The 57,671-nt window shown below is 39.4% G+C and carries 40 protein-coding genes, 1 tRNA gene, 2 pseudogenes and 1 CRISPR repeat array (2 of these 44 only partly in view); of the genes and pseudogenes, 17 read left to right on the top strand and 26 right to left on the bottom strand.

The genetic code is table 11. The annotated features are described in order from the left end of the window. The 3 genes from CAL6303_RS06855 to hetF all read left to right on the top strand — a co-directional run. Positions 1–1,319 carry the 3' portion of a DUF5942 domain-containing protein gene (locus CAL6303_RS06855; protein WP_015197120.1) on the top strand. 532 nt of this gene lie to the left of the window's left edge, so the window shows 1,319 of its 1,851 coding nt (coding positions 533–1,851); the start codon falls outside the window, past its left edge; it ends in the stop codon at positions 1,317–1,319. A gap of 43 nt (positions 1,320–1,362) precedes the next feature. Beyond that, positions 1,363–1,587 (top strand): DUF5818 domain-containing protein, encoded by a 225-nt coding sequence (locus tag CAL6303_RS06850; protein WP_015197119.1) that lies wholly within the window; start codon positions 1,363–1,365, stop codon positions 1,585–1,587. Positions 1,588–3,878: 2,291 nt separating this feature from the next. Next, positions 3,879–6,476 carry a cell division protein HetF gene (gene hetF, locus CAL6303_RS06845; RefSeq protein ID WP_015197118.1) on the top strand — a complete coding sequence of 866 codons (2,598 nt, stop codon included), beginning with the start codon at positions 3,879–3,881 and terminating at the stop codon, positions 6,474–6,476. A 77-nt stretch (positions 6,477–6,553) separates the two neighbouring features. On the opposite strand, the gene CAL6303_RS06840 is transcribed toward hetF, so the two are convergent. Both CAL6303_RS06840 and CAL6303_RS06835 read right to left on the bottom strand, forming a co-directional pair. Beyond that, positions 6,554–7,183, bottom strand: a complete 630-nt coding sequence (locus CAL6303_RS06840; protein ID WP_015197117.1) for an IS110 family transposase — start codon at positions 7,181–7,183, stop codon at positions 6,554–6,556. Positions 7,184–7,469: 286 nt separating this feature from the next. Beyond that, the gene (locus CAL6303_RS06835; protein ID WP_015197116.1) at positions 7,470–8,276 is read right to left on the bottom strand and encodes a type 1 glutamine amidotransferase; all 807 of its coding nucleotides are present in this window, start codon (positions 8,274–8,276) and stop codon (positions 7,470–7,472) included. Between the two features lie 363 nt (positions 8,277–8,639). On the opposite strand from CAL6303_RS06835, the gene CAL6303_RS06830 reads away from it, so the two are divergent. Continuing rightward, a complete protein-coding gene (locus CAL6303_RS06830; protein WP_015197115.1) occupies positions 8,640–9,041 on the top strand; it encodes a hypothetical protein in 402 nt (133 codons plus the stop codon). Positions 9,042–9,172: 131 nt separating this feature from the next. Here the strand turns inward: CAL6303_RS06830 and CAL6303_RS06825 are convergent, their stop codons facing one another. After that, the gene (locus CAL6303_RS06825; RefSeq protein ID WP_015197114.1) at positions 9,173–10,510 is read right to left on the bottom strand and encodes a Mur ligase family protein; all 1,338 of its coding nucleotides are present in this window, start codon (positions 10,508–10,510) and stop codon (positions 9,173–9,175) included. Positions 10,511–10,749: 239 nt separating this feature from the next. Here CAL6303_RS06825 and CAL6303_RS06820 point away from each other — a divergent pair, with 239 nt between their 5' ends. Continuing rightward, a complete protein-coding gene (locus CAL6303_RS06820) occupies positions 10,750–11,355 on the top strand; it encodes a thylakoid membrane photosystem I accumulation factor (RefSeq protein ID WP_015197113.1) in 606 nt (201 codons plus the stop codon). 147 nt (positions 11,356–11,502) lie between these two features. Next, complete coding sequence (locus CAL6303_RS06815; protein WP_015197112.1) at positions 11,503–12,111, top strand: hypothetical protein; 609 nt, start codon at positions 11,503–11,505, stop codon at positions 12,109–12,111. A 2-nt stretch (positions 12,112–12,113) separates the two neighbouring features. Here CAL6303_RS06815 and CAL6303_RS06810 read toward each other — a convergent pair whose 3' ends face one another. The 8 genes and pseudogenes from CAL6303_RS06810 to psbD all read right to left on the bottom strand — a co-directional run bounded on the left by CAL6303_RS06810 (position 12,114) and on the right by psbD (position 22,121). Next, positions 12,114–12,842 (bottom strand): Uma2 family endonuclease, encoded by a 729-nt coding sequence (locus CAL6303_RS06810; protein WP_015197111.1) that lies wholly within the window; start codon positions 12,840–12,842, stop codon positions 12,114–12,116. A gap of 84 nt (positions 12,843–12,926) precedes the next feature. Then, a complete protein-coding gene (locus tag CAL6303_RS06805) occupies positions 12,927–13,895 on the bottom strand; it encodes a glycosyltransferase family 2 protein (RefSeq protein WP_015197110.1) in 969 nt (322 codons plus the stop codon). Positions 13,896–14,108: 213 nt separating this feature from the next. Beyond that, entirely contained in the window at positions 14,109–15,464 is a 1,356-nt protein-coding gene (locus CAL6303_RS06800) for an O-antigen ligase family protein (protein ID WP_015197109.1), read from the bottom strand. Between the two features lie 36 nt (positions 15,465–15,500). After that, a pseudogene (locus tag CAL6303_RS31690) lies at positions 15,501–16,475 on the bottom strand (polysaccharide biosynthesis tyrosine autokinase); the annotation flags it as partial. An 897-nt stretch (positions 16,476–17,372) separates the two neighbouring features. After that, positions 17,373–17,639 (bottom strand): annotated as a pseudogene (locus tag CAL6303_RS31685) (Wzz/FepE/Etk N-terminal domain-containing protein); the annotation flags it as partial. Between the two features lie 200 nt (positions 17,640–17,839). Continuing rightward, positions 17,840–19,009, bottom strand: a complete 1,170-nt coding sequence (locus tag CAL6303_RS06790) for a glycosyltransferase family 4 protein (RefSeq protein WP_015197107.1) — start codon at positions 19,007–19,009, stop codon at positions 17,840–17,842. A gap of 10 nt (positions 19,010–19,019) precedes the next feature. Next, positions 19,020–19,487 (bottom strand): group 1 glycosyl transferase, encoded by a 468-nt coding sequence (locus CAL6303_RS06785; protein WP_015197106.1) that lies wholly within the window; start codon positions 19,485–19,487, stop codon positions 19,020–19,022. Positions 19,488–21,065: 1,578 nt separating this feature from the next. Further along, complete coding sequence (psbD, locus tag CAL6303_RS06780) at positions 21,066–22,121, bottom strand: photosystem II D2 protein (photosystem q(a) protein) (protein WP_015197105.1); 1,056 nt, start codon at positions 22,119–22,121, stop codon at positions 21,066–21,068. Between the two features lie 385 nt (positions 22,122–22,506). Here psbD and CAL6303_RS06775 point away from each other — a divergent pair, with 385 nt between their 5' ends. From CAL6303_RS06775 to CAL6303_RS28385, 3 genes are all read left to right on the top strand, one after another. After that, positions 22,507–22,779 (top strand): hypothetical protein, encoded by a 273-nt coding sequence (locus tag CAL6303_RS06775; RefSeq protein WP_015197104.1) that lies wholly within the window; start codon positions 22,507–22,509, stop codon positions 22,777–22,779. A 20-nt stretch (positions 22,780–22,799) separates the two neighbouring features. Then, on the top strand, positions 22,800–23,486 hold the full coding sequence (locus tag CAL6303_RS06770) for an ABC transporter ATP-binding protein (RefSeq protein ID WP_015197103.1): 687 nt from the start codon (positions 22,800–22,802) through the stop codon (positions 23,484–23,486). Between the two features lie 868 nt (positions 23,487–24,354). Beyond that, entirely contained in the window at positions 24,355–30,240 is a 5,886-nt protein-coding gene (locus tag CAL6303_RS28385) for an FG-GAP repeat domain-containing protein (RefSeq protein WP_015197102.1), read from the top strand. 664 nt (positions 30,241–30,904) lie between these two features. On the opposite strand, the gene dxs is transcribed toward CAL6303_RS28385, so the two are convergent. Beyond that, a complete protein-coding gene (dxs, locus tag CAL6303_RS06755) occupies positions 30,905–32,812 on the bottom strand; it encodes a 1-deoxy-D-xylulose-5-phosphate synthase (protein WP_015197100.1) in 1,908 nt (635 codons plus the stop codon). A gap of 616 nt (positions 32,813–33,428) precedes the next feature. Next, positions 33,429–34,088, bottom strand: a complete 660-nt coding sequence (locus tag CAL6303_RS06750; RefSeq protein ID WP_015197099.1) for an S-layer homology domain-containing protein — start codon at positions 34,086–34,088, stop codon at positions 33,429–33,431. A gap of 745 nt (positions 34,089–34,833) precedes the next feature. On the opposite strand from CAL6303_RS06750, the gene CAL6303_RS06745 reads away from it, so the two are divergent. The 4 genes from CAL6303_RS06745 (at position 34,834) to CAL6303_RS06730 (ending at position 38,569) form a co-directional block, all read left to right on the top strand. Next, entirely contained in the window at positions 34,834–36,240 is a 1,407-nt protein-coding gene (locus tag CAL6303_RS06745; protein ID WP_015197098.1) for a DUF2157 domain-containing protein, read from the top strand. Next, positions 36,237–36,914: a GDYXXLXY domain-containing protein gene (locus tag CAL6303_RS06740; protein ID WP_015197097.1), complete on the top strand. Its 678-nt coding sequence runs from the start codon at positions 36,237–36,239 to the stop codon at positions 36,912–36,914. The genes CAL6303_RS06745 and CAL6303_RS06740 overlap by 4 nt, the downstream gene beginning before the upstream one ends. Positions 36,915–36,993: 79 nt before the next feature. Continuing rightward, on the top strand, positions 36,994–38,163 hold the full coding sequence (locus tag CAL6303_RS06735) for a RuBisCO large subunit C-terminal-like domain-containing protein (RefSeq protein ID WP_015197096.1): 1,170 nt from the start codon (positions 36,994–36,996) through the stop codon (positions 38,161–38,163). A 208-nt stretch (positions 38,164–38,371) separates the two neighbouring features. Continuing rightward, positions 38,372–38,569 (top strand): hypothetical protein, encoded by a 198-nt coding sequence (locus CAL6303_RS06730; RefSeq protein ID WP_015197095.1) that lies wholly within the window; start codon positions 38,372–38,374, stop codon positions 38,567–38,569. A 218-nt stretch (positions 38,570–38,787) separates the two neighbouring features. Here CAL6303_RS06730 and CAL6303_RS06725 read toward each other — a convergent pair whose 3' ends face one another. Then, positions 38,788–39,861 carry a HEAT repeat domain-containing protein gene (locus CAL6303_RS06725; protein ID WP_015197094.1) on the bottom strand — a complete coding sequence of 358 codons (1,074 nt, stop codon included), beginning with the start codon at positions 39,859–39,861 and terminating at the stop codon, positions 38,788–38,790. Positions 39,862–40,399: 538 nt separating this feature from the next. Continuing rightward, the gene (locus CAL6303_RS06720) at positions 40,400–41,794 is read right to left on the bottom strand and encodes a hypothetical protein (RefSeq protein ID WP_015197093.1); all 1,395 of its coding nucleotides are present in this window, start codon (positions 41,792–41,794) and stop codon (positions 40,400–40,402) included. Between the two features lie 851 nt (positions 41,795–42,645). Here CAL6303_RS06720 and CAL6303_RS06715 point away from each other — a divergent pair. Beyond that, positions 42,646–43,185 (top strand): hypothetical protein, encoded by a 540-nt coding sequence (locus CAL6303_RS06715; RefSeq protein ID WP_041739177.1) that lies wholly within the window; start codon positions 42,646–42,648, stop codon positions 43,183–43,185. A gap of 199 nt (positions 43,186–43,384) precedes the next feature. Here CAL6303_RS06715 and CAL6303_RS06710 read toward each other — a convergent pair whose 3' ends face one another. The 6 genes from CAL6303_RS06710 to CAL6303_RS31395 form a co-directional block, all read right to left on the bottom strand. Further along, positions 43,385–43,810 (bottom strand): TerB family tellurite resistance protein, encoded by a 426-nt coding sequence (locus CAL6303_RS06710; protein WP_015197091.1) that lies wholly within the window; start codon positions 43,808–43,810, stop codon positions 43,385–43,387. Positions 43,811–43,870: 60 nt separating this feature from the next. Further along, positions 43,871–45,217 (bottom strand): 16S rRNA (cytosine(967)-C(5))-methyltransferase, encoded by a 1,347-nt coding sequence (locus CAL6303_RS06705; protein WP_015197090.1) that lies wholly within the window; start codon positions 45,215–45,217, stop codon positions 43,871–43,873. Between the two features lie 176 nt (positions 45,218–45,393). Beyond that, positions 45,394–46,548, bottom strand: a complete 1,155-nt coding sequence (locus CAL6303_RS06700) for an ARPP-2 domain-containing protein (RefSeq protein WP_015197088.1) — start codon at positions 46,546–46,548, stop codon at positions 45,394–45,396. Between the two features lie 109 nt (positions 46,549–46,657). Continuing rightward, positions 46,658–48,091, bottom strand: a complete 1,434-nt coding sequence (locus CAL6303_RS06695; RefSeq protein WP_015197087.1) for a hypothetical protein — start codon at positions 48,089–48,091, stop codon at positions 46,658–46,660. A 380-nt stretch (positions 48,092–48,471) separates the two neighbouring features. Beyond that, a complete protein-coding gene (locus CAL6303_RS06690; protein ID WP_015197086.1) occupies positions 48,472–49,914 on the bottom strand; it encodes a glycoside hydrolase 100 family protein in 1,443 nt (480 codons plus the stop codon). After that, a complete protein-coding gene (locus CAL6303_RS31395) occupies positions 49,893–50,021 on the bottom strand; it encodes a hypothetical protein (RefSeq protein ID WP_015197085.1) in 129 nt (42 codons plus the stop codon). The genes CAL6303_RS06690 and CAL6303_RS31395 overlap by 22 nt, the downstream gene beginning before the upstream one ends. Positions 50,022–50,228: 207 nt before the next feature. Between CAL6303_RS31395 and CAL6303_RS06685 the strand changes: the two genes are divergently transcribed. Continuing rightward, positions 50,229–50,300, top strand: a tRNA-Lys gene (locus CAL6303_RS06685). Between the two features lie 472 nt (positions 50,301–50,772). Further along, a CRISPR array of direct repeats spans positions 50,773–51,321; the repeat unit is 37 nt; unit sequence CTTTCAACCCACCCCTAGTCGGGATGGTAGTTGAAAC. Positions 51,322–51,440: 119 nt separating this feature from the next. Here CAL6303_RS06685 and CAL6303_RS30235 read toward each other — a convergent pair. Beyond that, a complete protein-coding gene (locus CAL6303_RS30235; protein WP_158333134.1) occupies positions 51,441–51,605 on the bottom strand; it encodes a hypothetical protein in 165 nt (54 codons plus the stop codon). A gap of 303 nt (positions 51,606–51,908) precedes the next feature. Then, positions 51,909–53,828 (bottom strand): type V CRISPR-associated protein Cas12k, encoded by a 1,920-nt coding sequence (gene cas12k / locus CAL6303_RS06680; RefSeq protein ID WP_015197084.1) that lies wholly within the window; start codon positions 53,826–53,828, stop codon positions 51,909–51,911. A gap of 90 nt (positions 53,829–53,918) precedes the next feature. On the opposite strand from cas12k, the gene CAL6303_RS29800 reads away from it, so the two are divergent. Beyond that, the gene (locus CAL6303_RS29800; protein ID WP_015197083.1) at positions 53,919–54,137 is read left to right on the top strand and encodes a hypothetical protein; all 219 of its coding nucleotides are present in this window, start codon (positions 53,919–53,921) and stop codon (positions 54,135–54,137) included. A gap of 4 nt (positions 54,138–54,141) precedes the next feature. Here CAL6303_RS29800 and CAL6303_RS06675 read toward each other — a convergent pair whose 3' ends face one another. From CAL6303_RS06675 to CAL6303_RS06665, 3 genes are all read right to left on the bottom strand, one after another. After that, on the bottom strand, positions 54,142–55,986 hold the full coding sequence (locus CAL6303_RS06675) for a GmrSD restriction endonuclease domain-containing protein (RefSeq protein ID WP_041739174.1): 1,845 nt from the start codon (positions 55,984–55,986) through the stop codon (positions 54,142–54,144). Between the two features lie 121 nt (positions 55,987–56,107). Beyond that, on the bottom strand, positions 56,108–56,422 hold the full coding sequence (locus tag CAL6303_RS06670) for a hypothetical protein (RefSeq protein WP_015197081.1): 315 nt from the start codon (positions 56,420–56,422) through the stop codon (positions 56,108–56,110). A 156-nt stretch (positions 56,423–56,578) separates the two neighbouring features. After that, complete coding sequence (locus CAL6303_RS06665; RefSeq protein ID WP_321572296.1) at positions 56,579–56,779, bottom strand: hypothetical protein; 201 nt, start codon at positions 56,777–56,779, stop codon at positions 56,579–56,581. A 295-nt stretch (positions 56,780–57,074) separates the two neighbouring features. On the opposite strand from CAL6303_RS06665, the gene CAL6303_RS06660 reads away from it, so the two are divergent. Further along, positions 57,075–57,671 carry the 5' portion of a type I restriction-modification enzyme R subunit C-terminal domain-containing protein gene (locus CAL6303_RS06660; protein ID WP_015197079.1) on the top strand. It continues 2,139 nt past the right edge of the window, so only the first 597 of its 2,736 coding nucleotides appear in the window; the start codon lies at positions 57,075–57,077; the stop codon falls past the right edge of the window.

Here is a 57,671-nt window from a genome sequence, read left to right as displayed (position 1 = left end):
AAGTACGGGACTTAGTAGAAACCAAATTTGTCAAAGGTTACGACTTTGTAAACGACCGCGAGAAAGCCACCGACGATAATGGACATGGTACCCATGTTGCCGGAACCATCGCTCAATCCACCAACAACAGCTATGGAGTCGCGGGAATCGCCTACGAAGCTAGTCTCATGCCCTTGAAGGTGCTAAGTAACTACGGTGGTGGTACAGTAGCCGACATTGCCGAAGCTATCCGTTTCGCCGCAGACAACGGTGCAGATGTAATTAATATGAGCCTAGGCGGTGGTGGTGAAAGCAGTTTGATGAAAGAAGCGATCGCATACGCCCACAAAAAGGGTGTAGTTATTATCGCCGCCGCCGGGAACGAAAGTCAAAATGGTGCTTCTTACCCAGCACGCTATCCCCATGTAATTGGGGTTTCAGCCCTCGGTCCCGATGGACTCAAGCCCAACTATTCTAACTATGGTGCGGGAGTTGATATCTCTGCCCCTGGTGGTAGCGATGCTGGGAAAATCCTCCAAGAAACCATCGATATGGATAATAAGGGAGAAGAAACCTTCTTAGGACTACAAGGTACCAGTATGGCATCCCCCCACGTCGCTGGGGTTGCAGCCCTCATCAAAGCCACAGAAGTCAAAGATCCTGACAAGATTTTAGCAGTCCTCCAACAATCAGCCCGTCCCATCAACGATGACTCCCTCAACTACTACGGTGCTGGGCAACTTAACGCCGAAGCCGCAGTTAAACGGGCAATTGAAGGAGAAATCAGCTTCCAAGACTTTTTCCGCTGGTTACGTGATAACGGCTACCTCAACCCCGGTTTTTGGATTGATGGTGGTGCAGTGGCTTTAATACCTAAGATACTTATGGTTTTGGGTTCCTATGCCTTAGCTTGGTTTTTAAGGATTTACTTCCCTGCTACTTGGGGTTGGAGTTTAACCTCCGGCTTAATTATGGGCAGTTCAGGCTTATTCTTCCTCAAAGGTATCTACATCTTTGATATCCCCCAATTCCCCTTCCGCATCCTCGGTAGTTCTATCCCCGAACTTGGTAATGCTATTCAAGGAACCGATGCTTTTAACCCCATATTTGCCAGCGTCCTTATCCCCCTCGGTTTAATGGCACTATTATTAGGGCATCCTGTATGGAAATGGTTCGCCATCGGTACATCCTTAGGAATGGCAGCTTGTTTAGGTATTAGTTCCATCAGTGATCCCGCAGTTTGGGGTATAGGAAGTAATATTTTTTCTCGTTTATTCTTAGTTGGAAATGCAATGCTGTGCTTTGTGTTAGCACACTTTGTGGTTACAAACAAAGAATAGAGAATCCTTGATTTTTCCATATTCCATTTACCACCTAAAGTTCATGTCAACTAAAGTTACCGGAAAAATTGAACACCGAGATATTGGTATGGGTGCTTGGGCACTTGTTACCGATGATGGCACAACCTACGAAATCTTACGAGGTGCCGACAAAAGTCTACTCAAAGCTGGACAAAAAGTTGAAGTCACAGGGCAAGTCCGCGAAGATGTGATGACAACTGCCATGATTGGGTCTGTTTTAGAAGTTAAGTCTTTTCAAGTGATTTAAAGAGTAATCTTTGGCATCCCCACCTACTGCTTCGCAGAACCAAGGTACAACGAAGTAAGGTGGGGAAGATGTCAATTAATTGTGCGATCGCATGATGGTAAAAAATCTTAAAAAATGGTAATGTGTTATGTATAATAGACCTCAAAGCGAAAAATAAGCATTTCGAGTCTTTGTAAGTTAGCTGTTTTCTAGTTAATGCGATCGCGTAAAGCTAACAAAGAGTATTCAGGGTGACATTCAACAATAAGTATCCACAGCATCTAATTTTCGCAAAAATGCCACACATTAGCCTGCGGCAAACTTGATAGCGGTTTCCCTTTGAGTGCTAGCCTTTCTAGGCGTAGCATACCCTCAACGCAGGGAAACAGGAAAAGGTGATATCTTCCAGACAAATCTGCCAACAGTGGTATCGGAATTAATAAAATTTTATTCCTATTCCAAACTAATCGCTCAAACTATGTTATGATGTATTCTCTCTAATATCTAAGTATATATTTTAAAACTCAAGATATATAAGGGAACTACTCCTAGATTTTATTCATCTAGGGAAGTGAGCTATCAGAATCTGTGTACAGTGTAATTATTCCCGTCCCATTCACTAGCTTCCGGACAAAGCACTACTCACAGTTGAATCAAAACATTTACCAGTAAAAAAGTCCCCCAGCCGAAATTAATCAGCTAAGGGAAATGAGTTATCAGGGTGCATCTACCACTTAATTGTTCTACCCATATTCAGTAACTTCCGGATAAAATACTACTTAGGCGATTTTTAGAATCATAATTACCAGATAGTTTTCATCGAAACCAAGCATTTGTTTACTCTCACAACTGCTGAAGCTATTTTAATAAAACACTACCTAGACTAAATCTCAACATTTACCAGCAAAAAAAATCCCCCAGCCAAAATCAATCAGCTAAGGGAAATGAGTTATCAGGGTGCATCTACCACTTAATTGTTCTACCTACATTCGGTAACTTCCGGATAAAACACTACCTAGACTAAATTTCAACATTTACCAGCAAAAAAAATCCCCCAGCCAAAATCAATCAGCTAAGGGAAATGAGTTATCAGGGTGCATCTACCACTTAATTGTTCTACCTACATTCGGTAACTTCCGGATAAAACACTACCTAGACTAAATCTCAACATTTACCAGCAAAAAAAATCCCCCAGCCAAAATCAATCAGCTAAGGGAAATGAGTTATCAGGGTGCATCTACCACTTAATTGTTCTACCTACATTCGGTAACTTCCGGATAAAACACTACCTAGACTAAATCTCAACATTTACCAGCAAAAAAATCCCCCAGCCAAAATCAATCAGCTAAGGGAAATGAGTTATCAGGGTGCATCTACCACTTAATTGTTCTATCTACATTCGGTAACTTCCGGATAAAACACTACCTAGACTAAATCTCAACATTTACCAGCAAAAAAAATCCCCCAGCCAAAATCAATTAGCTAAGGGAAATGAGTTATCAGGGTGCATCTACCACTTAATTGTTCTACCTACATTCGGTAACTTCCGGATAAAATAACACTTAGATCTAAGTATGAATTTCGCTGACCACAAAAAAATCCCTCAGCTGATGGCAATCGGCTAAGGGAGTGGGTTATCAGGGTGCATCTACCACTTAATTGTTCTACTTACATTCGGTAACTTCCGGATAATTTGCAATTTTTTTTAAGCAAAGACTATACTTATAACTAAGTAAGCATTAGCAATATTAGTAATTAATAAATAAGAAAAAAACCCTAGTTAGCTTAAGCCAACTAGGGAAATGAGTTATCAGGGTGCATCTACCATTTAATTATTCCTAAGGAAGTAATAATTTTCCGGATAAATTAAACAAAAAAGAGCTTAGTGTAATGTGATACACTAAAAACGACTTCAAGAATGTAGTCACCCCTAACCAAATATTCGTAACCCTTAATCCTTTCCCTTTCTCCGTGAATTTTAAATTGCTAAAGTAGTAAAGTTATTTTGCGATGTATTTTGAGGATAGGTTTTCCGGAGTATGAATCTGAGTTAGGATGTTTTCTCAACAACAACCCAAACAAATTTAATAATTTCTGGGTTGATCACGCCAATGATCAGGGTTTATAAATTCGCCTATATCTTATCCCCATGCATCAATGCAGGGGTTTCCACAGTGCGAAGACTTTGATGAAAACAACTGAACCAGAAACATTCAGCTCTCAGATGCATCTAAAGTATCAGAAGTAGTGAAATGTTGATTTAACTACTAATCACATTTCCAAACAGGTTTAGAAGGCAAACAGGAGAAGTTGTGACCCAGGAATTTCACATTTCCGTAACCCCAGTAGGACAAAATGACTACTTGGTGCGGACGGAACAAGTCGCACCTGGGGTACCTTTGGCAGAAGAATTGGTGACTTGGCCTGTGGCTGAGTGGTTAGCGGCTGCTGGGCATTTGATGAATGACCCCTTGATGTCGGTATTTCAAGGGAATGATGCGAGTCTCGTAGATGATTCGCGCCTATCTGAGGTAAATGCCCGCAATTCATTCAACTTAGCAGCATTAGGTCAACAACTTTATAACGAACTTTTCCAAGGTACCCTCAGAGATAGTTGGATTACAGCACAAGGCATTGCTGAGAATCACCAGCAGGTATTACGTTTACGATTGGGTATGAAAGATACTCGATTGGCACGTTTGCCTTGGGAAGTGATGCACACAGGTGATTCTCCCATTGCAGCAGGACCTTATATTGTGTTTTCCCGTTATCAAAGCGGGATGAATGGGTCATCGCGTTTACCATCTACTAACATGCCTATTCCCCAAGAAGAAGGGGTAATTAAGGTTTTGATGGTGGTAGCCTCTCCTAGTGATCAAGTGCGTCTAGATTTACTTACACAAGAAGCAATTAAACTACAAGCAGAATTAAGCCGCCATTCACTGCAAAATTTTGAAGATCCCTATTTACAACAGCCAGAAATTCAGTTGACTGCATTGCAGCAACCTGGACGCGAGGAACTAACTCAAGCTTTAGAACAAGGACGTTATCACATCCTTCACTATTCTGGTCACAGTAACTTAGGTAAAAATGGTGGAGAAATTTACTTAGTTAATCGCCGTAACGGTTTGACTGAGACCCTGACAGGTGATGACTTGGCGGGTTTATTAGTCAATAACAATATTCAGATGGTTGTTTTAAATTCCTGTTTGGGGGCATATGGGGCAACCAATGATAGTGACGGGGAAACAGGTGAACGTAGTCTAACTGAAAGTTTGGTGAAGCGTGGTATTCGTAGTGTTTTAGCAATGTCAGAACGGATTCCTGATGATGTTGCTTTGACATTGACTCAACTTTTTTACCGTAATCTTTCCCAAGGCTACCCACTGGATTTATGTGTAAGTCGGATGCGTCAGGGTTTAATTACATCTTACGGGGCGCATCAAACCTATTGGGCATTACCAATTTTATATCTCCAATCAGATTTTGACGGGAATCTGAGTCCAAGTATCTATTTACCACCCATAGAATTATTGGATGAATTTGATGCATCTTTGCAAGGTGGTCAACCAGCATATTCTCCGCAATTGTCCCTACCCATGCAAGGAACAGAATCGACACCATTGTTAGGGGATACATCAGACCTTGACTGGCTGGGTGAAGGTACCTGGGGGGATTTGATGGATGATATTGTTGAGTATGATGATCCCCATTATGAAGATGCTAGCTATGCTGAGGATTCGGCAATAGTTTCAGATTTATTTCGTCAGCTTGATAATCAAAGACCAGCAGAATCACAAAATCAGGAGATTGCTGCCGAGGTCTTTACTGAGACGAATAGGGAAGAGGAAAGTATTCCTGGTATTGAAGTTTCGGAAGATTTAACTTCTGTGAATCGTCAAGTGGAAATTTGGCGCGAACAACGGGCAGTACGGGAAAATAGTTCCCAGAAGCAGGTATCACCGGGAAATCAAGTCACATCGCAGCGGGCAGAATTGGCAACAGTTGGGACTTATGAAGATAAAGAAGAGAGTTCTAGTGTTGCTAAGACTGTAGGGAAATCAATTGTTTCTAAAAGTTATAAACGTTACCTTTTACCAGTGATTGGTATTATTGGTGTCGGTGCGGTATCTTTAATTGGTTTGAACTGGTGGCAAAGTCAGCAATCACTTTTGCCTGATATTCAACAGTTTTCTGCCTCCCAACCGGGTATTACTACCACTCCTAATTTAAAGGAGGATAAAACTGAAATCATTACTGCCTATGCTGCTGAAAAACTTAGTCAGGGGGAAATTGAGGTAGGTTTGAAGGCAGTGGAAGAACTGCTGAATCGGAATGTTTTACCGTCGGTTGAAGCTGCTTTAAGTGTAGTTCCGAAAGAACAGGCTGATAATCCATTAGTCAATTTCTATAAAGGACGCTTGGCATGGCAATCGGTACAAATTGGTGATAAAAAATATAGTATTGATGATGCTCGGCGTTATTGGGAAACGGCGATTAAAGTAGAGCCTAATTCTTCGACTTATTTAAATGCAGTTGGATTTGCTTTCTATGCTGAAGGAAATTTAGATAAAGCGAATGATTCGTGGTTTAAAGCGTTAGATATAGCACTTAAAGAACAAAAGAGAGTAGCCCAACCAGTTGCCAATGCTGCCAAACCTATGCCGAGGGAGGCTGTAACTGCTTATGCGGGTTTAGCATTGGGGTTATATAAGTCAGCTTATGAAAAACAACCTCCTGGTAGTAAACGTCAGCAATATATTGAAGAGTCTGTGAAATTACGGAAGATAGTTGTCTCTGATGATCCTGAAAGTTTCCAGATTAATAAGTTGGCTCAAAATTGGTTGTGGACGGAAAAAGCTTTGGCAGATTGGCAAGAACTGCTTAAGGTGTCTAATCAGCGACGGTAGGAGGATATTTTGAATGTAGGAAATTACACAACTAGGTGTGAATAAAAAATTAAGAGAGACGTGACATGTCTCGTCTTCTAAGAAACTTCTTGTACGGTAGGCTGTTCAACGACATCGAAACCAAATTTTTTGGCTGTTTTTTTCAAATTGTTTATAGTCCGTTCTTTGTACTTTTGCTCATAGAAATTAGCACCAGGGTCAATGTAAGCCTCTCCATATTTCCATAAATGATAGAAAATGCGTGCAAGCTTGTGAGCAGTGGCAGTAATGGCTTTTGGCGCGCCAAGTTGGGCTTTTTTGCGCCTATAAAAAGCGCCAATAGCAGATTTGGAGGAAGCAACAGATTGAGCAGCAACTCGTAAAGCAGTAGCAGCACGATTAACGACTGTACGGGTCTTAGAACTAAGAACCTTACCACCACTAATGCGACTACCAGGACATAAACCAAGCCAGGAGGTAAAGTTTTTAACAGTAGGGAAGCGTGATGGGTCAAGTCCAACTTCAGACTCATGCAAATCTGGTGTAAAACAGCCAAAACGACGCACATGTTCACAATCTCGGCTTGCTGGTACGCTTACCCAATGTTCCGATGCTCCAATATCAATCCCTGCTGCATTTGGGTTGATTAGTTCAAATTCTTTTGTACTTTTAAACTGAGATTTTTTGCTACTTAATGGCTGCTTGTTTTGCTTTTGTCGTTTTGCCATCTTGGTTCACCATAGATTTCTCGTGTCAAAATGCACCCGTGACCCAGACTACGAATAATATATGATTCTTCTAAACGGGATAGTAAGCGCTTGTTTTGCTCCTTCACCAATGTCTTGTTCGTAAACTGTCCAGAACCAGGCTCTACAACGGGTTAAATATCCACCATTGACGCTTCGGTTTTAACTGTCCGAGTGCTTTTTCAGCATACCGCGATTTTTAGTTTCTTCCATTGATGTTGGGGGGTAGTCCCCCCATGAACCGCTCTACAAGGTTTCAGGTTTTGATTTACCTGGAATTTATCGTTTCCACCTTCAACCGTTTAAACATGGCTTCCCTTGCTTGGATGGCTAGTTTATCTTCTATGGGTGATAGGTGGATGGGTTGCTGATATTTTTGCCGTAATGCTGTTTGAATTAACCAATCGGCGACAAAGGGGTTTTTTGGTAATAATGGTCCATGGGAGTAAGTAGCGATCGCGTTCTGATAGAATGCTCCTTCTGTACCGTCTTCTCCATTATTTCCCAAGCCATACACTACTTTTCCTAGGGCTTCGACTTTCCCTAGTTTGGTGCGTCCCCCATGGTTTTCAAACCCAACTAAGTAGGGTGTTGTCCCTGTCATTTCCTTGAGTTCTCGCGCTAATTTCGTGGCTGTAACTTCTATTACTAAGTTGCCGATGCAGCGCTTAGTGTTTTCACCGGGATGTATGGAGACTAAATCTAAAATACCTAAACCATCAATGCGTTGCCCTGCACCAGGTTCGTAGTAATGTCCCAGTAGTTGGGGTGAACCACAGGTAAAAACGCCTGGTGTGCCGTGATCTAGTTTCTCACGCATGGCATCTGCTTTGGCTCCTTGCAAATCTCGCATGACGATTTCTTGCTGCCGATCTTGGGCACCACCACCAACGATAATATCTACAGATTTGATATCTTCGGCGGTTGCTGCTTGATCTAGGGGTATAATTTTAACATCAAATTCTCGCCATTGGCTACGGCGTTGGATGGTGGTGACATTTCCTCGATCACCGTAGGTACTCATTAATTTCGGATATAGCCAACCAATTATTAATTCATATTGTTGATTGTTCATACTTATCTTTGCTATCTACTAGTTGAAGTTTAATTCTGTATCGTATCTAACTATTTAATCAGTTTTTTTTGGTTAAATCTAATTAGATATTGATCAATTGAGAAATAATGTAAATGTTAGTTTAATCACTTGTATTTTGCTTTTATCATGGTCGGTTAGGATCCTTGTACAAATATAAAAAGTGCAAATCCTATACCCAAAATCTACTGAATTTTTCTCTATGTACACTCTAAATACATATATTTAGGGTGTATTTCATGGTTGAGAAATAAGTGATTGTTGGGCTGGATAAATTACAGGAAATTAAAGATTACACGGTTTTGCTCACATAATTAAGATGTTTGCTAGCTATTAGGAGTCAACATGGATTGTAAAACTGCAACTTTGGTTTATAAAGGTGGCAATTATCTAGAAAATATTCGCCAGATTTTCCCAGAAGCTTGGAAGTTTTTGGAGGAGGTTTCTTTTGCTTATGTGGAAGGAAAGGCTGATAATTTTGATTCGGCTATTCGAGAAATTGTCGGGGAAAAGTCTTTTAAATATCGCATGGTTCACCGGGATGATAAGGATCAGTTAACTAAGGATTTGGGTGATTTGTTGGGTGATATTACTTCACGGTTGATGTTGGAGAAGCATTTTTCACAGGTTGTGGGAAAACCTTTGTTTTTTAGTACTATTTGCTGTAATAGTCATTTGACTGCTGATCATGAGTTGAGTTTGGATGAGGTTTTGCCGTTGCAGTGTGCTGCTGTGCAGTTGCAGTAGTTGCTTTGGGGGAGATGTGATGTCTCCTCTGCTTCGTTGGAGTTGAAAATATTAAATAAAATATTTTTAACGCAGAGTAGCGCAAAGTAAAGCGCAGAGTTTCGCAGAGAAAGAGGAAGAGAGGGAGGGAATTAACGGATTTTTTTGCCTGTTAGGGTTTCCCGGATGTCTAGCATAGCTGTGTATGTTGGTAGGATGTGTAGGGTTTCGTTGACTGGTGTCTTTTCTAGGGCAATGGCGATCGCTTGTTTGAGTTCTGGCTCTACAATTAGGGTGGCTTTGCTGATGAGGCTGGTTTCGCTGTATTGTAGGCGTAGGGCTAAGTCATATACTCGATCCCCGCTGACGATTAAGGTTCCACCTCGCTGTACTAGGGGTTCTGTGTCAATGTCCCATATCCAAGAAACGTCTTCGCCGTCTTGAACTCGATCGTTGAGAACTAGTAAGGTGGTTGTATCCTGACTTTCTGTGACGACTCGGATGGTTTCGTTGGTGCCGACGGGGTTTTTGGAGAGGAGGATTCTAACTTTTTTGCCGTCTATTTGTAATTCTTCTGCACGCCCAAATGCTGCTTGGAAGTTTTTAATGGTTTCTTTAATTGTTGTTTCGGGAATTCCTAGTTCTTGGGCGACTGTTGCTGCTGCTAGGGTATTGTATTTGTTATATAACCCTACTAGTACTTGTGACCATTTACTGCTATCTAGGGCGGGCTGACTACGATGAAATCCACATTTGGGACAGTCGAATTCTCCTAAGTGGGATAAATATACACCTTCGTAGTCGAGGGAGTGTCCGCAATGAGGACAATAGATTGAGTCTACTGCGTGGGGAATTTCTGGTAGGTATTTTTCTGGTTCGTTTAATCCGAAAAATACAACTTTTTGTGATAACTGCTGACCGAGATAAGATAATGTAGGATCGTCGGCGTTGGGTATGACTGTGGTGTTGGGTGAGTTGGCTGAGATTGCTTTAGTCCAACGTTTGCTAATGCTATCTACTTCTCCATATCTATCGAGTTGATCCCGAAATAGGTTTAAACAAAGGATTGCTTGGGGTTGGATGGGTGCAAGAACTTTGGGGACGATGTTCTCATCTACTTCTAAAATGGCATAGTCTACGTCTAAACCACCCACTGCATTGGCACTTTCTGTTAAAGCTGTAACTAAACCATTTTCAAGGTTTGCACCTGTAGAGTTGTGGGCAATGCGATAACCTTGATTTTGAAGGATTTCGCACAGAAGCAGGGAAGTTGTAGTTTTACCGTTTGTCCCGGCAATTAAGATTACTCCTTTTTTTACCTGCTGTGTTAGTAGACGTAGTGATTGGGGTTCTAGCTTGCGAGCGATCGCACCAGGTAGTACACTAGCTGCACCAAGATTAAGCGATCGCACTCCAAATGTAATACCCTTTGCAACTGATACTGCTAAACCAAGTCGCAATCTATCTAGTAAATTTATCTTATTTCCCACATCCGTACCTAAATCTTAACCTGTTGACTGTTTATCTTAACTGCTGATTCTTAGGTGTCAACGTTCACTTTCTCTGGAAGTGCTGCGCTGATTTTATCAAGTATCTTTAGATAGCAGGATAATTTATTTTTGAGAGTTGTTCAATTCCTATTCCTGGTATCTTAAAAAATAGTACTGATATAGCTTACATATCCAGTCCAGTCTGCCAAATTCAGCAAAAATTAGGAATTAAGATCAAGGTGAGAAAGTTATTTTTAATCGATAGGGAAAGGTTGTATTTTTTACGCAATTCATTTTTAGGCTGGCGCAGGTTGATCTCTAAATTCCTTTTGCTCACTGCTGTTGCAGTTTTAGTTTTGGGACAGCCCGCATTTGCAGGTATTAATGATGACCTTTATGATGGCAACATTTTTGTAATTTACGCAGGAAATGGTTCATTAGTTCCTCCGCGTCAAACTTTAGCAGCTACACTTGCCGAAAAGAAGCCGGCAATTTTGTTGTTTTATGTCGATGACAGTAGCGATTGTAAACAATATGCCATCGTTGGTTCCCAAATTCAAGCTTTTTATGGACGAGTAACTGAAATTATTCCTGTAGATGTGGATACCATCCCTGTTAAAAGTAAATATGAACCTGATGAACCAGGTTATTACTATTCCGGAGGTGTCCCCCAAGTCGTAGTATTTGATCAACAGGGTAAGGTTGTTCTCAATAAAAAAGGTCAAGTACCCTATGAGGAAATTGATGATCGATTGAGGGAAGTGTTTGATTTATTACCAAGAACAGAATCTGTTGACTTGAAGCGACGCTCATTTAATGAGTTCAGTAGTGAGTTAGCTAAATAACATTGGTAAAGGAGTACTGAGTTTTTTTGATTATTTAGTGTTACTAGATACTGCATTTATTGAAGGTAAGAAATAATGTTAGAAATTAGTTGAGAGTCAAATTCTCAACTTTTTATTCCTAACTTTTTACTCGTAGGGTTTTTCCTCATGTCCAAGGTTCACACTACAGAGGAATTAATTCAGGTATTAGCATTAGAAAGGCAAGCCTGTCTCAACGGCGATCGCTTAAAATTAGAAATAAGTGCTTCTGGTAATCCTGTTCTAGATCAATTCTTTAGCAGTGAGGGGTTACAGAAGTTTAGCGCTTATCAGGATTTTAAAGCATCGATTCATGAATATCAGCGGCAAAATCAGGTTTCTGGGGTGATTTGGAAAGAAATTACCGCGAAAAATCAAAAAATCCGCTATCCGGAAGTAGATAATCAATTAATTGCTTTGGAAACGGATATGGATATCTTGGAAGCTGCGAAAAATTCGATTGTGGAATTTTGGCAACAAACCACCAGCGGAATGGATTTGTATTTGAGCATCCTACATGGAAAACAGTATCAGCAAGTAACTGTTGCCGATAGCGATCGCATTATTCAACGGAGCCAGTGGGCTACACTATTATGCTACGAAAACCCCCGGTTTTTGGAAATAATTATTCAGCTAGGATGGGGACAACCAGCAGAAGCATCCTACAAAAGCGGTTTTCCCATCTCAGGTAGCGAATATATCCACGCTGTCAATCCTGGTAATTTACCCATTGGGTAGAATCATACTTCAGGTTGGATACCAGCAGCCCTTAATTGTTGTGCTAGTCTTTCAGTACGTTGTCTTTCAGCTTCAGCACGTTGACGTTCTTGTGTTGCTGCTTCTGAACCCCAAAGTAATAATTCTCCCTTTTCATCCCACCACCGCAACCAAAAACCATGACGATTTTCCCGTATTCCTTCCCACACACCTAAAAATAGGTTCATCTGGGAAATCCAATAACGGTTATTTGTATCGTGGGTTTGTAGTTTATAGTAACCTAAATCATCTAGTTTATAAACTTCAAATGTTCCATTACTGGGTTCAAAAATTGCATAGTTGGGAACCTTGAGAATCTGTTCGTAGAAAAACCATTTTCCTGGTGGATAAGTTGGTTTGCTGGAATATTCTGTACCTTCGGTATCAGAGATAAATTCCATGACAATAGTAGGAATATCCCCTTGTAGTTGTGGGGTATAGCTGCGAATCACATCATCTCGTGGAACCCGAATTGATGGTACATACCCCCAATCAGGTGCTTTGATGACAATTTTTTGATTTAAAGTGGCACAAATGCCGTAATTTGTTGTGGTTAAGGCATTAGCTGGTAATTTCCCGGCAAGTTCCAGACTTTCAGTTAAGGCAGCTGCAAGGGGAGGTTGATTAATATTATCCACAGGTTCATCATCTAAAACAAAATCCTCTGGTAACTTTTCCCAGCTGATTTGATATGTGGTTGAATTGGCTAACATGGGAAAGCCTACCTGAATAATGGTGAGTCTGAATCTATATTTTACACAATCAGCGATCGCCTGTTGAGAATTCTTCCATGTCAATTAGATTTCGGTTTCTAAGTTTAGATTCAAAAATTTACGCTTCAGGTACCGAGTAAGGGATCGTATGCCATCATAACCGTGCGAACCGAATAAATTCAACATTGCGATCGCTAAATTCAACCGGAGGCATTTTTCGTGAAAAAATATCCAGGGATTGTGTAAAAAGGCTTGTTGACGATACTTTGCGGCTAGTTGAGTATTTCCTTCGTCTATAGATAACCATGCCCAACTCAAAAATATATTGCCATAGATACGGTTCCGCAAGTATAACGATTCGAGGGTAACTGATGTGAATACTTTCTCAATTACTTTATGTAACCCTTGCAGCATTTTATCGCGGCTTTTAGTGGTGTTATTGCCATGTTGACGATACTGGGTTAGAACTTCTTTAATTACTGCAACAGGATATTTTTTGGATATCCGTACCCACAATTCCAAATCTTCTGCATGGGTAAGGGTGGATTCAAACATTCCCACATCATCAAAGCAATCACGACGAATCATGACTGTACTGGTGCAAGGAATTAATTCATTTTCCAATAGTTGTAGCCAAATCTTTCCTTCAGCGTTAGATGATGAGACTCTACCTGTAGCTTTGGCAGATTCATCAACAAAAGCTGTCCATGTATAAACTAAACCGACATGCAAATGGTTGTCTAAATATTTTACCTGTTTTTCTAATTTTGTTGGTTCCCACAAGTCATCAGCATCCAGAAACGCAATATATTCCCCTTGACTGAGGGATATACCATGATTTCTGGCGATAGAAACTCCTTGATGTGACTGTACAATTAGTGTCACTCTTGTATCTGTGATTTCACTTGCCCATTTTTCAATTCCGTCTGTGCTGCCATCATTAATTATCAGTACTTCCCAATCTTTGAAAGTTTGTTCAAAAACGGTTTCTAGGGATTTCGGTAGATATTTAATTGCATTGTGAGCGGGAATAATAACTGAAACTTTTGGCATAATTGTATCGTTATATTTTTACTCATCACAATTTTAGCTGTTTTTTTCATCTTGAATTTTTTGTTGGCGAGAATTTATTGGAAAAGCCGTAACTTATTGCTAGTAGTCTGTCAATATAAAAATGACGGTTGTAGAGACGTAGCAATGCTACGTCTCTACGGGGTTGTGGATGTATAGATAACTGTCATGTTTCCTCTGTGGGTTTTCTTAGAACTAATTAAATTTTTCACTTTCCCATCCGGCAACTGCAAATACTGCCCACCAATAAAACCAAAAATCGCCGATATCCATCACATTATTGGAAAGCATATTTACAAGATTAGCTAGCAAAAACGATAGTAAAACTAGATTCAATAAATGTTGTGAACTACCAGGTAAAGAACATTGTAATCGCTTGACTAAATAAACAAATTGGGCAGCAATAAATGCTAAAAATAATCCTAAACCCACAACCCCTTGCTCAACTAAAAATCGAATGTAATCATTATGGGGAGTGAACCCACCATGTTCTGTTTGCAAGGGACTTAAGAATTGTCCTGTTCCCATGCCGTAACCTAAAATTGGGTATTGCGTCCATGATTGCAACAGGTAATACCAGTGGGCAACTCTCCAGTTAAAACTGTTGCCATCTCCAGAGGCAAGAATTATTGTGCGTGACACATCTAAATCGGGATTTAGAAGTGGTGTTTGCAGTAATTCAGCAAATCTAGCTTGTCCAGCTTCGGTGCTGGCAAATAGGGCGATAATACCGAGAAATAGAATGATTGCGGTGATTATTTTGAAGAAGTTTAGTTTAGTGGCATTTAAAATCAGAATTAATGCCCCAATGTTAAATATTGCCCCTACCGAACGGGTACTTACATAGATAATTGTGAGCAATCCCAGTAAAGATAACCATGGTAACCTGTTGTGTGAGAAGCTTTGCCGCCACCAAATTAATCCCATCATCAAGGCTAGGTATGTGGCTAAGGCATTGGGATGACCTAGGGTAGCATAAACCCGCTCGCCGGATGGTAGCTGCATCAATCCGGTAATTATTGGTACTACCAAGGAGAGAAAAAGCAGTGAAATTACTTTGTGAGGATGCAAACGATCTTTAAGCTGCATAACTAATAGATACACCATTAGGAACGTGAAGCGGCGAATCCACTCCCGTATCCCCTCTGATAGGTACGCTGCATCAAATCCGAGTCCCCCTAAAGGCATGAGTAACAGCCATAGTGATTGTAATGCTACCCAGGCGGCAAATAACCACCAAAAACTATCGACTTGGACTTTGCGTCTAGCAACTAGCCGGATGGTAATATAACTTAGGGTGAGAACATCGAATGCGATCGCATAAATTGACGCGAGTTGCAGTTCGGTAAAATTGGATAGGGAACTGCGTAAAATCAGAAGTGCGATCGCGCTATATTCAAAGTTGGTGAAAAATAGCCCAATTGCCACCACTGAAATCGCCAGTAAACCAAAGTATATCGGTTCGGCACCTATAAGGAAGCCAAATCCAGCACCAATCGCAACTATTCCTAAGCCGATTAAAATAGCTAATAGCGGTGATTTTTGAGACATAAACCTTGTCTAGGTTGAAAATTTTTGTTTTCTGACTTATCTTCTCAAAACAGTCCGCTTATCTACCCGTTTCGATTGACTAGCTTGGTTAGAATAGGGATAATATTTCTGGTTTTGGGATGTAATTTCATTCATCACCACACCCAAAACGGGAATCTGAATTCGTGATAATTCGGTGATTGTCCTTTGCAGCATCTCCTTGACTGTCACCTTAGGACGGGTGACTAATAATAAACCTTCGGTGATTCTTCCCAAAGTAATTGCATCAGCGCATATAGTAAGTGGTGGTGTGTCAATAATTACTAAATCAAAATGTTCTGATGCTTCAGTAATAATATGTCTCATGGCTGCCGACTCTAACATCTGGGAAGCACTTCCATAAAAGTCCCCACAAGTCAATACCCAAAGATTTTCAATTTCAGTTGGTTGAATTGCCTGTGTGAGGGTTTTTGTTCCGTCAAAAACTTCAGCAATTCCTGGTTGAGGATTGAGATTAAATAGTTTATGTTGTACAGGTTTGCGTAAATCGGCATCGATAATTAGAGTTCGCCGAGATAGCATAGCGGAGATAGCACCAAGGTGGGAGGTGACAATAGATTTACCTTCCCCGGAAATGGTACTACTGACAACAAATAGGTGGAGATTTTCAGCGGTGCTAAATTCTAAATTTTTGAATAGCATCCGATATGGTTCTACTAAACTAATTTCGTTGAAGAAGAAATTAGCTGGTTGTAGAATAGTGGCTTTGGCTGGTAAACGTGGTAAAACTCCCAATAGAGGTAGCTGTAAAAGTTCTTCTGTTTCATCTTGATCGTGTAGCTTGTTATCCAACATTTCTAGGAGGATAATTAAGGCGATCGCACTCACGATACCAATAGCGATCGCTAATGCTAAAACTACGGCGATTTTAGGTGAAGCGGGTATAGTTGCTGGCTTTGCTGGATCGATAATCAGAATATTGCTAACTTTTTGAGCTTCGGCAATACGCGCTTCTTCTAGCTTATCCTGGAGAAACTTTAAAGATGTGGCTGTTTCTTCCCGTTTCCGAGTTAGGGCAGTTAGGGGTCTTTGTTGTGCCGGAAGTTGATTTAATCTGCTTCTGAGTTCACTAACACTTGCATTCACTAGCGTCAGCTTATTTTCAATTGCTGCCCGTTCAATATTACTTGTAATTAAGCTAGAAACCAACTGCTGGCTGATTTGGTCATCAGCTATGTTATTATCTGGAATAGACTGATTATCGGGGGAAACCCGATTGAGTCCTTGGGAATAAAGATTCCGCAAAGCGTCCCGTTCTTCACTCAATTGAATGACAATGGGATTGGATTCTGTGAACTTTAAACGGGCTTCAATCAGCTTTGTTTCCGATTCGGCAAGTTTAGCCCGTAATTTTTTTAGTTCATCGTCTTGCCCCCCACGTACAGTTGTGTAGGCATTATTCAGGGTGCTAGTATCGGTAATTCGGCGGATAGATTCACCACGCGATCGCGCCTCTTGTAATTGGGTACCTAATGTGCGTTGTTGATCTTCCAACGCAGCCAAACTCTGCACCAAACTCTTGGTTTGTTCATCAAAGGAAATAATTCCTGTACGCTCACGATAGGCGCTTTCTTCCATCTCCGCAACCATCAAAGCTTGACGGGCTTTAGGCAACTCTTTGGTTTCCAGAAATTCCCGAATTTTAGTCGCTTCAGAACTAATTGCCTGAACATGATCACGAATCATCGCCATCGCTACAGAATTCACCAAATTTGCCGCCAATTGTGAATCCTCAGATTGATAGCTCAGATCAATAATATTTGTTGCTGGTACCACCTTCACCCGCAAACCACGGCGTAACTGCTTTGTAGTGATGGAATTGAGTGTCTCAGGGGATGTCTTGGCAGAGGCAATTTCTAACGCTTTTTGCAAAACACGCTCTGATTTGACAACTTCAGCTTGATTAGCGAGGGGACTATTTCCTGGTGAATTGGAAACTTGAGTTAAATTCCGTCCCAACTCCGAAACACTAGTACCTCGTTTCTCATCAACCATCAACCGGATGGCAGATTCGTACATTTTTGGGGCTGTTGATATATATGCATAAGCTCCACCAAGCACCGCTGCAAACATCAGCAAAGCTGGGAAGCTACGTCTTTTTAAAATTGTGAATACCGACGAAATGCTTTTTTCCATTTCCCTGTGTCCATGAATCAGTTACCAGTTACCAGTTGCCAGTTATCAGCTAGGGGGAAGCGAAGGGTACCTAAAATCAGGTGAAGTCCCTCTGACTTGTAAGTGAGTGGTGAGTAGCGAGTAGGGGAAAACCGCTTACAGACTACGACGGTGAAAATTTTGTTTCATCGTCACTACCTAGCAAAACCGAAGCAGCATCATCACACAACTACACCTTTTTTTTCAGTCTGTGGGGAAGCTAACAAACCCTCATACAGTTCTAATGTTTTCAAAGTAATAGAGTCCCAACTGTAAGTAAATTGGATATGTTTTTCGGCTTTATTCGCCATTTCTGCCAAAATTCGAGGATTCTCAATTGCCCATTCCAAATTTTGCCTACAGGATTCTAAATTACCTGCGGTAAACAACACCCCCCTATCATCACCAACTAATTGATGGTGGGGAGGAATATCACTAGCTAATACGGGTATTCCTTCCCGCATTGCCTCTAACATGGCTAAAGGAAGTCCTTCTAAATCTGAAGGTAAAGCAAATAAACCAGCACCCCGCATGATTTCTGCTAGTCTTTCGTCTTGTAATTCTCCAGCGAAAACGATATTCGGGTTTTTGGCGATTTTTTCCAACAGACGTGAGGTGAATGATTTGGTATCACTGACACCTCCTGCTAATACCAATTTCCAACCAGTAGATTCCAGTTGAGAAAATGCATCTACCAGTAAATCTGGACGTTTTTCGGGAACCATCCGTCCCAGGAAGAGTACATATTTTCCTGATTGCAAGCCTAATAATTTACCGTAGCCAAAATTGGGGTCAGAATTACTATAACTAGCTGGGGCATTGGGAATATAAACGGTTTCACGTCCATAGGTTTGGGCAAAGTAGTCTTGTAGTGCATCTGAAACCACAATGATTTTGTCGGCAAAACGCACGGCTGTTCTTTCTCCTAAATGAATCAATTCACTGGAAAGACTGCCCCATTTTGCCCTTTGCCAGTCTAACCCCTGGCAGGTGACAACCACCTTAGCGGAGGCAGCCAAATTTGGTATACAGGTGAATAGTGAAGGACCAAGGGCATGAAAGTGGATAATGTCATATTTCCCTCGTTCATTCTGAATGATACTCAATACCGTCGCCAAAGCAGAAGTGATGAACGCATCTACACCCCGCATAGCTAAACCCGGCAAAGGAATAACTTTTACACCCTGGTAATTATAACTATCACCCAAGTGATTCTTTGTGTAGGAAGCACGGGCAAATAAGTCAACACTATGTCCTTGAGAAACCATTCGTGGGTAAACTTCGGCGCAGTAATGCTCAATGCCTCCTTGTTTAGGAGGTAAACCTTTTGCACCAATAACAGCTATTTTCATAAAAATCTTTTCAAAAATTATGCACCCGTGCGGGAGACAGTGAGTATGAGTATGCAGCCAGAAAATATCGCCAAAGTATGTAATTTTTAGAGCCTTTAACTGTTATCTGCCGTTGAAGAAAATTATGTATAAATAATGTCTTTTCCCTCTGCCATTTTGTAGTTAACAATGTTGATTTTAATCGGTTAAATAGACCCTGCCGTGGAAATAGACGACTTCCTTTTAGTTGGCGAAAATGCACCAAGGCTGATGCTAAATTACACTTGAAGCAAGCAGATGTACATTTAACTGTTGCGGGAATTAAATTCCTGGCACGATCATCTTTTAGTTTGAATAATGCTAAAAGCTTGATCAGCTTATCTGCATACTCTGCTTTCTGCCAATACCTTACGAAGGTGCCAAACAGAATCTTAATTCCTCCAATAGTGGTATTCCAAGCATTTAATTGGGAATAAATTGTCAGAACAGGTTTACGCATCACGCCAACCTTAGATAACTCTTATCAAAAAAGAGAAGTGAAGGGTTTCACCTTCACAAACAACATACTTAATTTGGGAATATTTTGATAACTTCATCGTGGTTTTATAATCCTAATGGCTTCAAGCTTTAAATTCTAGTTAGCCTAAAAAATCTTTATAAAAACTTGATACTTTATAGTATGACATCACCTTGACATTTTGAATTATTTTGTTAAGCAGTATTTAGATATAGTTCAATTTTGATGTGTTAGTTATAACTAAAATTATGGGAATTTCAGTGATACCCCTAATACAATTTAGGGGGAAAATTCAACTCGATTGAGAAAGCACAGCGTCTCCCATAGAAGCTACGGTGTACACACAAGTCAAAAAAATATCTAATTTCTGGCTTCAAAGCCCTCAGGAATCGAGCCTGGGGCTAAACGGACAAAGCCTGCCACTCAAAGAGAAGCAGCTATGTCGTAAGACGACACGCTACGCATCTACCGCAGGCTAAATTTTTTTCTCTACAATTTTCCCCACCTACTTTTAGCAGTGGACATCTTGGTTAGGACAGATTATTTGTCTAAAAGGGAAAAGAGAACAGATAAATCTCCTAATCAGTGTTTTGAACCAACAGATGTGATAGTAAAGTTTTTTAATCCTAAATCAACCCCCATAGCTTCTCTAGTTGCAACTACTGGGTTATCATTTTGGTTGAAAAGAATAGAGACATAATATCTGCCGTCAGCATTTCTCGATATTGTTACAGTGGTCAATTTAGAGGCAACCATTAGAAAAAATACAGGAAAAGGATGTAAAATAAGCTTTATTCCTTAGCCTCCTTCATCTACTAGGCTTGCACTGGTGAGGTCGCTCATCTTTGAGCGTAGCCACAAAGCCTATAGCGTCACACACCAAAGCGTAAGTCCTGTTAATAAATATTATTGTATGTTTATGATGTTATATTCCCTAAAAACTATCCGCCCTTAATCAGGTTAGTTAACCTCATTAAGGGCGGTGTAGCGGGTCTTCAGATTGCAACCAGACTGCCGGAAGGAACTCCGAACTAGTCTAAATCACTTGAACTAACTTTGTCAGCCAAGAAAATGGGACTAACTGTTAGAGAACAGCCCCGGCACACAGCCGGCTAACTGCAACCTGACGACCCATGGTTATACTACTTTCTATCATGGGCATCACCTCCTTGTTGCCTAAACGGTCTTTATCTCAAGGACAGAAACTGATGTTTCTGCATGTTTGTTCACTAAAATCTAATATAACATATTTTTTTGGGAGTGCGTCTAGTTCTAAACTAAAAAGATTACGCGATCGCACTTTCATTCCGATGATATTCCAGAAACTAGAAGGTGAAGTACCCCATCTTGCCGTCGGCTGAAAATAAAACCCTTATTGTTTCCGGAATCCTATGATTTTGCAGGGTTTTTGTGATGCTTCGTTTTGGCGAAGGTATTGTCATTATGGACGAAGTTTAGAAATTAAGTTGCGATCGCATTCCACCTCAAATGCAACTAAATAAAAACCCCACCTTGCGGCAGGGTACAAAATATGGAATTATCTCAAAAAGTAGAACTGCCTTAGAGTGCGTTACCGCGTGGTAGAACTTCTTCAGGGAATACAAATTTTTCGTGAGGCTGATCTTGAGGAGCCATCCAAGCGCGGATACCCTCGTTTAACAAAATGTTCTTGGTATAGAAAGTTTCAAATTCTGGGTCTTCTGCTGCACGCAATTCTTGCGATACGAAGTCATAAGCCCGCAGGTTTAATGCTAAACCAACAATACCAACTGCACTCATCCACAACCCGGTTACGGGTACGAAGAGCATAAAGAAGTGTAACCAACGTTTGTTGGAGAAAGCGATACCGAAGATCTGTGACCAGAAACGGTTTGCTGTCACCATCGAGTAGGTTTCTTCTGCTTGTGTGGGGTTGAAAGCGCGGAAGGTGTTGGATGCTTCACCGTCTTCAAACAGGGTGTTTTCTACTGTTGCACCGTGGATGGCACATAACAATGCTCCACCCAATACTCCTGCTACTCCCATCATGTGGAACGGGTTGAGTGTCCAGTTGTGGAACCCTTGCAAGAATAATAAGAAACGGAAAATTGCTGCTACTCCAAAGCTAGGTGCAAAGAACCAGCTTGATTGTCCCAAGGGGTACATCAAGAAGACGCTGACGAATACTGCTATCGGTGCTGAAAATGCGATCGCGTTGTAAGGACGAATCCCAACTAATCGTGCAATTTCAAATTGACGCAACATAAAGCCGATTAATCCAAAGGCTCCATGTAGGGCGACAAATGCCCATAGTCCTCCTAGTTGGAACCAACGGGTCAAGTCTCCTTGAGCTTCTGGTCCCCACAGCAACAACAAGGAATGTCCCATGCTGTCTGCTGGTGTTGATACTGCTACTGTTAGGAAGTTGCATCCTTCAAGGTATGAAGATGCTAATCCATGGGTGTACCAGGAACTAACGAAGGTTGTACCGGTCATCCATCCACCTAATGCCATGAAAGCACAGGGGAATAAGAGGATTCCTGACCAGCCTACAAACACGAAGCGATCGCGTTTTAACCAGTCGTCCAGTACGTCAAACCACCCTCTACTGGGGGCGCGTCCTACTGCGATGGTCATCTGTTTTCTCCAATGGTTTTATAATTTCGGGGTTTGTTCCTACCTAGGAAAGACAGTTAAGTCCTCTGACTAGGCAGGGACGCACTAGGTTGTCAACCTAGTTTACATTTTTTTACTGTCTCTAATTATTCTAGGAGTAAATTCCTATTTTTTCCAGTCTATTTTTAATTAATTTTAACTTTTGTTAACATTTTGGCAAATCAGGGTTAAAAATGCTTGCAGTGAAATCCCAGTCAAAAAGTGAAAAATCGAAGTCAACAGGTTGTCACTGAGGCATTCTCAGTAATTTCAGTCAACTTGCGAAAACACTAATGGTTAATTAGTCCCCAACAACCTAGACGGGCGTTAGAATAAAGGCTGAAAATCAGATTTTTATGAGAGCTAAATGTTCAACATCGATTTAACGGTTAAAAACACTCCTTTTCCCTTATCGGTACAACGTAAGTCTGCTGAAGATGCCGACGCAGTGTATCAGTTAGTTTTAACGGCGATGCGTTCAGGCACTCCTGATATCATCGAGTTGAAATGCGAGGGAAAAACCGAGAAAAAAATAGCCGTTCGAGCCAGTGAAGTTTCTGGAGTACAGGTAATTCAGAAAGAAGGTACGGCAGCAGGTGGGGGTAGACCTCCTGGTTTCTTTGCTCTCAGTGCTGAATAGATATCAGGCTATATAGATAAATGATACAACTCGGCATCGAAGTCAGCGAATTAAATTTTAGTTGGGCTTCGGGTGTGAGCGCGATCAAATCTTGCTCGCTGGAAGTACCCAAAGGCGAATTTTGGATGCTTTTGGGTACTAACGGCAGTGGGAAATCAACTTTACTTCGCTTGTTGGCAGGTTTATTAAACCCCCAATCTGGTAAAATTCGCGTTTCGGAACCCGTAGGCTTTGTTTTTCAGAACCCAGATCATCAATTAGTGATGCCGACAGTGGGGGCAGATGTTGCATTTGGTTTAGTATCAGAAAAGTTGTCTCATGCAGTAGTGCGATCGCGTGTTGAAGAAGCACTAACAGCAGTCAACTTACTCTCCTTAATCCGTCGTCCCATTTATGCCCTCAGTGGTGGACAAAAACAGCGAGTAGCTATTGCCGGCGCTTTAGCCCGCAACTGTGATGTCCTATTATTAGATGAACCCACAGCTTTACTAGACCCTGATAGCCAAATTGAACTGGTAGCAGGAGTTCAAAAGTTAGTTAAAAATCGAGGTATCACAGCACTTTGGGTAACCCATCGTCTCGATGAGTTAAACTATTGTGATGGCGCATTTCTACTAGAAAAGGGTTCCCTCATAGACCAAGGCGAAGCACAGCGCCTCAAACAAAGATTAATGGAGCTGCATCAAGAAACAGAGATTCCACAATAATCTCTCGGAGAGACCTGCTGTCAAGGGGAACAGCGAAGTTATTTAAACGAAGCAGAAGATATTACCGCCATTGGGAATACTTTTGTATGTTAAGGATTAGCAATTAAATAATATACATATCTTGTGGAATGGGCAGCGTTCGTTAATCTAATTTGTACAAGCAGGATGCCTGTTCCACAAAATAAAAACTTGCATTTTATTTAATATGCATTCCTAAGCGACTAATTTATATACATAAACCTATATATAAAGCACGCAGGATGCCCCGTTCGCGTAGCGTGTCCGCAGGACTTAGTTTGCCGGAAAGAATTTCTCTCCGGCAAATTCTTTTCATACCACAAAAGTTACGATTTTTAAACTGATAGGATTTAGCTGTGCAGCAGCTTACCAGTCTTTTTTTTATAATTTTAAGATTATTCCATTATTTTACCTACCCTTACTTAGCAAAATCGATATGCTAGATCAGTAAAAGCACTTATACCAAAAAATATAATCCCAGCGTTAACTTTTTACAAATTTTTGGGAACAATATCTTCAGAGTTTATTAACAACTAATTTTGAACATCATTAGTAATACTGCACGCTGTTTCAGACCATCGAAAATTTCTCGCACCGTCAAATAAATTCACCTTTATTTTTCGCAATTCTACAAAACAATAATCAGAGAAATTTTAACTGATTGAATGACTTTATAACCTATTGTCGTGGAAAGAAACGTGACACCTATTTTTGCTATCTATTTAAGAGAATCAGGTACCTATTTTCAACTTATCTAAATTTAATTAGTCATCCCGTATTTATCTTGCTTAGTTGAATTATTTCTCCATAAATTGCATCAGAAATTCCCTCAGAAAACAAGGAAAAAATTGTGAACAATAATTTATCAACCAACATCAACCCAGAATTCACTAACCAATCAGTGTCGGCTTCACCTCTGAATACTGACATACCTGGTACTAACAACCAGTTAACACAATTCGCTAGCAGCAGCATAGTAGAGAACACCGCTCCTATATTGAAGGACACAAATCTGAACTTCAATCCCATTGATGAAGATGCACCAGAACCAGCTGGTTCTGGTGTAGTTGGTTCTTTAGTCTCTTCTTTAGTGAGTGTAAATGGTAATGTCACTGACAAAGATCCTGGAGCATTAACAGGTATTGCTGTTATTAGCACGAATACTACGAAAGGTAATTGGTATTTTAGTATTGATGATGGAAAAAATTGGAATGACCTAAATACTGCATCTATAGGTAACGCTAGACTGCTTGCCGCAGATTCAGCTACACGAATCTACTTCCAACCCAATCCAAATGAATTCGGTACCATCTCGGATGGAATTACTTTCCGCGCTTGGGATCAAAGTAATCAAATAGCCAATGGTGAAACCGCAGATACATTTAACAAAGCTGGTGGTTCAACATCCTTTAGTATAGAAACTGATTCAGCATCCATCAAAATTAACTCTGTGAATGATGCACCATTCAACACTATTCCTCTAAACACAGAGGAAACCCCACTCAAAGTCAATGAAGACGAAGAACTTTTTCTGAATAATGCAATCCAAGTTAATGATATTGATGCTGATCTTGGCTCTATCCAAGTTACTTTAGAAAGTACCAATGGAACTATCAGGGTCAATAATACTCCAGATAGTGGAGTGAATTTGAGTGGCAATGAGAGTGCATCTGTAACATTGACAGGTCAAATTCTGAAAGTCAACAATATCTTAAATGGTTTAATTTTTAAACCTACCCCCAACTTTAATAGCTCAAGTGGTTCTGGTGGTGATAGCTTTGCCTACATAAAAGTTACCACTAGTGACTTAGGAAATACAGGTAGTGGCGGAATTAAAAGAGCCACAGATACCATTAAAATTGATGTCAGAAGTGTAAATGATGCTCCTACATTCACTAAAGGAGGTGATCAGAGCATCAATGAAGACTCTGGTGCAGTAACTTTAGCTACAGCTTGGGCAACAAATATTTTCGCTGGTCCTTCGGATGAATTAAATCAGGAACTTGAGTTTATTGTTGATACAGTTGTTGATACCCCAGATAAAAATCTTTTTATAGTTGATCCGGCTATTTCAAAAGATGGTATCCTTACTTACACACCAGCAGATAACAAAAGTGGTACCGCTACCGTCCGTGTCAAACTCAAAGATAAGAGTGGCACCGATCTTAACGGTAAAGATGAATCATTAGAGCAAACATTCACAATTACAGTTAATCCAGTTAACGATGCACCAATCAACAAGGTACCTTTAACAAGCTTAATTATAGATGAAGACACATCTCTTACTTTCTCAGGTGAAAACGCAATTTCTGTAAGTGATGTTGATGCTGGTACTAATGATATTCAAGTTACTCTAACTACAGCAAACGGAATATTAGAAATTCCGACAAATACTAACATAGCTTTAAGAGGTAATGGTACGGGTATTGTCACCCTTACGGGAACTGTTACCAATATCAACACAACTTTAAATGGCTTGAAATTTAAGCCGACCCGTAACTTTAACGGTTCCACATCAATTATAATCTCCACGAATGATCAAGGTTCAACAGGTAGTGGTGGAGCTTTAAAAGCCGAAAATACTATCAAAATCGATGTCCTTCCTGTTAACAACGTTCCATCATTCACATCAGGTTCTAACCAAGTTGTAAAAGAAGATGCTGAAATTAAAGATGTTACCTGGGCAAGAAATATTTTTGCAGGTGCAGATAATGAATCTAGTCAGCCACTAAATTTTATTGTTAGTAACAATAAAAACTCACTGTTTGAAAAGCAGCCAGAAATTTCATCAACAGGTGTTCTTACCTATAAACTAGCAAAAGATCAAAATGGAATTGCTAAAGTTACTGTCCAACTTCAAGATAATGTAGGTTTAGCGGATAGTAAAATATCACCTTCTCAGGAGTTTACAATTGAGGTGCAGTCAGTTAATGATGCGCCAGTAAATAATCTTCCTGATATTATCAAGAATCCTTTGATTATTAATGAAGATGAATCCCTGGTATTCTCTGGCAATAAGTTGATTAGCATCAGTGATATTGATATAGATATTGATGACATTGAAGCCAATGCTCGTTTGATGAAGGTAAATTTAGATACAGCGAATGGTTCTCTTTCTGTGGTATCTGGTATTGAACAACTCAGCAAGATAGAAGGTAATGGAACTGCCAATATAATCCTGACGGGTACTCTCAAAAATATTAATGCTGCTCTCAATGGTTTGACATTTCAGCCTTTAATTAACTTTAATGGTGATACCCAAATCACAATTACAACTAACGATCAAGGTGCTGTAGGTGATAGCAACTCACTCAAAGATACCGATACTATCTTTATTAAAGTTAATCCAATTAATGATGCCCCTTTCTTCACCAAGGGGAAAGATATTGAAGTTAATGAAGATGCTGGTAGCCAAAGTATTTCTTGGGCAACCAAAATTTCCGCAGGTGCAGGTGATGAATCGAGTCAAACTCGTAAGTTTGTAATTGTAAGTAATGACCGTGAAGATTTATTTGTTGGACCAGAACCAATTAAAATTGCTCCAGATGGTACCCTATCTTATAAATTAGCAGACAATAAGAATGGTGTCGCAAATATAACCGTTAGACTTGAAGATAATGGAAGTGGTGAGGGTGTTAATGTCTCTGCTCCTCAATCTTTTAGCATTACTGTTAAGCCAGTAAATGATAAACCAATTAATACTATTCCCACTGATGTTCAAGTTGTGGAAGAGGATAGTGAATTCACTTTTGGGAATAGAGCTATTAGTATTAGTGATATTGATGCTGATACAAATCCCACAGAAATTAAGCCTGTAAAAGTGACACTTTCTGCTGCTAAAGGCATTCTCAGTTTGCTGTATGCTGATGGCAATCCCGCTGTTCAAATTGAAGGTAATGATACTGGAAAAGTGCAGTTGATTGGCAGGGTTGATCAGATTAACAATATTCTCAATGGTTTATTATTTAAACCAGTCTCAGATTTTAATGGGGACACCACAATTGAGATTGTCACTGATGATCAAAATACTTCAGATGTTGCTATAGGTGGCTCCTCAATTACCAGCAGTAGTATTGCTATTAAGGTTAATCCTGTTAATGATGCTCCTTTCTTCACCAAGGGTGAAAATATTGAAGTTAATGAAGATCCAATTGCCACACCATTATTTGAGAAGTGGGCAACAAATATTTCGGCAGGTGCTAGTAATGAATCAAGGCAAAAACTGACTTTTTCAGTTGTTTCCATGAGTGATGATGACAAAAAACTGTTTGCTGAATTACCTACGATTGATGGAAAAACAGGTAATTTAAGCTTTAAACCTGCTGCTAATGCTTTTGGGACTGCAACTTTTAAAGTGACATTAAAAGACGATGAGACAGGTTTGAATATTTCTGATGAACAGACTTTTACGATTGAAGTAAAGCCAGTTAATGATGCACCTGTCAATAATCTCCCTCCCACAATTCAGACAGTGAAAGAAGATGGTAGTTTAACTTTCTCTGATACCAATGGCATTAGCGTTAGCGATATCGAATCTGTTAATACCCAAATTCAAGTTACTCTCACAACTAGTAATGGTATTCTCACTTTGGCTGATGATATAAGCAGTGGTAGTGGGACAGGAAATATTTCTCTCAGTGGTAATCTTAGCGATGTAAATCTGGCGCTGAAAAATCTGATTTTTAAACCAACTAAAGATTTTAATGGGGAAGCGACAATTGAAGTTGTAACCACAGAAGTTGATGGTGGTGGAGATTTAAAGGACTCTGATACCATCAAAATCAACGTTACACCTGTTAATGATGCACCGATGGTGACACTTGGAGAAAAGATTGAGGTTGTTGCAGGTAGTGGTAAGCAAACTTTTAATACCTATGCCAGTTTTACCTCTGGGGCTGAAAATGAATTAAATCAAACTGCCCTTAAATATAGCATCAGCAACAACAGTCATCCCGAATTGTTTAAAGATATAAGTATTGATGCTAAGGGTAACTTGATGTTTACCCCTGTTGCTAGTGTTCTCGAATCCACAAATGTAACAGTGGGTGTTACGGTTCAAGATAATGGTGGCACTTTAGATGATGGTAAAGATATTTCTGAAGAAAAAACTTTTACGATTACCATCAACCCATTACTAGTTGAAATAGCCTCGGTTGTTACTAGTGTTCAGGAGGGAGTCGCTGGTAAAACAACTGATTATGCTTTTACCATTACTCTTTCCCAAGCTAGTACTGAGGAAATCACAGTTGATTATGCTACTGCGGATGGAGCTGCCACCATTGTTGATGCTGATTACGTTGAGACAAAAGGTACTGTTACTTTTAAACCTGGTGAAACTAGTAAAACTATCAAGGTTGCAGTTAAGGGTGACGGCAAATTTGAAGAAAACCAAACTTTCACAGTTAATCTCAGTAACGAGAAAAATGTCACACTTGGTAAAAATACTAGTGCCATTGGTACGATTGAGAATGATGATTTAAAACCTGTTGTTAGTATTGCTAATGTCAGTAAATATGAAGGTAATGACGGCAACACTAGTTTTACATTTACTGCCCAACTCTCTAACATCAGTGATGAAGAGGTTAGTTTCGATTACATAACTGCTGATGGAACAGCAAGTAGCGAAAAAGGTGATTATGTATCTACCAGTGGGAAGCTGCTATTTGCGGCTGGTGAAAGTAGTAAAACATTCACAGTTGATATTGTTGCTGATACTCAGTTTGAAGCAAATGAGACATTTAGAATTGATGTACGCAACCTAAAAAATGCAACATATTCGGAACTCCCAAATAATGGTATTGGAACCATTCTTGATGATGAATTTGGTCAAAATACTGATTTCACTGGTGACGGAAAAAATGATTTGTTGTGGCGAAATTCTCGCACAGGTGAAGTAGAAATTAGACAGATGAATGGTACAACTGTCGAAAGGAAAATTTCTTTAGGAAAAATTGATCTCAACTGGGAAATTGAACATGTTGCCGATTTCAACGGAGATGGGAATGTCGATATACTATGGCGAAATCAGAAATCTGGCGAGAATGCACTGTGGTTGATGAAGGGTGAAACGCTGGAAAAACCCGTATTGTTTGACACAAAAGCAGATGAGAATTGGTATATCCAAGGCGTTGCCGACTTCAATAGCGATCGCAAACTTGATATACTATGGCGAAATGTGAAATCTGGAGAAGTTGCCGCCTGGTTGATGGGTGGGAATGATTCTAATATCTTGAACAGTGGTGTTTATGTTTCGTCAGAACCGATTGACTTAAATTGGGAAATTAAGGGAATTACTGATAGTAACGGCGATGGTCAATTAGAAATTCTCTGGCGTAACAATAGCACAGGTGATAATGCTTTGTGGAATTTGAACGGTGCTGTCATCGCGGGTAGTATCACCTTCAAGGATAGAATCGATACAAGCTGGAAAATAGTTGGTGTTGCAGATATCAATAATGATGGTAAAACCGATTTTGTATGGCAAAACTTTGCTACAGGTGAAGGTGCTATCTGGGAAATGAGCAGCCAATTTGGTGAGTTAGAAAAGTCGTTTTTCTTACCCAAACAAAGCACTGACTCGTTAATTGAGAGGTTAATTGATTTGAATGGTGATAACAAAATCGATGTTTTATATCGCAACTACCGTACCGGAGAAAATATTCTGTTGCAGGGTTCGCAAATGACTGCCTCAAGTATGGTGACAAAGGAGGATGATACTTTCTGGAAAATTGCTTAGTGTATGAAGGCACAAAAGCTAGTAATACAGGCTTTTATCAGCATTAAGTGGTGCCATGCTGTACTAGAGAGCCAGTCCACTAATATATGTTGACAAAAAAGAAGGTATGTGGGTTAGGATAAAACGTATATTTTGGGTAAAATTATTGGGTCTGATTTTTAGGGTTCGCATAAAACAGAACACTAAAATTCCCAATTTTAACAACACGCGTATCTTGCGTTTTAGGTCAAGCACTTCTACTGGACTGGCACTCTAGTAGAATAGACATTTCTAGAAAAAAGTAGAGACCTGATGTTACGTCTCTACTTTTTTCTTTTTAATACCAATTCAAATAATGATTGCAACAGATTCAACGGTGGAGACGTAGCACTGCTAGGTCTCTACAAATATCTATCTGTCACGCTGTTTTTTCAAATTGGTATAATTTATGCAGACGGCATGGTCACAATATCGAGAAAATCAAAATCTAATGGGATTCTTGCCCCTATTGGTAATGACGCATAATATAGCGTTTCTAGGTTATGTCCAATAGCCGACCTAACCCCCAACCCCTTCCCTTCGAGGAATGGGAGTAAGATCAACATACTTTACTCATCTGAAAACCGCTTATACCACTACCTTTGAGCTGAGACTAGGAGGAATGAATTTATTTTCCCTCTGACTTTTAACTCACCACAGATAATTGCGGTTTAAAGAAAGCTGTCATAACACTTTCGGCAATTTGCGAACTAGTTAAACCCAGTTCAACTTTAGATTGATCGGGTTCTGCATGATCTACTAAAATATCGGGGATACCAATACGCTTCACAGGGACAACTACATCAGCATCTAACAATGCTTCCGCGACTGCTGTACCAAAGCCACCCATGACACAACCTTCTTCTAGTGTCACCACGCGTCCGATTTTTTTAGCAAGTGGTAAAATCAACTCAGTGTCTAATGGTTTGGCAAATCTGGCGTTAACCACTGTAGCTTGAATTCCATGCTCATTAAGAACTTCAGCCGTTTGCATGGCAGAATTCACCATTGTTCCGTATGCCACTAAAAGCACATCATCTCCATGGCGGAGAATTTCGCCTTTGCCGATTTCTAATGGTTCCCAACCTTCTTCCATTAAAGGTACACCATAACCACTACCGCGAGGGAAACGCATGGCAATAGGACCACTTGTGTAGTCAACTCCTGTTACGATCATCCGTTGTAGTTCGGCTTCGTCTTTGGGAGCCATCAATACCATGTTGGGTATACATCGCAGGTAAGCAATGTCATACATTCCTTGGTGGGTGGGACCATCTGCTCCGACGATTCCGGCACGATCTAAACAGAAAAAGACGGGGAGGTTTTGAATGCAGACATCATGGATAATTTGGTCAAATGCTCGTTGGAGAAATGTGGAATAAATTGCCACTACTGGACGCATTCCTTCACAAGCTAAACCAGCAGAGAGGGTGACGGCATGTTGTTCAGCAATTCCCACATCAATGTATTGGTTGGGTAATTTTTGCTGAAGTTTGTCCAAGCCTGTACCTGTTGCCATTGCCGCAGTGATGCCGATAATTTTGGGGTTTTGTTCGGCAAGTTTGACTAGGGTGTGGGCGAAAACTTTGGCGTAGGCTGGGGGTTTGGGTTTGGTGGAAGGAATTGCTTTCCCGGTTGTGGGGTTGAAGGGGGTTTGGGCATGATAACCAACTTGATCCTTTTCGGCTATTTCATAACCCTTACCTTTGGTGGTGGCAACATGGACTAAAACTGGTCCGGTAATTTGATGTGCCTGTTGGAAGGTGGTGATTAGTTCTTCTAAATTATGACCATCAACAGGTCCCATGTATGTAAAGCCAAGTTCTTCAAACACTGCTCCAACTTTGGGCACTGCTAACCGTTTCATCCCTTCTTTAATGCGGGCAAGTTCGGGTGATAATGATTCTCCAACAAAGGGAATATTTTTAAATTGTTCTTCTATGTTACCTGAGAAGAATTGAATCGGTGGTGAGAGACGCATTTTGTTGAGGTAGCGAGGGATTGCGCCAACGTTGGGTGAGATGGACATCTCATTGTCGTTGAGAACTACCAAAAGATTGGTTTTTGGCATGTGTCCGGCGTGGTTAATTGCCTCTAATGCCATGCCTCCAGTTAATGCGCCATCACCGATGATGGAGACAACCTTAAATTTTTCACCTTTGGCATCCCTTGCCATTGCCATCCCTAAGCCAGCGGAAATACTGGTTGATGCATGTCCAGCACCGAAGTGGTCAAATTTGTTTTCGCAGCGTTTGAGATAGCCGGCTACACCATCTTTTTGACGTAACGTGTGAAAATCTTGGTAGCGTCCGGTAATGAGTTTGTGGGGATATGCTTGGTGCCCTACATCCCAGATAACTTTATCTTGATCTAGATCGAGTGTTTGGTAGAGTCCTAATGTTAATTCAACAACACCTAAACCCGGTCCCAAGTGCCCTCCAGTCGCGGCGACGGTTTGCAGGTGCTTGTCTCGAATTTGTTGTGCGATCGCTTGTAGCTGCCGAACCGATAAACCGTGCAACTGGTTGGGGTGTGTAATTTCACTCAGATGCATACTATAAGGTTTTCCTCTCTAGTTATTCTTTCTTAATTTTCACACGCTCAGGCTGTTCGCTGTATTGGTTAGTGTTTTCATAACAAACACATGAATTGTATTCTATTTTACCTAGTACCTGGTGATAATTTCTGATATATAAATGTGCTTGATGTCTTGTATCAGGTAAGTTTATCTAATTAAGCACTAGATTATATGACGTTTTTTTATACGCATATTTATTTACTTATGAAAAAAATGAGTGTTTATAGTTACTTTAAATTCTGTTTTTCAGGTAGAAAATTTTATAAATAGTTCATAAATCAACTGTTAATGGAAGGCAGAGGATCAAGAAAACTGAATTCCCTAGATTTTCTATAATCCACCGCAGTCGCTACAACGGGGGAAACCCCCGCAACGCGCTGCTCGCTGTCTAATAGCTTAAAGTCATCTGCAAGATGACTGAATATTTTTGGTTTTTAGTCCATTTCAATGGAGTTGTGCTATGAGACTGGGATTTCCAACAAGAGACGGAGTGAGGGATTTACCGACTTATCTGTACACCGTAGGACGGCTTATATGGGGAGGAGTCCAAACTTTCTACTGATCTTCCCCACTGCCCCCTCCAAAAGTAAGATTACTTGACTTCAGGAACAATAGGTGTTTCTGGTTGTTTCTGTTGACGTTGCAAGTAGTTGTTGAGTAAAGTTGCCATTGCACCCCTTGTCATGGGTTTTTGGGGTTGTAGGTTTCCTTGGGTGTCACCCTCAATAAATCCTTCTGAAGTAGCTGTGGCTATGGCTTTACGTGCCCAGGTAGGGATGCTATTTTGATCTGGGTATATTGATAAAATTTCGCTGACTGTGGTATCAGGAAATTGGAATACACCATAGGCTTGGGAGAAAATAGCGATCGCTTCTGCTCTAGAAACCTGTTGATTGGGAAAAAATAGGTTGTTTCGATACCCTTCCATGATTCCATTTTTCAGCACTGTCTGAATATCGTTATGGGCTGGGTAAGTAGCTGGGACATCACCAATTGTCACATTTTCTCTTTTGCTCGCTTCCCGTTTATTGAGTTGGAATGCTTTCACCATAATTGTTGCTAATTCTCCCCGACTGACAAATCTTTCTGGGTAAAAACCACCATCTGGGAAATTCCTCATCAGGTTAGCTGCAATTACTGATGCGATGGCACCTGTTGTAGATGTGAGTTTTTCTGGAGTTTTTGCTGTCACTGGAATGGATAATGATCCCAGCAAGCTCAATGATATTAAGGAAGCTAAAATTTTACGCATGGTTTTTGAATATGAAAACTTATAGGTTAGGGTTTTAAGTGAAAGTTTACATGGCGAAAATAAATTTGTATTCCCCTTTTGGGGTGAATTTGTCGCTGAAAGTCAACCTAGTCTTACATTCAAGGGCTTGATCGTAGCCTTATGGTTTCTAATATGTGGAAGATTTTATCCGAAATTTGTTCCAGAATCTACACTCAGACTACGCAATGTAAACAGGGAATATTTCTCATCTCCGGGAATTGATTATGTGTCACATACAACCCTTGAATAAACCTATCAATGGTATGTCTCTATCTTTGAACCTCGATTTTATTAAATAGTTTGGGATTTAGGCACCATAAATTCGCATTTTATGCAGTAGGACTACATAGTTTAGGATGGTTTATAAAAGTCTTTTTCAATGATGAGGATTAATTAAAGCTTAAGTAAATATTTATGATTTTTGAAAATTTTAAAATAAATGCCGCCATAATTTGGATAGTAAATTTTTAGTTGAATTTTATTCTATTTATTTAGTTTTTTTATTATTTTAACTTTGTCACAATCTCTACATCAACAATGAGGAAATTTGCCTTCAGTAAATATAAAGTACTTAACAAATTCTGGGGGCTTAAGTCCCCTGCCTCTACATGCAGTCCGTTTTGTGTCGGGGCGGCACGTTTGCCGAGTCGGATGACCCCGCAAAGCTGCCTTGTAAAATCCCCGTTACAAAACGTACTTATTACTCATTACTTATTTTTTAATCATGCCATCAAATAATTTTCGAGTGAAATTATGTCAAGAAGCACGCATTTGGCGTGATGAAGGGATGATTAATGAAGGTCAATATCAACAGCTTGTCCAACGTTATCAATTTGAAACTTTAGAAATATCGCCTAAAGATAATTTCATTTGGATACTAATTGCATTAGGCAGTATCTTTCTGGGTTTGGGTATCATTTCCTTTGCCAGTGCTAACTGGGAGAAAATACCACGAGAAATCAAAGTTGGATTGTTACTAAGTAGTTTATTTACTACTAATGTAATTGGATTTAAATTATGGAGACAAACAGAAGCAAGGCAACGCAAACAACTTTTGGGAGAGGGGTTGTTAATTTTAGGTGCGTTGTTGTTGGGTATAAATTTACTAATAATAGTGCAACTTTTTCAACTTAATATCCCCAATTATGAAGTGGTTTTAGTTTGGGCTGGGGGTATTTTGATTATGGCTTATAGCTTGGGTTTAGCTTCATTGGGGGTATTTGCCCTAATTTTAACATTTATTGGCTACTGGGGAGGATTAATAGATTTACCAAATGCAACCAATGATTTGACTTGGGGACGGTTAGTTGTAGAACATTTACCTTTACTTTTGTGGTTAGGATATATACCCTTGGCTTATTTATGTCGTTCCCGGTGGGTTTTTGTGCTGGGCGCGATCGCATTCACGATATCATTGCAGTTTAATCTCCAACCTTGGGAATATCTCACTCCATCTAGCCGTTTTCCTTGGTTAGCTTCCTTTGCATTTGCACTACCGCCACTTTTATTGTGGAGTTATGATGATAGACTATTCCCCTGGCAAAATCTTCGCCGTTTTCAACCCATTGCACGTAGTTTATCCCTAGTATTTTTCTGCATTTTATTTTACATATTTTCATTTCATTACTATTGGCAAAATTCACCTTCCTTATATACACAAGTAATAGCCGACGGCACAAATTTCAATTTGACGTTATTAGTTGATATAATTTGCTTAAGTATTATTGCCATCTTTCAGTGGTTCTTATTAATACGCAGTAGTCGAAATAGAATCGGTTTGAGTAGCTTGATTATTTTCACCTGGAGTGCGATCGCGTTTTTGATCCCTTTTTGGTATCGTCTCAATTTGGGTTTAGAAGCAATCCCCATTGCCCTATTTAATTGCCTATTAGCGACATTAGCTGTAGGTTTAATTCGTCAAGCTTTAGAAACTGGCAAACGTATTACTTTTTGGGGTGGAATGCTACTACTCATTTTGCAAATTTTAAGCAGGATGTTAGAATACGAAACTAATTTACTTTTAAAATCCGGCGTTTTCACTGGGTGCGGCATTGTAGTTATTCTTGTAGGATTATGGTTTGAAAACCATCTATATGCTTTATCGCTTCGCTCCTCCAAGCCTCCCTTATGAAATCCAAGATACCCAACTTGCAATCAAATTCTTCAAAATATATTAATTTTCGCAAATCATTACATCATCAGTTAAATTCATTAACACCTATTTCTTTTCAACGGTTGTTAATACCCTTGATGTTGCAAACATTCCTAATTTTACTATTACCGCTGCCAAGCTTATATACGCAATTGACAGGCAGAACAATTATTTTACAAACAACACCAGTTGATCCCTACGATATTAGGCGGGGTTCCTGGATCGATTTGAGTTATGATATCTCCAATCCCCAAACCTTAAAAAAACTTCCAGGTTGGAAAGAGTTAGTTAAAAAATATCCTGGTAGTCACCAACAATACTATCCCGTGGCTGAAGGGACAAATTTATATGTGGTGATGCAGCAAGACAAAAATCGCTGGAAACCACTAAAAATTGCCATTCAACTACCAAAATCATTACCAGAAAATCAAATAGTTATACGTGGAAAATACCGTTATGACACAATAAATTACGGTATTGAAAAATACTACATGCCAGAGCCAGAACGAGAGAAAATGAGCCAAGAGATATTGGGAGGAATACAAGTCCGTGTTGGACAAATAAAACCAATGTTAATTGAAACCAAAATTGATCCTCAAGGTCAAGCAGTACCAGTAAGAATGCAAGTAGGCGATCGCATTTATAATTTTTAAACTTTTTTTCATTGAGACTGCCTGCTGAGAACCGTAGTAATATTTGGTTGCACATCCCTTGATTTCTCGCAGAGGTATAATGTCAATCGAAGTAGATTATCGCTTCCCATCCGGTATTGATGCCGAAAAGCAAGCCAAAATTATCGCAGTTGGACAAACTGCGGGAACTTGGGACGCAAGATTTGCCCATCGTCAAGAAAGCTTACAAGCACATTTAGCTGAAGTGGTTTCAGTCGTCAAATTAGATGGTGGAGATAGTGTTGCTACTGTGCGCTTCCCAGAAAGCAATGTTGAAAATGATATTCCCAGTCTCCTCACCATGATATTTGGTAAATATTCCATGGCTGGTGCTGCAAAGGTTGTAGATTTACGGCTACCAGAAAACTATGGTTTACGCCCAAAATTTGGGATTTCGGGGATTCGCAATCAGCTAGAAATATCCCAGCGTCCACTAATTATGGCAATCTTTAAACCAGCCTTGGGACTTTCGGCACAGGATCACGCCGAAATTCTCCAACAAGTTGCTCAAGCTGGATTAGATATCATCAAAGACGATGAAATCCTCGGTAATATTCCCACAGCACCAACCTTTGAACGTCTGGCAGCTTGTCGGGAAGTTATAGATACTGTTCAGCAGCAAACTGGACGCAAGTTACTTTATGCTGTTAACGTCACAGGTAACGCCACAAAGTTAGTTGAGAATGCCCGTAAATTAGTTAGGGCTGGTGCTAATGCCTTGTTACTCAACGTTTTTTCCTACGGCTTTTCGGTTCTGGAAGCTTTAGCAGCAGACCCTCAAGTAAATGTGCCAATTTTTACTCATCCTGCTGGAGCCGGAGCCATATCCGCCGCCCCAAATCACGGCATATCATACCCTATTACCCTAGGGACACTGATGGCACATGCCGGAGCAGATGCAGTTTTATACCCTGCCCACTATGGTAGTTTGCCATTTGATGCTAACGAAGAAATGATGATTCGTGATAGATTGCGATCGCGTAATGTGATGCCAGTACCCTCAGCAGGAATTCATCCTGGTATCGTTCCTCAAGCCTTAGCAGATTATGGTAAAGACGTAATTCTCAATGCCGGAACCGGAATCATGGATCACCCCGACGGTGCCGCAGCAGGTGTCGAAGCATTTTTTGCCGCTTTAGAAAGAGTTCAGCAAGGTGAACCCTTTGATTTAGCCAGTCTGCCAGAAGGCGCACTTCGTAACGCCATCCAAAAATGGGGTGCGACTAAATAAGCAGGTGAACACATGACTTTTATTTGCAACCACCATTAGTCGTATTTCTACTGAGTTTTGTTCCGAACTTTAACAAAACTATTATTAAGTTTTATTAAAATCAGCAACATCACGCATAAAAAAAGCCTCTACATCCTAAGTAAAAGTAGAGGCTACCCTTTCGGTATTAATGTGTTTGATGAATTGGATGAAATAAAGGTGCAGAGTTATGATATTGATCCGTGACTTAGTTCAAAAAGTGTTACAAGCTGGCTATTTGAGCCTGGAAGCAGAAGAACAACTGAGAAATCTCCTGCAAACCAAATATGATTCGGAAGATTTAAATGCTTTCATGAATTTACAACAAGCTGCCATGTCAGGCTTTGTGAAACAACAGTCACGAGAGATACGAGTGAAAAGCCAGTAAATTGTTAAATATTATATTCTCAATAAATCTGCTACAGGTGAGGCTACACAATACGGTTAGCTTAGGGAGCAAAAAGCTAAGAATAAGACTTAATCATCTATATACTATTGATGCTGAGAACCAATATCTAAAAGCTAACTGCTAATAGCTATTTTTCCTTAACCAAACCGTATTCACAGTGAAATTTTATATCTAGTTATAAACTTACACAACCCTGTTTAATATCTATTTTTCAAGGCAGTTTTGGATTTATTCAAAATTTGTAAAGCCGAATTTATAGAAGTAATTACTGACTTTGTACAGCTTAAATTTACTTGCGATATCAATAAATTTACCTCTTCAAATACAGATATAATTTTTTCTATATCCATCAAACAAAAATTATTGATCACATCTTGAATACTCGCAGCAATTACACCTATATTTAAACTTGCTGTCACCCGCACGATTGCATCACTTTGCTTCAAAGCTGCGACGAAAATATTTAAACAGTTCTCAACTTCAACCCCAGCTTTCATCAAAACTTTAGCGACGTTCATCTGTACATATATATTTTTATCTGTCAGACCAGTTTTTAATATTATAACAACGCTGGCTACTTCGTTTACAAAAACTCCTAATGCATCAGCAGCAGCACTTCTGACTCTAGCATCACTATCTCCAAACATATTGATTAATAATGGAATCGCCTGATTTTCTGGGGCAACATATGCTAAAGATAGCGTTGCTTTTGCACGAATTCCTGAATAATTATCCGATAAAGCTGTAATTAAATAGGGAATTGCCATCTCAGCATCTTTACCAATCTTCCCTAAGGCTTCAACAGCATTACCCCGTACCCAATCATCTTTATCTTCAAGAATTTCCACTAAAGGTATAATCGCAAGTTTAGCTTTTTCTCCTAAACAACCAATCGCAAAAGCCGCATTTGCCCTAACTCTTGCAGAATCATCATGTAAAGTTATAACTAATGAAGGAATAAGATCAACTTCTAAGCCAATTTTACATAGTGCTTCAATGGTAATTGCTCTAATTACCTCATCCACATCTTGAAGAGTCATAATTAAAGCCGGAATGGCAGAATTAGCTGCAATCCCAATATTTCCTAAAGCAATAATTATATGGTAACGTAGCTGAGAATCTGACAATGCAGCAATTAAAGCCGGAACTGCGTTTTTGGCATTTTTGCCCATTTGAGATAGTGTAACTATAACATCTAAGCGCAGTGTTAAATCTCCATTCTGTAAATTCTTGATTAATCCCGTAAGTTTAGGTTTAACCAGATTGTTCATCTAATTTGTGACTCCTTGGTTAACGTTTTACCTAATTCACATTATATTTAATTAAATTAAATTAGTTTTAATTTCTGAAGCAGCTAATCAAATACAGTATTTCGGCAGTGCTGCACCCCTCTCCATAGACGCGTAGCGGCTTCTCTTTGAGTACACTCTCCTTGCCAACAGGAGGGTGGAGCATTTTTGTACCTCAAAAAGTGAAAATCTGCCCTGCCGTATCTCCGAATATCGGGAACTAACTTAATCCAAAATTGCTGAGAATAAACACTATTACAAACCAATAACCGAGTTTTTATAACTTCACTTCTATCTAAATAATTTAGAACTAAGCTAAAGGCAAAGCCGCAGAAAAATATTTAATTTGTTGTGGACTTGGGGGTTTATCGCAACGCACCAGCTAGTTGCTACGTTGCGATGCATTTAGATTATTGCGTCTGACACAACACAACGTAGCCCTAAAGCAGGAGAAACATCAACACCGCTTATTGCCTCTTTTAAGTTCACTATTATGCCAGTTGTGTAAGCCATAATGAATTCACTTCAAAACTGTCATATCGGTTTTCTGACTATATAACTCTGTCTGAGAGTATATGCTAACTATACTATCCCCAACTTCAAAAAATTTTCCATGTTTTTCATTAGGAGAGAACTGTAAGTTTGGATACTTTTCAGCAAGCTGCTGGCTATTCATTGCCGTAGTTTCCATATTCTTTGGTAAAAGCCCGGTAGAACCAATATAGAAAACTAAGGGTGAAATTATTTCACGATAGATGCTTTCTATATACTGCCCTAACATCGTATTTGCCGCTGTCAAAGCGGCTACCATTTCTGATTTACTTGCGTGCTTTCCTTGACGTTTTTCTTGTAACAATTGAATTAAGTAACGATCTCCAACTCTGGTTAAAATCTCTGTGACTATTCCACAATTACTGAATCCAAGAAAGTCATCAAAAATTAGCTTCATGAATTGATCAACTTCAGTTATTTTCATTCTGGAAGAAATTGGCTTGCATTGGAAAGCAACATTTGTCAGAATTGCCATGCCAAAGTCTAATTTTTTTAAGACTTCACCTGTCTCAATATCGTAACCGCAATACATTCGATTAAGAAACTTATTTGCCGAATGAAATTTACTGAGATTAAGAATATCTTTATTCCCAATATCAATTTTATGAATTGTTCGCATCTGGATGCTTTCGCTACTTTCCTTTGTTTTTGGAAAGTTCAGATAAACTTGTTTGGAAAGATGGTGTTGAGCTAAACTATCTAATTGTTCTGCTAAAAAAACATCAGATTCTTGTTTTAAATGTGCAGAAATAATACTAACCAAAACTTTTGCTTCTGCTAACTTTTGAAATACACCATCAATAGTTTGATATGGTTGCTCCAAATCAACTATTGGAAATTTATCTAGATTAATTGTATATTCCCTACGAAAGTCAAATTCTGAGTCTGTAATTATGTCACTCTGATGTAATAGCTCAAATGTTTTTTTGCTACTGATCTTGACTTTAATTTCTCGAATATTAAATTTACCATCACTAACAACCGTATAATTATTAAAGCGATTTAACTGATTAGTTAATAGTCCAGCAACTTCCGTAATTGGTGTTGCATCTTGAGTATTTATCAGTCGCACTTGACGCTGAATTAACATATTCAAGGAAGCTGTATGACGATTTAGGGAAAATGAAGTAATTTGAACATATTCATTTTTATCGATATCTTCAGCTTTTAACCAAGGTTGAATTAAATTCCCATCAATATCTCTTGTTCCAATGACTTGGCGAATATGTTGATATTGATAATTTTCTTGTAAATTATGAAAATTAAGAATAATATGTTGACGATTTGCCGCTAAAAGGTTGAACAGTTCTACAATAGAGATGAAATTATTTGTTAGAGATTTTTTTGCAGCTTGGTTAATCATGTTTCAGACCTCGCTATATACATGTGAATGTTTGATATATTTAGCCTAAAAATGAAAAGTTTTAGACTTAGAGTGTTCCAAAAAATAAATGATCCAAAATCAGTTATTGCGTAGCTTGCTTCTCCGTTTTGCAGTACGAAGCGTAAAGCCCTTTGGGCATACAAGAAACGTTCTATAGCCCTGCGGGCACCCTACGGCAAGCGTTTCCGTAGGGTAGCGGAATGAAACAATCCCAAGAACTGGGGAGCCAATTATAGGGCAATTTGATGGGCATTGAAAGAAGCTTTTTAGATTTGTAAACAGATTTTAGAATTTCAGTTGGTTCACGGGAAAGTCGATAGATGGTGAATATTGGCATTTACTTGTACGTATGCCTGACTTTCGCTACGTGTGTTTGCTAATCCGCACTGTTTGACTTAGGGTAATAGTTCTGAGTGATTTGTATACATATAGTACATTAAAACTATAAAAATGTCAAGTTGTTCTGAATATATAGCGCTTCTGGTCTGCACGAAATAGAAATCAGGGCAATCAGGGTAAATAATCGTAGTGCAAAATGGAGAAGCAAGTATCCTCCACTACAAATTGTATTTAGGGATTTCCAGTTAAAAATTATCCCATCGTTACGGTGCAATAACTTGTTCGGAATATATGATTAATTTTGCACTACTACTGATTACCTTGATGCACTAGCACATCAATCCCTTGGAACGTCATCAGTAAAATAACTGATAAAAAGCGACTTTAAAATGTTTTTTAGTTACTTACTCGGATGAATTACCTCATAATATTGTGGTATCTTTTTATGCCATGACGTTTTATGCGGCGAGAAGGCAATGAGCAAAAACTGCATGAACGCAGATGAGTTAAATAGGTTTGTAGCATACTGTAAAAGAATCCAGCCTCAAAGCCAAGAGGACATTCGGAGATTCTTTGAAGGTGTAGTTGGTTTTCCCTATGATAAAGAATTACTTTTACAAGCTTATTTATTTTTAAATATCAAAGATTTGTTTCCTTGTTGTTCGGAATTGCTACTTTTTGAAAAGTCGCCAATTGCTGACTATACTGACTTGGGTAAATGTGATTTTGTCTATCTTTCGTCTGTGGGTAATCTTCTACTGATCGAAACTAAATTTATTGACACAGAGGCAACTGGGGCAACTGAGAGGAAGAGAAGAAATAAACATCGAAATAAAGTTTTTGAGCAGGTTATGACACTCAAGAGTCGGTTTAGTGAATATTGGGATATTAGGCTAGAACACCTAAATTGCGGCGTTTTTACTACCGATTCAGAGGTGGAATGGCGGGGAAGTAGCGTTAATGTGCTGACAAAAGCAATATCTATTGAGAATTTGGAACAATGGCGACGTAGTTATAAGTACGGAAAATAGTAAGTTAGAGCAAATTGTATTTAAAATAATAAACAAAGCCCACCTTCGTGGGCTAGAATCTCTTTAACCCACGAAGTTTGGCTCTGCTGGTGTAGCGATAGATTTTATCTTAGCGAAGCAAGATGCCCGTACCAGCAAAGTTTGATTCTTCATCTCTGTACCTGATTTACCCCTAATCTGCTGTAACTGTTCACTGATTTTAATTTTGCACTTCTAACCAACGACGATAAAGTTTCTGAATTTGTTTAAGAATTACATTTAAACCTGCTTGGCTGACATCGTTTTCATCAGATAGTTGTTGTAATTTGGTTAGAAGTTTTGCTTCTTCTACTGCTACTTCTCCGTCACTATAAATCAAACCGCTAATTGCTTGGATCAAATTTTGATAGTCTTCGTTTGTGGGATGTTCACCCAAATATTCTCGTACCCAGTTGTAACACTCATTGGGTTGTACTGATACTAATTCATATAACCATGGTTTAATTTCTGGATCTGTTGCAACCCCTTTTTCTTGGGCAATATGGCGTAGATATTGCCGTTCTTCCGGCTGAATTTTACCATCGATCCAAGCTGCTCCAATCAAGATTTTGACTAAGTTCTTTGTACTCGATGATTGCGATTTCATAACCAGACTCCTAATTGATTTATTCTACCCTCGACTAAATTTTACAACCGCAAACAGTATTCACCCTGAATTGTTGGTTTTTCTTAAGCGCACCATAAAAAAGCCGTCCATGTCTTGGTTGTGGGGTAATACTTTAATGAATCCTGATGGTGTAGCGTGGACTGCAAGAGGGGATTCTGGGTTTGGTGCTTCGATTTGGCAATTTGGATGATTTTCTAAGAATGAGGCAATTACAGCTTCGTTTTCCTGGGGATGTAGGGTACAAGTGGCATAAACAAGGATACCACCGGGTTTGACAAATTTTGATGTTTGTGAAATTAATTCTGTTTGCAATTTTGCTAGTTCCTGAACATTGGCAGAAGTCTGTCGCCACCTAGCATCTGCGTGACGGTGGAGAGTTCCTAAGCCAGAACAGGGTGCATCTAGTAGTACTTTGTCGGCAATGCCTGTAAATTGAGGCAAATCACGGCTATCACCAACGCATGTTCTGATGGATTGGATTTGTAGACGTTGGATATTTTCCTTTAATTTACCCATTCTGGAAGCAGTGCGATCGCACGCCCAAATTGTACCTTGATCTTCCATTAATTCGGCGATGTGGGTTGTTTTCCCTCCGGGGGCTGCACAAGTATCAATAATAACTTCGTTTAGCTTAGGGTCTAGGAGATATCCAACTAATTGGGCGCTACTATCCTGAACAGTCCACCATCCATCCAGGAAGCCTGGTAAATCTTGAATGCGTCCATTATGACCAAGCAAGCGTAAACCACAGGGTAAATACTGAAGTCTTTGGTATTTCACACCTGCTGCGGTGAAAGCTGCCTCAACTTTTTCAACTGTTGTACGTAATAAATTAACGCGTAAATCGATAGTTGGAGTTTGGTTCATCCATTGACACAACTTTTCTGTTTCTTCTAAACCAAACTGTTCAACCCACACCTGAATAATCCAATCGGGAAAGCTATATAAAATTCCTAATCTTTCTACCGGATTGCTACTAGTAATAATCTCATCACCCGCATCAATTAAACGCAGATATTGTCGTAAAATTCCATTTATCAAACCAGTTAAACCAGGAAAACCATGTTCTTTTGCTAAATCAACTGTTGTATTGACAGCCGCAGAATCAGGAATACGTTCTTGATAACGGAGTTGATATAAACCTAAATGTAAAATTGTGCGTAAATCTTTTGGTTGTTGCTGTGATTTTTTCTTAGCAATTTTATCAATTATGGCATCAAGGGTTCTTTGTCGGCGAACAGAACCATATACTAATTCTGTAACTAAACGACGATCAAGATTGGCTAAATTAGATTTATTTAATATTCGATCAATAGCAACATCAACAAAAGCACCTTTGTGGACATCACGTAAAGCGAAAAAAGCAACTTGACGTGGATTGAGCATATAATTTTAATTGGAAATTCTACTTGTTAATAGTCTTAAATATGAAAATTGTTTTTCGTAGGTTGGGTGCAGCAACAGCGGAACCCAACGTTAAATCAATTCGTAATTACGAATTGCTAATTAGTTTAAACATCCTCTCCGAAAATACAAATTAGAAATCCTTGATAAACCATCTGTTATCTTTTATTAGCTTTTCTAGCTTTATCCCTAATTTGCTGCTGAAATAAATAGCCAAAACCTTCCTTTTCCATTTTTCTCACAAACTCCTCTTGGGTACAAGCTAAAGCTGTTGCTGTTTCTTTTAAATTCCAATTATTTTCATCCAGTATTCTCAAATAATATACTCGACGGGATTGTGCTGCTGTTAAACGATAGGTATGTAGATATTCCAACTCTCCATTATCGCGGATTATAGCCTCCCCTATATGATTTTCTTCATCACTTAGAGATACCTGAGTGACAAATCGCTGTAACTCAAAACATCCAGCAGTATAAACTAACCGAGAGTGAATTTGCCTATCTAGTAAACCATCTAACATCATACCTTGATTAAAGGATGCCCAGTCTTTTCGCATTTGAACAACAGCGCTTCTCAAATCAGCTAGATTACTTATTTTTGATGCATCAATAGATAAATCCATCGAATAGGTTTGATCATACATCAAAGCGTATCGATATATTAAGTCGCCATAAAAATCTTCAAGTAAATTATAGTGTAAAGCACGATAATCTTGAGGATTTGGAACTACAAAAGCCGATGCTAATGCTTCCGCAACATATACCAATACTCCCACTTGTCCTTCATGAATTTCAAATACCCTTAACGCTTCTTCCAAACCAAATATTGCCCTACCGCTAACAGAATATTCTGTACGACAACCTAATCCATACGATTTTGCATAGGTTGAATACTCATCCCAAGCAATTTTTGGAGCATTAAAATACAGCGAGAGAAATCCTTCCATCGCTAAATGCAAAGGTAGAAATCTCAGGGTATTTTTACTTTCTCTTTTTGCCATGCGATGCATTAATCGCACGTTTGCATATTTATTATTAAAACTTTTCCCATCTTTTTTGGTAATATTGATGCCCATGTTTGCTACGCTACTGCCATCATCACTCCATGACATCACCATTCCGTGGGGAATATAGGAATAATAATTTGTATTTTTATCGATGGAGACAATTGATAAATCATCATTGTATTTACGATTTTGTAAATGTAAATCACCACGAGTTTTATGACGTACTAGAGGAACAATCCGAATAGAACCGCAGACTTGGGATGGAGCAATTTGTAATCCTTTTAATAAAATATTTTTTATTAACATATTGGCGTATTCATAAAGGTAGGGTGTATGACACTTTGAGAATCATGCAGGTAAATTAGGGTTTGTAGTGTCACGCACCAACTATCTGAATTTAGCCCATAATTCTCAACTAAAACCCATGTTTTAAAAAGCTGCTTACTCTTTCAGCTAAATAGGATTCTAACTCTGATAAATTTAACGAACCTTCGGCAAATTTGGCAAACCCCAATACAGTCGGTAAATCTTCCGCATCCCGCAAACCGACGGTGGGAATATGGGAACTGAGGGAACGTAGGGTGTAGTCTTCAGCGTTAAATACTGGATTGCAGTGGATTATCGAAGTTTTACGAAGTCGATCAAGTTTGGTACAATAAATCCGCAGTACTTCTGTTGCTCCCTTGGGTGGGTCGTTTTCGCATCCATCTGATACTATAATTACAGTCTCAGCACCGCAACCAAGTGCTGCTAGTAATGGTGTAGCCAAGTCAGTTTGTCCACGAGGTTCAACTAATAAAGAATTTTTTGGTTGTAACGTCCAGAATGCTCGATAATCAGTGGCAGCAGCTTTCAGTAAATAATGTGTTGCTAAAGCAATACCAAGGGGACGACGGCGTTTTTCGAGGGAACCAGAAGAAGAATAACTATTATCTAATACTGCTGCAACTCTTCCCAATTTTAATTTTAAAGGTGATTTTTTTAGCACTTTCTTAGCTAATTCTTCTAGCACCCGATGAAATTTTTCCCATGTTTGGATACGGGTTTCCATTGGTAATGACAGAATATATAATGCTAATTTAGTTAATGGTAAATGTTCCCAATCAACATTAATATTGATGTCACTACGTTCTGCTGCACCTTGATAGCGCATTTTTTCCCCGATTGTCATTTGGGATTGGATGCGAGATAAAAATATTTCACGTTTAATTTTGTGTTTGGTTGCGAATCCTTCCGCAATGGTAAAGGGCAACTTATAAATTGCATCTTGACTATAATGGGCTTTCCGAAAGTTTTCAAATAAATCGGTTGTAAAGGCTTTTTGTTGTTGGTAATCGAACAAAAATATTGGCAGTTCGTTGTTGAGTTTTAAATGGGTATGGGAAATTGCTGCTTTTACCTTTGTTCGATATTTAACCGCATCAAAATTTACATCTCGACGTGTAGCGATAAAATCCCTAACTATGGCTCTAGTTCGACGATTATTGATCCGTTTATTTTGTAGTTCTTGTAATAGTCCCCAAGCCCTTTGTGGGGGAAGCTTGTTTAATGCTTCAGCAATTAATCCTCCTTCCTCTTGGCGATATTCGGGATTAATATTCTTGCCTGTTGCTAATAGTTTTAATATTATTTGGGCTTGATTAAAATGATTGATTCCTATTGCTAAAGTGCGGGCATATAGTAATCTATAATTACCTAGAATGTAATCATGTAAGAAGCTAATTGATAGTTTTTGTCCGTTTGCTTCATCATAAAATTCTCGTTGTCCTGTGCAGGAGTAGCAAGCATTTATAAACATTACTAAATCTTCCTGTACCACTTGTTCGGTACGGGATTCGATTTTTTCCATGATTGGTTATTACATTATTGATGATTCACAATTATTTATATTTGAGGAAGAAGTTTGGGGAATGTCGGTACGACTTTGTATGACAAATACGAAGTTTGGTACGGAAGTCATGCCATAGTCCCGCAAACCTCTTTCTATATATACAGAGTAAGGAAAACATATAATGGTACGTTACGCGAAACGCTAACGCACCCTACATATCTGTAAGCGCAAGCTACGCCAACAAAAATCAAATAGTAGTCCTATCTCTGTAAATATTAATCTTACTCAATTTTAGCTACTAGGTAAACTATTTGTAACTAGTAGATCCCCAACTTTCTCAAGAAATCGGGGATTTTAAACAGTAAAACTATACCCTTGAATTCTGACTCCTATCCTAATTAATATAGTGTCACATCAACAGTATCAATTTCAAATTCACAAGCACGGGAAACTAATTCCTGGGGTAGTTTTTCAAAACTTACTAAAGGTAGATGGGAGGGATTTTTAACTAACTCCTTTGCTAGTAAATAACCAGTAATTGTCCAGGTTTGATATTTCCTAGCTTGCTTACCCATTAAACGTCCCTTTTTCCCATCATAATATTCAGGATATTCATCTTCTTGGAGACGACTTTCAGCTATATTAATAGCTTTTTCGGCTAGGTGAACTCGATTTGTTTTCATTGCCGCAGCTGCTAACATCCACATTAACACAGGCCAGCTTCCGGCATTATGATAAGACCAAGGAATATTTTTAGGATCACAACCTGTAACAATCCGATATTCTTCTCCTTGTAATGCGGGGAAGCAGATTTTCATCGGCATATCTCCCACCAAATTATCCCAACGTTCTTCAATTAAGTTCATAATTGCTTGGGATTGTTCTTCGGTTGCTAATTCTGAGATAATCGCCATCAGATTACCCAAAGAGAAGAAACGAGTATCTAACTGTGATGGTCCCACATTTCCAGCTAAATAACCACCTTTTACAGGCAACCATTTATCTAATTCATAATAGGGTAGTGAATCGGCATAAATATTAAACAGATTCACAGCCGTTTTTCCATATTCTTCACTTTTAAAGCGATAAATAGCGTTTAAGCGATGAATATCAATCCAATAATGTTGGCGAATATGAGCACATAATAGAGGTAGGCGATTATCGATTGCTTCAATAATATTGGGATTAGCTTGGCAGACTAATAATTCCTTAGCAGCACGCAAAGCTGCGTAAAATAAAGATTGAATCTCTAATGGATGACCAAATATACCCATGCGACGATCAATCATGCAAGCACCATCAGGTACTAGAAGAGTTGGGTACATATCAAAGCGGTTTGCCAAACAAAGCTCCAAAATCAGCTTAATCCCATTTTGAAACTCTGGGTGATGGGCAAAGCAAATATCTTTAGTGGAGACGACATAGGCACGCAGTAGAATGATCCACCATAGACATGAGTCTACAGGAGTTACACGCGCGATCGCATGTTCGCCGAAATCAGCTTCTAAAAACTCTTCCCCATCTATAGATATTACCTTGAAACTGGCAGGCATCAGTCCCCGCGCTGGTTTATAAGCATCAAGCTGTCTTTCTTTGGGCTGGAGTTTGAGGGTTTCTTTGAGAAAATTGCGAACTATCTCAGGTTTTCCTTTACTCAGAAAAATTAAACCGGAAGAGACAAAATCACGAACAAATACCTGGTCATAATTGAGAGCATCCACTGAAGGGTCGTAAGCTGCCAGCGTTCCTACTGGTCGCCCTTTATAATATACAATAGATTTCTCTAACGCATCCCAAGCTTGTTGTTCCATCATATTATCTATTGATTCATCTCGTGGCATTGCCAAAGTAACTCCATGATGATTTTGTTATTTTTAGTAGATACAGTAGGTGCTTTTTCGATAATTCCATCATTTTCATCATAACAACCAGATTTTGGGCGTTGCATATTTTCTTGTTTGAATTTATGATTCTGGCGTTGATTACTATGTGCGTTGAGTATAATTAGTGGTGCTATTACCTAGTTTTGATTTTGTATGAGCAAGTTTTATCCGCATCAGAGGGTATGTGTTTGCTAATGTCAACTAGTTATATGAAGATTTTCCGATAAAGGTTAACTATTGTTCAAATAATTTGCTATAGTAGTAAATGGTGAGGGCGACTAGCTCAATGGTAGAGCATCAGACTCTTAATCTGCTGGTTCTGGGTTCGAGCCCCAGGTCGCCCATTTTGTACATTTGTACTTTCGCACATTAAATGTCGCTTTTCGCACATTAGTGTCGTTATTAGCAAATTAGTGTCGCTTTCGACAGATTTGTGTACTATATTGATGATTATAGGTTTTCGCAAATTAACGTCGCTTGGTTATTGTCGATTAACTGATGTAGAGCGACACATTATTTGTCAAAGTACATAAAGCGACAAATTATTTGTCCTAAAGTCGATTACAAATAATTTGTCGTCGTTAACAAAATTAATGTCTTTTTTAACAAATTGATGTCCCCTAAATCCTCAAAGACATCGTTAACAAATTAATGTTGTCTCAAAGCTATTTATTTCCATGCAAATACTAAATGCTATTGCTGAGTAAGAAATATATCTGTGCTTAAATATTATCTCTATCACTTAAATTAAGAGTCTGATGCTCCTTTCAACCCTCTAAATAAATCTATAGTGTAGTTGCTCTTAGATTTTCAAGACTTTCAACCCATCCCTAGACGGAATGGCTGTCGAAACATGCGATCGCTAACGTATCCAAGCAAGTCTAACCGTCTTTCAACCCACCCCTAGTCGGGATGGTAGTTGAAACTAGTGTTATATGAGGACGAATATTTGCGGTTGCAGCTTTCAACCCACCCCTAGTCGGGATGGTAGTTGAAACTTCATGTTGGTTCATTTTTTGCTCCTACAAAGCTAGGCTTCTTTCAACCCACCCCTAGTCGGGATGGTAGTTGAAACGAGTTTCAAGTTTCCCTAGAAAAAATTAAAGACGACTTTCAACCCACCCCTAGTCGGGATGGTAGTTGAAACACGGCAGTGCAAAAATCTCCAATATATCCAACGTTAACTTTCAACCCACCCCTAGTCGGGATGGTAGTTGAAACAATCAGTAGGAATATCAACCCGCCCAGACTTAGGCTTTCAACCCACCCCTAGTCGGGATGGTAGTTGAAACCAATCACTTGATAACCATTAGAGTCGAATTTGATACCTTTCAACCCACCCCTAGTCGGGATGGTAGTTGAAACCCGACCGTCTGAAACCCTTACTATTGAAGCTTTTAAACTGCACATTTGTCAGGACTACCTAAAAGCATCTCCACTTGAAAATGAAAAAACTAAATCAATTGATACTCAGTTCCTTCAAATTAATACAGGGCAAGAGTTTTGAGATTTTGGCGGGAGTCCAGGGATTTTGCCCCCGCTTCGACGCGCCAAAAAAAGATTTGAGAGGGTTCCCCCGACGAAGGGGGTGATTCAGTAACCACCGCTGAGGTAATCCCCACCGTAATAAAACGGCTCCAGATTTGCATCTGTACTCTTTATTGCTGGGAGCGCACCTGTCCCTATTTGATATACTTGTATAAAAGTTTTTCACTGTCGCTAAAAACATAAAAAACTGTTTATCCAACTAAATTGCAAAAAAGGCATATCCTGTCTAGTCAAAGCAGACAGCAGCATCAAGAGCGGGCAGCTACCAGGGTCAGAAAGCAAGACGGTTTTCCAACCGTCAAACTAACCCAGATTTATCGCAGTACATTGGCTCAAAGAGTATGAACTGCGGCGCTATTTATTTCATATTAAGTTTTCAAGGTTCTGTATTTTATTTAATTTCATTAAGCAATTCGACATTGATAGGCAAACAAGGCTAAATCTCTCGCTTGCTCTTGTGGAATTCCTCTAGTGGGTTGCTTTCCAGTCTCGATTTCGATTCCTTCTTTTGTTGCTTGGCTTTGAATATTTTCAATTAATCTGCCATAGCTCCAATTATGGGCGCTTTTTCGATATTCCTTGGCATAATTTTTCTGAAGTTCGATAAAACCAGGAATTTTCTTCTCAGCTTTTGCTTGAACTTCACTTTGAATTATTTCCCGCATGTCGCCAAGTTTTGGTAAAACAATACTTCCGGCTCCAAAATTTTTAGCAACTGCTACAATTTCTTTGGCTAATAATCTATCTACATATTGTCCCAGTTCTGATTCACCAAAACTATTTGAGGCAAACTGCTTTTGAGATTTATGCCGTTGTTGAGAGAGACGCTGTTTTTGCTGCTGCTGGCGATTTAACAACTTGTAATTATCGCCTAGTAATTGTTTGGTACTGCGATACGCAAGAACTTGATTGTTCATAGCATCAAATACAGCTATAGTTGCAGTTGCTTTTAAGCCAAGACTAACACCAACTACGATATGAGATTTACCCTGGTATAAAGGTTTACTAGGACGAGGAAATGGAGTATTGATTCTAGCTAGTGTAGATTTTTTACGATTTATATGAGCTTGCTGATTAGGATTTAGTTCTCCTTCGCATTTTTCTTGAGCTTTAGCTATTTTGTTTTGAGTATCTGCAATTTTCTCTTCTATTACTTGTTGAGTTCCTTCAGCAGTTAACATGCGAGTATCAATCGAGCAAAATAGAAGTAAACGATTTATATTCCAAGGTTTTCCTTTACCTGGCTGTTCTAACCAAGATATTCGCCCAGAGCGTAAAGTAAATAAGCTACTTGAATGTTGATTTTTACCTTGACGTTTAATGTCTTGATCTTCTAGGAAGCGTTGAAAATAATGAAGATGTCGTTTGTCACAAAATATTTCAAATTTCAGTTTACCTAGACCATTAAAACTAACAAAGATTCTGCCTTTTTCGTTGATAGACCATTTAATATCTTCGTTAGTTTCGTAAACCACTGGAAAAGGGATCTGGCTAGATTTTCTTAAAAGACTGGCTTGCCAAGATTTAGCTTCGTTTTCACTTTCGGGAACGCTATTAACTGCTTTTTCTAAAACCTCTACCCATTTCTCTCCAGTCAAATCTCGTCCTTTTGGGACTCGGCTTTTGAGTTGGTCTTCTAATCTCTTAATTTGAATTTCTTTCTTACGCTTGTTTTTTTCATATTCTTCTATATCTTCTTCAACGTCATTTACCTCGCAGTTGTTTTTGAGAAGGTATACTATGGCACATTTTGTTAAATTGTCTTCGGTTTGACGATAAGTTTCAAAAAGAATATTTGATTGAATACTCAGAGATTTAACTTCTTTTTCTTGCTTATTTTTATTATTTTTTGATGTTTTCGATTTGCTATTTACTTGATTTATTTGTCTTGTCGCAAATGAATCTAAAATTTCGGTTGCTTTTGCACGAATTTTCTCTAAATTTGAATTACTTTCTTGCTCAAGCTCCGTATCACTTCTCAGCATGTCTAACCATTGCTTTTTTCCTTCAATTTTGCGTTGCAGTCGCTTATTTACAGCTAACCAAGATTTATATATATACGTGACTAAGGTTGTTGCAGAGGTATAAAAGCGACCTGGTTGACCCGCAAATAGTTCTTGATTTTTCAGAGAGTCACATAATTCTTTAATGACAGTTGCGGGGACTCTAGAATTTTTAACCCAAGACTCAAATTCAGCATGTTGTGCTAATTGCTCCAATATTTCATTAGCAAAAGGCGTATTTTTCTCTGCCATAAGTGTCCAAAGATGGCGGAGGGTTTCTTCGTCTGCAACTAACCGACATTGAATCGTGATCACACTCATAGATGCACGCAGGGATTTTGATTAGTAACCTAATTTGATTATGAGCGTAATGACGCAATAGCGCAAGAGCTTAATAGCGCAAGTTTATTTTTGTTAGTATACTATGCAAGAATTAACCCCGGACGAGCATTTGGTGCTGGGATGACTGAAGAAACACGAGAAGTTCGGGGAAGAATCCCGAAAGAGTTAAAAATTACGTTTGAAATTGCCTGCGCTCGCTTGGAAGTAACACAGACAGCAGCTTTGGAAGAGGCAATTAAGGATTGGTTGAAAAAACAGGAGTCTACATCCAGTGATAAGTCGGTTTGATAGCTCAACTGGTTGTAATAGTCTCTGGATGCAATTTACAGCCATTGTGATTGAGATAATCTCGATCGCTATTCCCATGTAATTTAATGCTTAAATCTTTGCCCATTGCTTTGCCGATTAATTCCATTAGGGCTGTTGCTCTAGCTTGAAAGAAGGTTTCAAAGTTGTCGCATTGCAAAATACTGAGTTCAATACAATGCGATCGCATAATTTCTTCCAAGTTGGCAACAGCAGTTCCATATTGTTCAAATTCCTTCAAATAAACCGAAGGTGGTTTACTACCAATTCTTTTATTGGTTTTGGCACTGAGAGGGGTGCGATTAACTAAGCAGTTGTACATTGTTGGATCAATTCCTTGTTTGCGACACCAAGCAACGGGAAAGATATGGTGTGAGTCGATTTGTTCTTCAAAATAAACAACATCGTTGATTTCCTCACCTGTAATCCAATCAACTGCCCCTTCACGCCGTAGTAATGCTGCAAAACCTTGATATACGGCACCAAGTCTTTTTCTGACACTAAGGAGTCGTTCGTAGGAGAAATTAGCTTGGGTAATACTAAAGGGAACTGCACCACCATTAATCCATGCAGGTACTTCGACGGCATCCCTTCCAGCTTGTCCATCGTGCCAGTGGGTGTAAATTTCACCAAACATTCCACACCACAACCAGCGTTCAAGCTTACTCCGTACTTGGAAAGATCGGGAACGTTCTCCCACAATGGTCAAAATGGCGCTCAAGGCAACTAGTTGGATGGGGTAAGCAATATCATCAGCATCAAAGATTTTTTGACCGTGCAAAAAACGAGCAGCCTCTTCAAAGCCCCGATGAACTGGGTCAGCCCATGTTTGATATTCTTCTTTAGTTAGCTTTAATACCTCAGACCGACCGCAGGATACAGCAGGTAATTTATCTAAATTCCAGCCTTGTTTAATTGCTTCTCTCCTTCGAGCATAGCCAGCAACTAATGTAACTGATTGGATAAAATCTGTGTTGCGAACTTTTCGTAGCACCTTGAAGGATTGGAAGCGGGTTTCGCGCTGTTTCCAATCATCTCGAAGGCTAAAATCGTTTACACAGTAGCTCGAACTCATCAAATCGAAGAAGTTTAAATCACATCCTGCGGTATTGGTGTCTTCAAAAACCTGACATACTGCTTCTTTGGGTAATGAGTCGCGTAGTTGAATTACGGGTATTTGATAATGCTCGAATTTTTTGAGGACTTCTAATTCTAAAGTGTCAATTAGTTGAAGTTTTTGCGGGTCGTATTGCCAATACTTAGAAAATTTACTGCGCCATTCGGAGAAGAAAAATACTTTGGATAAGGGAAATAATAAAGCTTCGTATTCATTTTCCGGTGTGGAACAGTCGATGCAATCGCCGTTTCGAGTTCGCATCACTTTTGTTTCAGGTAATGCGATTATTGTCGATTTTCGGTCAACCTCTGGTTCAAGGCTTTTTTCTATATTCAAGTAGTACCATTTTTTGACTAATTTTTGGCTTCTGGGGTCTTTGATAATTACGGGTTGTTTGGATAGCAGAACCATGAATAAAGTAGTAAGTCGTTGCTGTCCGTCGAGTACGAGTAAATTCGGTGTTTGAGCGGCTTTATTCGTTACACCATCAACTAAACGAGGTTTAAATTGTTGACGCTGGATTCCTTGTTGTAGCATCATCACTGCACCAATCGGATAAGCCAGAGATATGCTTGCTAGCAAACGTCGCACATGGGTATCATCCCACACCCAATCTCGTTGAAAATCTGGTAGTTGAATCCGCCCAATTTTGATGTCTTTCATGACATCGAATAAGGGATATTTGGTAATGTCAAAAGTCGAGATGGAATCCATTGGCGGTTCTGCCGTTACTATCATTGCGTGGGTGTTTCAAATAATCTGTAAGTCAGCCTAAAAGACTCTTGTAACGAGTACAAGGGGTTTTTCTAGTAATTGGTAGCGACTAGCGACTAAATTATTCCTGGAGAGAATCTGGTGGTAAATTGATAATTCCTTGGGCAACAAGTTGTTTAAATTGATTAATTAAATCAGCTTGGCGTAATATCCGAGTTACGTATTTTGGTCTGTAGCGAAAATCCTTACCCCAGTCTTTGACTGTTTTGGGACTTGTCCCCGTAACTTGTGCGATCGCATTAATGCAAGATTTACGATAATTGCGTCCTGGTTCGTGAACCACCCAACGACGACAATATTCCATCGGTTCTAGGGGCAACTGACAGAGGGAATCAATTCGATGTTTATTTTGTTGGGATTTGCTCCCAGTTTGCATTGTTTTTCTTCGTGATTTAGTGACAACAAGGCTGTGATAGAAATTTATAGAAATTTTGTCAATAATGACTTAATTTCCAAAATATCTACTGCCTGAACCCAACCTAAGAAATCTCTGCCTATAGTACAAGCATTTTAGTCACAAATCACGAGTAAATTATTCTTGAGGAAAGTCGGGAGGTAAGACTATTTTTTTGATTTGGTTGAGCTTATCTGCCATCCGTAAAATATGTGCTACGTAGTTGGGGCGCTTCTCAAAGTTCGTTCCCCAATTGCCAATTGTCCGTTCACTCAGCCCAGTAGCTTCCGCTAGCGCGATTACGCACGCTTTCCTATATCCCCGCTCATCGGGAGACATATCAACCCATTTTCTACAGTATTCCAAAGGCTCCAAAGGCAAGTTACCCAGCGCATCGATTCTATATTGAGGTGTCTTGCGATCGCTGTCTATTCCCTAGCTCGATTTAAGTTTCAACTTTAGTCACGATTTGCGAGCAAATATACTGATTTTTATAAGTATGGGTACAACTAGAAATTACATTTTTAATTAATCCTTTAAATAGCGATCGCCATAATGTAGGTTTTGATAGGTGCTGAATTTTGAGTAGGCTATTAAACTAACAGAGTATGGGGTAAGTATAAAATGTTATGGTATGAAGCCAGAAGAGAAAACACGGATCGAAATTGATAAATTACTTACTGCTGCTGGATGGATTGTCCAAGACCATAAGGATATTAATCTAGGGGCTGGTATAGGAATTGCAGTTCGTGAATACCCTCTCAAGTTAGGTGTTGCGGACTATTTACTCTTCATCAATCGCAATGCTGCTGGTGTTATTGAAGCTAAAGCAGAAGGCTCTACCCTGAGTGGGGTAGAAATTCAATCGGATAAATATATTTTTAATTTACCCAGTAACCTCAGATGTCACCGCAAACCTTTACCTTTTGCTTACGAAAGTACGGGTAAAGAAACTTTTTTTCGTGACTCCCGCGAATCGGATTACCGTTCCCGGAGAATATTCGCTTTCCACAAGCCGGAAACTTTGCAGGAGTGGTTGCAGGAATCTGATACGCTTCGGGAGCGGTTAAAGCAATTACCCGAAATTGACACAGAAGATTTACGAGATTGCCAAAAAGATGCGATCGCAGGTTTGTTTAATTCTTTTGCTCAAAACCGTCCCAGAGCTTTGATTCAAATGGCTACGGGGGTTGGTAAAACTTATACGGCGGTCAGTTTTATTTACTGGTTA

The sequence above is a fragment of the Calothrix sp. PCC 6303 genome (assembly GCF_000317435.1).
GTDB lineage: Bacteria > Cyanobacteriota > Cyanobacteriia > Cyanobacteriales > Nostocaceae > PCC-6303.
The sequence above is the reverse complement of the archived record's forward strand: the minus strand, read 5'-3'. Positions and strand labels throughout refer to the sequence as shown.

Excerpts from the sequence above, each read along its gene's own strand:
- dxs (WP_015197100.1), bottom strand. The coding sequence starts at position 32,812 with ATGCATCTGAGTGAAATTACACACCCCAACCAGTTGCACGGTTTATCG.
- CAL6303_RS06840 (WP_015197117.1), bottom strand. The coding sequence starts at position 7,183 with ATGGCAAAACGACAAAAGCAAAACAAGCAGCCATTAAGTAGCAAAAAA.
- CAL6303_RS06735 (WP_015197096.1), top strand. The coding sequence starts at position 36,994 with ATGTCAATCGAAGTAGATTATCGCTTCCCATCCGGTATTGATGCCGAA.
- CAL6303_RS30235 (WP_158333134.1), bottom strand. The coding sequence starts at position 51,605 with ATGCAAATCTGGAGCCGTTTTATTACGGTGGGGATTACCTCAGCGGTG.
- CAL6303_RS06770 (WP_015197103.1), top strand. The coding sequence starts at position 22,800 with ATGATACAACTCGGCATCGAAGTCAGCGAATTAAATTTTAGTTGGGCT.
- cas12k (WP_015197084.1), bottom strand. The coding sequence starts at position 53,828 with ATGAGTGTGATCACGATTCAATGTCGGTTAGTTGCAGACGAAGAAACC.
- CAL6303_RS06715 (WP_041739177.1), top strand. The coding sequence starts at position 42,646 with ATGAACGCAGATGAGTTAAATAGGTTTGTAGCATACTGTAAAAGAATC.
- CAL6303_RS06690 (WP_015197086.1), bottom strand. The coding sequence starts at position 49,914 with ATGCCACGAGATGAATCAATAGATAATATGATGGAACAACAAGCTTGG.
- CAL6303_RS06775 (WP_015197104.1), top strand. The coding sequence starts at position 22,507 with ATGTTCAACATCGATTTAACGGTTAAAAACACTCCTTTTCCCTTATCG.
- CAL6303_RS06850 (WP_015197119.1), top strand. The coding sequence starts at position 1,363 with ATGTCAACTAAAGTTACCGGAAAAATTGAACACCGAGATATTGGTATG.
- CAL6303_RS06720 (WP_015197093.1), bottom strand. The coding sequence starts at position 41,794 with ATGATTAACCAAGCTGCAAAAAAATCTCTAACAAATAATTTCATCTCT.
- CAL6303_RS06740 (WP_015197097.1), top strand. The coding sequence starts at position 36,237 with ATGAAATCCAAGATACCCAACTTGCAATCAAATTCTTCAAAATATATT.
- CAL6303_RS06815 (WP_015197112.1), top strand. The coding sequence starts at position 11,503 with ATGTCCAAGGTTCACACTACAGAGGAATTAATTCAGGTATTAGCATTA.
- CAL6303_RS06745 (WP_015197098.1), top strand. The coding sequence starts at position 34,834 with ATGCCATCAAATAATTTTCGAGTGAAATTATGTCAAGAAGCACGCATT.
- CAL6303_RS06830 (WP_015197115.1), top strand. The coding sequence starts at position 8,640 with ATGGATTGTAAAACTGCAACTTTGGTTTATAAAGGTGGCAATTATCTA.
- CAL6303_RS06705 (WP_015197090.1), bottom strand. The coding sequence starts at position 45,217 with ATGCTCAATCCACGTCAAGTTGCTTTTTTCGCTTTACGTGATGTCCAC.
- CAL6303_RS06710 (WP_015197091.1), bottom strand. The coding sequence starts at position 43,810 with ATGAAATCGCAATCATCGAGTACAAAGAACTTAGTCAAAATCTTGATT.
- CAL6303_RS06725 (WP_015197094.1), bottom strand. The coding sequence starts at position 39,861 with ATGAACAATCTGGTTAAACCTAAACTTACGGGATTAATCAAGAATTTA.
- CAL6303_RS06665 (WP_321572296.1), bottom strand. The coding sequence starts at position 56,779 with ATGTCTCCCGATGAGCGGGGATATAGGAAAGCGTGCGTAATCGCGCTA.
- CAL6303_RS06695 (WP_015197087.1), bottom strand. The coding sequence starts at position 48,091 with ATGGAAAAAATCGAATCCCGTACCGAACAAGTGGTACAGGAAGATTTA.
- CAL6303_RS06805 (WP_015197110.1), bottom strand. The coding sequence starts at position 13,895 with ATGCCAAAAGTTTCAGTTATTATTCCCGCTCACAATGCAATTAAATAT.
- CAL6303_RS31395 (WP_015197085.1), bottom strand. The coding sequence starts at position 50,021 with ATGCAACGCCCAAAATCTGGTTGTTATGATGAAAATGATGGAATTATC.
- CAL6303_RS06700 (WP_015197088.1), bottom strand. The coding sequence starts at position 46,548 with ATGTTAATAAAAAATATTTTATTAAAAGGATTACAAATTGCTCCATCC.
- CAL6303_RS06675 (WP_041739174.1), bottom strand. The coding sequence starts at position 55,986 with ATGGATTCCATCTCGACTTTTGACATTACCAAATATCCCTTATTCGAT.
- CAL6303_RS06790 (WP_015197107.1), bottom strand. The coding sequence starts at position 19,009 with ATGAAAATAGCTGTTATTGGTGCAAAAGGTTTACCTCCTAAACAAGGA.
- CAL6303_RS06835 (WP_015197116.1), bottom strand. The coding sequence starts at position 8,276 with ATGAACAATCAACAATATGAATTAATAATTGGTTGGCTATATCCGAAA.
- psbD (WP_015197105.1), bottom strand. The coding sequence starts at position 22,121 with ATGACCATCGCAGTAGGACGCGCCCCCAGTAGAGGGTGGTTTGACGTA.
- CAL6303_RS06750 (WP_015197099.1), bottom strand. The coding sequence starts at position 34,088 with ATGCGTAAAATTTTAGCTTCCTTAATATCATTGAGCTTGCTGGGATCA.
- CAL6303_RS06730 (WP_015197095.1), top strand. The coding sequence starts at position 38,372 with ATGATATTGATCCGTGACTTAGTTCAAAAAGTGTTACAAGCTGGCTAT.
- CAL6303_RS06785 (WP_015197106.1), bottom strand. The coding sequence starts at position 19,487 with ATGCGTAAACCTGTTCTGACAATTTATTCCCAATTAAATGCTTGGAAT.
- CAL6303_RS06800 (WP_015197109.1), bottom strand. The coding sequence starts at position 15,464 with ATGTCTCAAAAATCACCGCTATTAGCTATTTTAATCGGCTTAGGAATA.
- CAL6303_RS06810 (WP_015197111.1), bottom strand. The coding sequence starts at position 12,842 with ATGTTAGCCAATTCAACCACATATCAAATCAGCTGGGAAAAGTTACCA.
- CAL6303_RS06670 (WP_015197081.1), bottom strand. The coding sequence starts at position 56,422 with ATGCAAACTGGGAGCAAATCCCAACAAAATAAACATCGAATTGATTCC.